The organism is Kumtagia sp. (assembly GCF_059502445.1).
This window is the reverse complement of record NZ_JCACER010000001.1, coordinates 1-56,162: the sequence shown is the minus strand read 5'-3', so window position 1 is coordinate 56,162 and position 56,162 is coordinate 1. Positions and strand designations below refer to the sequence as shown.

47 protein-coding genes, 2 pseudogenes and 1 riboswitch (1 of these 50 running past the window's edge) are annotated in these 56,162 nt (G+C 67.7%); of the genes and pseudogenes, 25 read left to right on the top strand and 24 right to left on the bottom strand.

Annotated features, from left to right (window positions below; genetic code table 11):
• Both AC5JDC_RS00245 and AC5JDC_RS00240 read left to right on the top strand, forming a co-directional pair.
• Window positions 1-545, top strand: partial view of a 3-methyl-2-oxobutanoate hydroxymethyltransferase gene (locus AC5JDC_RS00245; RefSeq protein ID WP_495838054.1) — the 3' portion only. The gene continues 286 nt to the left of window position 1, outside the view; only the last 545 of its 831 coding nucleotides appear in the window; its start codon lies off the left edge, out of view; the stop codon is at window positions 543-545.
• Between the two features lie 788 nt (window positions 546-1,333).
• A complete protein-coding gene (locus AC5JDC_RS00240; protein WP_495838052.1) occupies window positions 1,334-2,185 on the top strand; it encodes an SDR family NAD(P)-dependent oxidoreductase in 852 nt (283 codons plus the stop codon).
• 219 nt (window positions 2,186-2,404) lie between these two features.
• Here the strand turns inward: AC5JDC_RS00240 and AC5JDC_RS00235 are convergent, their stop codons facing one another.
• Window positions 2,405-3,214, bottom strand: coding sequence for a lytic murein transglycosylase (locus AC5JDC_RS00235; RefSeq protein WP_106773362.1), 810 nt, complete (start codon window positions 3,212-3,214; stop codon window positions 2,405-2,407).
• Window positions 3,215-3,371: 157 nt separating this feature from the next.
• Between AC5JDC_RS00235 and AC5JDC_RS00230 the strand changes: the two genes are divergently transcribed.
• Window positions 3,372-4,610, top strand: coding sequence for a flavin monoamine oxidase family protein (locus AC5JDC_RS00230; protein ID WP_495838050.1), 1,239 nt, complete (start codon window positions 3,372-3,374; stop codon window positions 4,608-4,610).
• A gap of 178 nt (window positions 4,611-4,788) precedes the next feature.
• Complete coding sequence (locus tag AC5JDC_RS00225; RefSeq protein ID WP_495838048.1) at window positions 4,789-5,454, top strand: DUF1236 domain-containing protein; 666 nt, start codon at window positions 4,789-4,791, stop codon at window positions 5,452-5,454.
• A gap of 128 nt (window positions 5,455-5,582) precedes the next feature.
• Here the strand turns inward: AC5JDC_RS00225 and serA are convergent, their stop codons facing one another.
• Both serA and AC5JDC_RS00215 read right to left on the bottom strand, forming a co-directional pair.
• Window positions 5,583-7,181: a phosphoglycerate dehydrogenase gene (gene serA / locus AC5JDC_RS00220; RefSeq protein ID WP_495838046.1), complete on the bottom strand. Its 1,599-nt coding sequence runs from the start codon at window positions 7,179-7,181 to the stop codon at window positions 5,583-5,585.
• Between the two features lie 173 nt (window positions 7,182-7,354).
• The gene (locus AC5JDC_RS00215) at window positions 7,355-8,530 is read right to left on the bottom strand and encodes a phosphoserine transaminase (RefSeq protein ID WP_495838196.1); all 1,176 of its coding nucleotides are present in this window, start codon (window positions 8,528-8,530) and stop codon (window positions 7,355-7,357) included.
• Window positions 8,531-8,797: 267 nt separating this feature from the next.
• On the opposite strand from AC5JDC_RS00215, the gene AC5JDC_RS00210 reads away from it, so the two are divergent.
• From AC5JDC_RS00210 to AC5JDC_RS00190, 5 genes are all read left to right on the top strand, one after another.
• Complete coding sequence (locus AC5JDC_RS00210) at window positions 8,798-9,931, top strand: helix-turn-helix transcriptional regulator (protein ID WP_495838044.1); 1,134 nt, start codon at window positions 8,798-8,800, stop codon at window positions 9,929-9,931.
• 307 nt (window positions 9,932-10,238) lie between these two features.
• Entirely contained in the window at window positions 10,239-12,092 is a 1,854-nt protein-coding gene (locus AC5JDC_RS00205) for a calcium-binding protein (protein WP_495838042.1), read from the top strand.
• 339 nt (window positions 12,093-12,431) lie between these two features.
• Window positions 12,432-13,607 (top strand): efflux RND transporter periplasmic adaptor subunit, encoded by a 1,176-nt coding sequence (locus AC5JDC_RS00200; RefSeq protein WP_495838194.1) that lies wholly within the window; start codon window positions 12,432-12,434, stop codon window positions 13,605-13,607.
• Entirely contained in the window at window positions 13,604-16,789 is a 3,186-nt protein-coding gene (locus tag AC5JDC_RS00195) for an efflux RND transporter permease subunit (RefSeq protein ID WP_495838041.1), read from the top strand. Before AC5JDC_RS00200 ends, AC5JDC_RS00195 begins: the two co-directional genes overlap by 4 nt.
• A 506-nt stretch (window positions 16,790-17,295) precedes the next feature.
• A complete protein-coding gene (locus AC5JDC_RS00190; RefSeq protein WP_495838039.1) occupies window positions 17,296-18,141 on the top strand; it encodes a hypothetical protein in 846 nt (281 codons plus the stop codon).
• Window positions 18,142-18,261: 120 nt separating this feature from the next.
• On the opposite strand, the gene AC5JDC_RS00185 is transcribed toward AC5JDC_RS00190, so the two are convergent.
• The 3 genes from AC5JDC_RS00185 to AC5JDC_RS00175 form a co-directional block, all read right to left on the bottom strand.
• Entirely contained in the window at window positions 18,262-18,570 is a 309-nt protein-coding gene (locus tag AC5JDC_RS00185) for a BrnA antitoxin family protein (RefSeq protein ID WP_106773370.1), read from the bottom strand.
• Complete coding sequence (locus AC5JDC_RS00180; RefSeq protein WP_106773371.1) at window positions 18,554-18,823, bottom strand: BrnT family toxin; 270 nt, start codon at window positions 18,821-18,823, stop codon at window positions 18,554-18,556. Before AC5JDC_RS00180 ends, AC5JDC_RS00185 begins: the two co-directional genes overlap by 17 nt.
• Before the next feature lie 90 nt (window positions 18,824-18,913).
• Window positions 18,914-19,552: a class I SAM-dependent DNA methyltransferase gene (locus AC5JDC_RS00175; RefSeq protein ID WP_495838036.1), complete on the bottom strand. Its 639-nt coding sequence runs from the start codon at window positions 19,550-19,552 to the stop codon at window positions 18,914-18,916.
• A 159-nt stretch (window positions 19,553-19,711) separates the two neighbouring features.
• On the opposite strand from AC5JDC_RS00175, the gene xth reads away from it, so the two are divergent.
• Complete coding sequence (xth, locus tag AC5JDC_RS00170) at window positions 19,712-20,518, top strand: exodeoxyribonuclease III (RefSeq protein WP_495838034.1); 807 nt, start codon at window positions 19,712-19,714, stop codon at window positions 20,516-20,518.
• 45 nt (window positions 20,519-20,563) lie between these two features.
• Here the strand turns inward: xth and AC5JDC_RS00165 are convergent, their stop codons facing one another.
• From AC5JDC_RS00165 to AC5JDC_RS00145, 5 genes are read right to left on the bottom strand one after another with little or no spacing between them, the layout of a single operon-like run.
• Window positions 20,564-21,703, bottom strand: a complete 1,140-nt coding sequence (locus AC5JDC_RS00165; RefSeq protein WP_495838033.1) for an alanine racemase — start codon at window positions 21,701-21,703, stop codon at window positions 20,564-20,566.
• Window positions 21,700-22,356 (bottom strand): GNAT family N-acetyltransferase, encoded by a 657-nt coding sequence (locus AC5JDC_RS00160; protein ID WP_495838031.1) that lies wholly within the window; start codon window positions 22,354-22,356, stop codon window positions 21,700-21,702. The genes AC5JDC_RS00165 and AC5JDC_RS00160 overlap by 4 nt, the downstream gene beginning before the upstream one ends.
• A gap of 47 nt (window positions 22,357-22,403) precedes the next feature.
• Window positions 22,404-23,408 carry an ABC transporter substrate-binding protein gene (locus AC5JDC_RS00155; protein WP_495838029.1) on the bottom strand — a complete coding sequence of 335 codons (1,005 nt, stop codon included), beginning with the start codon at window positions 23,406-23,408 and terminating at the stop codon, window positions 22,404-22,406.
• Between the two features lie 4 nt (window positions 23,409-23,412).
• The gene (locus AC5JDC_RS00150; RefSeq protein ID WP_495838027.1) at window positions 23,413-25,395 is read right to left on the bottom strand and encodes an MFS transporter; all 1,983 of its coding nucleotides are present in this window, start codon (window positions 25,393-25,395) and stop codon (window positions 23,413-23,415) included.
• Window positions 25,392-26,033 (bottom strand): hypothetical protein, encoded by a 642-nt coding sequence (locus AC5JDC_RS00145; RefSeq protein ID WP_495838025.1) that lies wholly within the window; start codon window positions 26,031-26,033, stop codon window positions 25,392-25,394. Before AC5JDC_RS00145 ends, AC5JDC_RS00150 begins: the two co-directional genes overlap by 4 nt.
• A 145-nt stretch (window positions 26,034-26,178) precedes the next feature.
• On the opposite strand from AC5JDC_RS00145, the gene AC5JDC_RS00140 reads away from it, so the two are divergent.
• From AC5JDC_RS00140 to AC5JDC_RS00130, 3 genes are read left to right on the top strand one after another with little or no spacing between them, the layout of a single operon-like run.
• The gene (locus AC5JDC_RS00140) at window positions 26,179-26,955 is read left to right on the top strand and encodes a hypothetical protein (RefSeq protein WP_495838023.1); all 777 of its coding nucleotides are present in this window, start codon (window positions 26,179-26,181) and stop codon (window positions 26,953-26,955) included.
• Window positions 26,945-28,801 (top strand): hypothetical protein, encoded by a 1,857-nt coding sequence (locus tag AC5JDC_RS00135; RefSeq protein WP_495838021.1) that lies wholly within the window; start codon window positions 26,945-26,947, stop codon window positions 28,799-28,801. The genes AC5JDC_RS00140 and AC5JDC_RS00135 overlap by 11 nt, the downstream gene beginning before the upstream one ends.
• Window positions 28,801-30,963 carry a SpoIIE family protein phosphatase gene (locus AC5JDC_RS00130; protein ID WP_495838019.1) on the top strand — a complete coding sequence of 721 codons (2,163 nt, stop codon included), beginning with the start codon at window positions 28,801-28,803 and terminating at the stop codon, window positions 30,961-30,963. The genes AC5JDC_RS00135 and AC5JDC_RS00130 overlap by 1 nt, the downstream gene beginning before the upstream one ends.
• Here the strand turns inward: AC5JDC_RS00130 and AC5JDC_RS00125 are convergent.
• From AC5JDC_RS00125 to AC5JDC_RS00115, 3 genes are all read right to left on the bottom strand, one after another.
• Window positions 30,950-31,627, bottom strand: a complete 678-nt coding sequence (locus AC5JDC_RS00125; protein ID WP_106773381.1) for an amino acid ABC transporter permease — start codon at window positions 31,625-31,627, stop codon at window positions 30,950-30,952. The two genes, AC5JDC_RS00130 and AC5JDC_RS00125, sit on opposite strands and share 14 nt — an antisense overlap.
• Before the next feature lie 156 nt (window positions 31,628-31,783).
• The gene (locus tag AC5JDC_RS00120; protein ID WP_495838016.1) at window positions 31,784-32,584 is read right to left on the bottom strand and encodes an ABC transporter substrate-binding protein; all 801 of its coding nucleotides are present in this window, start codon (window positions 32,582-32,584) and stop codon (window positions 31,784-31,786) included.
• 70 nt (window positions 32,585-32,654) lie between these two features.
• Complete coding sequence (locus AC5JDC_RS00115; protein WP_495838014.1) at window positions 32,655-33,869, bottom strand: pyridoxal phosphate-dependent aminotransferase; 1,215 nt, start codon at window positions 33,867-33,869, stop codon at window positions 32,655-32,657.
• 271 nt (window positions 33,870-34,140) lie between these two features.
• Between AC5JDC_RS00115 and AC5JDC_RS00110 the strand changes: the two genes are divergently transcribed.
• The 5 genes from AC5JDC_RS00110 to AC5JDC_RS00090 all read left to right on the top strand — a co-directional run bounded on the left by AC5JDC_RS00110 (window position 34,141) and on the right by AC5JDC_RS00090 (window position 37,350).
• On the top strand, window positions 34,141-34,848 hold the full coding sequence (locus AC5JDC_RS00110) for a GntR family transcriptional regulator (protein ID WP_495838012.1): 708 nt from the start codon (window positions 34,141-34,143) through the stop codon (window positions 34,846-34,848).
• The gene (locus AC5JDC_RS00105; RefSeq protein ID WP_495838010.1) at window positions 34,845-35,939 is read left to right on the top strand and encodes an LLM class flavin-dependent oxidoreductase; all 1,095 of its coding nucleotides are present in this window, start codon (window positions 34,845-34,847) and stop codon (window positions 35,937-35,939) included. Before AC5JDC_RS00110 ends, AC5JDC_RS00105 begins: the two co-directional genes overlap by 4 nt.
• Before the next feature lie 35 nt (window positions 35,940-35,974).
• The gene (locus AC5JDC_RS00100; protein ID WP_495838008.1) at window positions 35,975-36,727 is read left to right on the top strand and encodes an HpcH/HpaI aldolase family protein; all 753 of its coding nucleotides are present in this window, start codon (window positions 35,975-35,977) and stop codon (window positions 36,725-36,727) included.
• Window positions 36,728-36,808: 81 nt separating this feature from the next.
• Window positions 36,809-37,051, top strand: a complete 243-nt coding sequence (locus AC5JDC_RS00095) for a type II toxin-antitoxin system CcdA family antitoxin (protein WP_106773479.1) — start codon at window positions 36,809-36,811, stop codon at window positions 37,049-37,051.
• Window positions 37,051-37,350 (top strand): CcdB family protein, encoded by a 300-nt coding sequence (locus AC5JDC_RS00090; RefSeq protein WP_106773384.1) that lies wholly within the window; start codon window positions 37,051-37,053, stop codon window positions 37,348-37,350. Before AC5JDC_RS00095 ends, AC5JDC_RS00090 begins: the two co-directional genes overlap by 1 nt.
• Before the next feature lie 29 nt (window positions 37,351-37,379).
• Here the strand turns inward: AC5JDC_RS00090 and AC5JDC_RS00085 are convergent, their stop codons facing one another.
• Both AC5JDC_RS00085 and AC5JDC_RS00080 read right to left on the bottom strand, forming a co-directional pair.
• On the bottom strand, window positions 37,380-39,203 hold the full coding sequence (locus AC5JDC_RS00085) for a hypothetical protein (protein ID WP_495838005.1): 1,824 nt from the start codon (window positions 39,201-39,203) through the stop codon (window positions 37,380-37,382).
• A gap of 69 nt (window positions 39,204-39,272) precedes the next feature.
• A complete protein-coding gene (locus AC5JDC_RS00080) occupies window positions 39,273-40,562 on the bottom strand; it encodes an adenylosuccinate synthase (RefSeq protein WP_495838003.1) in 1,290 nt (429 codons plus the stop codon).
• Window positions 40,563-41,119: 557 nt separating this feature from the next.
• Here AC5JDC_RS00080 and AC5JDC_RS00075 point away from each other — a divergent pair.
• The 4 genes and pseudogenes from AC5JDC_RS00075 (at window position 41,120) to AC5JDC_RS00060 (ending at window position 46,270) form a co-directional block, all read left to right on the top strand.
• Window positions 41,120-42,385 (top strand): calcium-binding protein, encoded by a 1,266-nt coding sequence (locus AC5JDC_RS00075; protein ID WP_495838002.1) that lies wholly within the window; start codon window positions 41,120-41,122, stop codon window positions 42,383-42,385.
• Window positions 42,386-42,614: 229 nt separating this feature from the next.
• Window positions 42,615-43,185: pseudogene (locus AC5JDC_RS00070) on the top strand (DNA translocase FtsK 4TM domain-containing protein); the annotation flags it as partial.
• An 83-nt stretch (window positions 43,186-43,268) separates the two neighbouring features.
• Window positions 43,269-45,281, top strand: a pseudogene (locus AC5JDC_RS00065) (DNA translocase FtsK); the annotation flags it as partial.
• 305 nt (window positions 45,282-45,586) lie between these two features.
• A complete protein-coding gene (locus tag AC5JDC_RS00060) occupies window positions 45,587-46,270 on the top strand; it encodes an outer membrane lipoprotein carrier protein LolA (protein ID WP_106773389.1) in 684 nt (227 codons plus the stop codon).
• Between the two features lie 59 nt (window positions 46,271-46,329).
• Here AC5JDC_RS00060 and AC5JDC_RS00055 read toward each other — a convergent pair whose 3' ends face one another.
• The 3 genes from AC5JDC_RS00055 to AC5JDC_RS00045 all read right to left on the bottom strand — a co-directional run bounded on the left by AC5JDC_RS00055 (window position 46,330) and on the right by AC5JDC_RS00045 (window position 48,899).
• Window positions 46,330-47,142 carry an amino acid ABC transporter permease gene (locus AC5JDC_RS00055; RefSeq protein ID WP_495838000.1) on the bottom strand — a complete coding sequence of 271 codons (813 nt, stop codon included), beginning with the start codon at window positions 47,140-47,142 and terminating at the stop codon, window positions 46,330-46,332.
• 269 nt (window positions 47,143-47,411) lie between these two features.
• Window positions 47,412-48,209 carry a transporter substrate-binding domain-containing protein gene (locus AC5JDC_RS00050; protein ID WP_495837998.1) on the bottom strand — a complete coding sequence of 266 codons (798 nt, stop codon included), beginning with the start codon at window positions 48,207-48,209 and terminating at the stop codon, window positions 47,412-47,414.
• Window positions 48,210-48,320: 111 nt separating this feature from the next.
• Window positions 48,321-48,899: a L,D-transpeptidase family protein gene (locus AC5JDC_RS00045; RefSeq protein ID WP_495837996.1), complete on the bottom strand. Its 579-nt coding sequence runs from the start codon at window positions 48,897-48,899 to the stop codon at window positions 48,321-48,323.
• Between the two features lie 100 nt (window positions 48,900-48,999).
• Here AC5JDC_RS00045 and AC5JDC_RS00040 point away from each other — a divergent pair, with 100 nt between their 5' ends.
• Together AC5JDC_RS00040 and AC5JDC_RS00035 are read left to right on the top strand one after the other, a co-directional pair.
• Complete coding sequence (locus AC5JDC_RS00040; RefSeq protein ID WP_106773393.1) at window positions 49,000-49,683, top strand: response regulator transcription factor; 684 nt, start codon at window positions 49,000-49,002, stop codon at window positions 49,681-49,683.
• A 60-nt stretch (window positions 49,684-49,743) separates the two neighbouring features.
• Window positions 49,744-50,199, top strand: a complete 456-nt coding sequence (locus tag AC5JDC_RS00035; protein ID WP_106773394.1) for a cyclic nucleotide-binding domain-containing protein — start codon at window positions 49,744-49,746, stop codon at window positions 50,197-50,199.
• 16 nt (window positions 50,200-50,215) lie between these two features.
• Here the strand turns inward: AC5JDC_RS00035 and AC5JDC_RS00030 are convergent, their stop codons facing one another.
• The 5 genes from AC5JDC_RS00030 to AC5JDC_RS00010 all read right to left on the bottom strand — a co-directional run bounded on the left by AC5JDC_RS00030 (window position 50,216) and on the right by AC5JDC_RS00010 (window position 54,827).
• The gene (locus AC5JDC_RS00030) at window positions 50,216-50,554 is read right to left on the bottom strand and encodes an STAS domain-containing protein (RefSeq protein ID WP_165816107.1); all 339 of its coding nucleotides are present in this window, start codon (window positions 50,552-50,554) and stop codon (window positions 50,216-50,218) included.
• Between the two features lie 26 nt (window positions 50,555-50,580).
• A complete protein-coding gene (locus AC5JDC_RS00025) occupies window positions 50,581-51,003 on the bottom strand; it encodes an ATP-binding protein (protein WP_495837992.1) in 423 nt (140 codons plus the stop codon).
• An 11-nt stretch (window positions 51,004-51,014) separates the two neighbouring features.
• A complete protein-coding gene (locus AC5JDC_RS00020; protein ID WP_495837990.1) occupies window positions 51,015-52,229 on the bottom strand; it encodes an adenylate/guanylate cyclase domain-containing protein in 1,215 nt (404 codons plus the stop codon).
• 146 nt (window positions 52,230-52,375) lie between these two features.
• Window positions 52,376-54,187, bottom strand: a complete 1,812-nt coding sequence (locus tag AC5JDC_RS00015; protein WP_495837988.1) for an ABC-F family ATP-binding cassette domain-containing protein — start codon at window positions 54,185-54,187, stop codon at window positions 52,376-52,378.
• Between the two features lies 1 nt (window position 54,188).
• The gene (locus AC5JDC_RS00010) at window positions 54,189-54,827 is read right to left on the bottom strand and encodes a thiamine diphosphokinase (protein WP_495837986.1); all 639 of its coding nucleotides are present in this window, start codon (window positions 54,825-54,827) and stop codon (window positions 54,189-54,191) included.
• An 85-nt stretch (window positions 54,828-54,912) separates the two neighbouring features.
• A riboswitch (TPP riboswitch) is annotated at window positions 54,913-55,028 on the top strand.
• A 44-nt stretch (window positions 55,029-55,072) separates the two neighbouring features.
• On the opposite strand from AC5JDC_RS00010, the gene thiB reads away from it, so the two are divergent.
• Window positions 55,073-56,077 carry a thiamine ABC transporter substrate binding subunit gene (gene thiB, locus AC5JDC_RS00005; RefSeq protein ID WP_495837984.1) on the top strand — a complete coding sequence of 335 codons (1,005 nt, stop codon included), beginning with the start codon at window positions 55,073-55,075 and terminating at the stop codon, window positions 56,075-56,077.
• Window positions 56,078-56,162: the final 85 nt, after the last annotated feature.

Here is a 56,162-nt window from a genome sequence, read left to right as displayed (position 1 = left end):
TCGCCGGCGCCGACGCCGTCATCACCGGGCGCGGCTGGGACACGGTGAAGATGCTGTCGGCCGAGCAGATCCCGGTCATGGGCCATCTCGGCTTCGTGCCCAGGAAATCGACCTGGGTCGGCGGCGTGCGCGCCGTCGGCAAGACGGCGGACGAGGCGCTGGAGCTGTTCGACCGCTTCCGCCGGCTCGAGGATGCCGGCGCCTTCGCCGTCGAATGCGAGGTGATACCGGCCGCCGTGATGGCCGAGATCAACCGCCGCACCGGCCTGGTCACCGTGTCGCTCGGCTCCGGTCCCGACGCCGACGTCATCTTCCTCTTCACCTCCGACATCTGCGGCGAGGCCAAACGCCTGCCGCGCCACGCCCGTGCATGGGGCGACCTCGCCTCGCTTCACAGACAAGTCCGCGACGAGCGGGTGCGCGCTCTCTCCGGCTTCCGCGCCGACGTCGTTTCGGGCGGCTATCCCGGCGAGGCGGAAACGGTACGGATCGCCGATGACGAGCTGGACAGGTTCCGCACTGCCCTGGGTGGCTCGAAGGAGTAGCGCAGGGGACAGTTTACTTTCTTTCCGCAGAAAGGCGGCACGCTTCAAGGCTGGCTCTGGCGGAAAAAGTAAACTGTCCCCGGCACTCTGGGCGATTGAGCGGGCGAGAAGTAACGGACCAACCATAGGCGAAGCGCTCCGGCGGTCCAGAACTCCGAATGCGATTTCGGCAGAACAGGGGATAGCTTTTCTTGCCACCGTCGAGTGGTTGGAAGCGCGCGCCTGCCGAAATGAAAATCATTCCAATGGCTTGCACTTTTACGGCATCTGCCGAAAAGCCGCGCGCCATGGTTTTCCGCCGATTTTTATCCCCGCCCTCTCCGCCTCCCTTATACTTGCCGGCAGTCCCTTCTGCGGGAACGCCGATCATGACGGTGGTTTGCGGGGAGGGATCGGTGTCCGGAAGGTAGCGGCTAACGTGGCCGCGAGAGCCGGCGCTGCTTCAGAGTTTCTAACGATCCCGACGAATGAGCGGGACGGGGCTCCGGTATGGCCTCAGGAGCCGTCATGAGCGGGATATCGCCGGCGACACTCAAGTCGGAGTAGTGAGTACGATCCCATGACCCGGAAATGAAGTGGCGAAGAAGCACCGGATGGGCGGCCGTTGGGGTCGCATATAAAATTTAGATGAGCGAGCCTGCGGCCGCCTGTCTTTCCGACCTCTTCAATGGCCAGGGCCGAAAGGCAGCGTGGCGAGGATGGGGCTTGGCTGCTGCATGCCTGTTGTTTCCGCTGCGCGACAGGTGCAAAAACATCGCCTCGAACCCGCAATTCGCAAGGAGCCCCGCATGCCCCATCCCGCTCTCGTTCCCGGCGCGGTCGCCGTCGTCACCGGCGGCGCTTCGGGCATCGGGCTCGCCGCGGCGAAGACGTTCGCCGGGCTCGGCATGAAGGTCTGCATCGCCGACATCGGCGCCAAGCGGCTGGCCGATGCGCGAGCCCAGGTCATCCTCGCCGCGAGCGGCGGCACCGATCACGTCATGGCGGTCGAGACGGACGTCAGCCGGTTCGACGATCTGGTGGCGCTGGAGAAGGCAGTGGCGCGGGCGTTCGGCGGCGCCGACGTCGTGATGAACAATGCCGGCATCCAGCCGGGCAGCGCCCTGTTCGGCCCGCTCGACAATTGGGAGCGCGTGCTGGCCGTCAACCTGTGGGGCGTCATTCACGGCAGCCGGGTGTTCGCGCCAGCCATGATCGCGGGCGGAAAGCCGGGGCTGATCATCAATACCGGCTCCAAGCAGGGCATCACCACGCCACCCGGCGATCCCGCCTACAATGTCGCCAAGGCCGGCGTGAAAACCTTCACCGAGGCGCTGCAGCACGAACTGCGCAACACGGCGGGCTGCACGGTCAGCGCGCACCTGCTCATCCCCGGCTTCGTCTATACGGCGCTCACGGCCAACGGCCGCACGGAAAAACCCGCCGGCGCCTGGACGCCGCGGCAGACGGTCGACTTCATGCTGGAAAGCCTGGAGCGCGGCGACTTCTATATATTGTGCCCCGACAACGACGTGCCGCGTTCGCTCGACGAGCGCCGCATCCTGTGGGCCGCCGGCGACATCGTCGAGAACCGCCCGCCGCTGTCGCGCTGGCATCCGGATTTCGCCGATGCCTTCGCCGAATTCGCGGCAAAGCGCTGATCGGCGGCGGCGGCCTGGCTCCCTCCCGGGGAGGGAGCTACCCCCACCCCTGACCCCTCCCCTCAAGGGGGAGGGGATCTTGCCGTTGTTGTGCAAGACATGAATCGGTGACGATTTCGCTGGGCATGACCGCAAAGTCCCCCTCCCCCTTGAGGGGAGGGGTCAGGGGTGGGGGGTAACGGGCCCCTATGCGATCGCCCTGCAGGGCAGGGGCCGGGATCAGCCGCCGTCGATGGCGTCGGCCATGATGATGATGGCCTGCTGGTAGACCGAGGCGGCGTTCCATCCGGCGATCGCGCCGCGATTGGCGCTGGCCGGCCCGCCGCCATAGCCATGGCCGCGCAGGAAGTTGGCCGTCGAGGCCAGCGCATCGGCCTTGTTCCTGAGATCGACGCGTCCGTCGCCATTGCCGTCGACGCCGTATTTCAGGACATTGGCGGGCAGGAACTGCGTGTGGCCGATCTCGCCATGGGCGGCGCCGACCGAGCCGGCGGAGAGGCCGCCGCGATCCACCAGCTTGAGCGCGCCGTAGAGGTGGTTGGTGAAGAATTCCGGGCGGCGGCAGTCATAGGCGAGCGTCGCCACCGCCGATACCGTGTTCTGGTTGCCCATGGCGGCGCCGAAGCCGGTCTCCATGCCCCAGATCGCCAGCAGCGGGCCGGCCGGAACGCCGTAGCGCTTCTCGATCGAGGCGAACAGCGCCGCGTTCTGCTTCTTCAGCGAGCGGCCCTTCGAGATGATGGCCGCGCCGCCGCGCCGCTTCATGAAGGAATCGACCGATCCGCTGAAGGCCTTCCTGACCGCCCTGTCGACGCCGATCGTCTTGGTGGAATAGCGCGTGCCGGCAAGCGCAGCCAGGCCGCGTTGTCCGACGCCGTTGGCGGCGGCCTCCCGCGCGAATTCCGCCTTCCACGCCTCGAAGCCGGCGGCGCTCTTGCCGCATCGGGCGGCCTCGGCCGCGACGGCCGAAAGGCCGAGCATGGCTGAGGCGGCGATCGCGAGGGTTAGTGTTTTGGCAGTGAATGCCATCCTCATCTCCTGGTTGCCTGAATACGTCGCGGGACATTGCCAGCAAACAGCCGCCCTGTCACCGCAGATACGACCGCGAATCCCCCCGGCCGCTGGTCAGTCTCGGGGAATTTCCCTACGATCAAGTATATGGCGTGGCAAGGGGTGGTCTAGGGCCATGGAAGATATCGATGTCATCGTCGTCGGCGCCGGTTCATCCGGGCTGGCGGCCGCGAAAGTTCTGCGCTCCGCCGGATTGACCTTCAAGGTTCTTGAGGCGATGGATCGCATCGGCGGCCGCGCCTTCACGTCCGATCAACATTTCGGCATTCCCTTCGACATCGGCTGCGCCTGGCTGCACGCGGCCGACCGCAACCCGTATTTCGCCGAGGCCGAGGCGGCGGGCTGGACCCTGCACCATCACCAGATGGATGTCGACCATCTCTATTTCGGCCGGAACAAGGCCTCGCAAACCCACGAGGCGGAGATGTCGCTGGCCGACCGGCAGCTCGCCGGGCTGATGGAAAACTGGTCCGGCGGCGACGACCGGGTCTCGTCCCTGCTCGCCTCCGGCCACGCGGCGCGCGCCGCCGCGACTTTCGCCGGGCCGCTCGATTTCGGCAAGGATTTCGACGAGACCTCGATCGAGGACTTTCGCGCCGCCGCCGACCTCGATCCGAACTATGTCAGCCGCGAGGGATTCGGTGCGCTGGTGGCACGCTTCGGCGCCGATGTTCCGGTGGAGCTCTCGACGCCGGTGCGCCGGATCGCGTGGGACGGGCCGGGCGTCGCCTGCGCCACCGATCGCGGCACTTTGCGGGCGCGCGCCGTGATCGTGACGACCTCGCCTGCGGTGCTGGCCTTCGAGGAGATCGTGTTCATCCCCGCGCTGCCCGCCGCCCATGTCGAGGCGTTCTTCGATCTGCCCATGGGGATGCTGACCAAGCTGCCGGTCGAGATCAGGGGTACGCGGCTCGGCCTTTCGCCCTTCGAAGACCTGCTGATCGAGCGGCAGGCGCGGCACGACGTCTATTTCCTGTGCTTTCCCTTCGACACCGATCTGATGGTCGGCTTCGTCGGTGGCGACTTCGCCTGGGAGATGTCGGCCGCCGGCGAGGCGGCGGGCGTCGACTTCGCGACAGACCGCCTGTGCGATATCTTCGGCTCCGACGTCAGGAACCATGTGGGCCGGGCGATGATGACCAACTGGGGCGGCGAGCGCTTCGTGCGCGGCGCCTATGCGGCGGCGCTGCCGGGCAGGGCGGCGGCGCGACGTGCCTTGATGGAGCCCGTAGCCGACCGCGTGTTCTTCGCCGGCGAGCATCTTGCCGGGCCGCTGATCCAGACCTGCGGCGGCGCCAGGTTGTCCGGCGAGGCGGTGGCGCGGCAGGTCGCGGCGCGCCTTGCCCCGGCCTGAGCGAAGCAGTCCCGGCACCGGGCGGCTGCAGCGCATCCCGGCTACTCCAGGTTGCAAGCGTGCCGAGGCATGTACATCAGCAGTAACAAATCGTTATTGCCGGAGAGTCGCAGCCCGGAACCATGACATTCCTACCCCGTTGGTGCGCCGAGGGAACATCAAACGTGGAGAATTCATCATGAAGAAGCTCGTGACACTTGCCGCGGCCGGCACGATGCTGGCGTTCGGTGGAGCGGCCTTCGCGCAGACCTCCGTTCAGGCGACGACCGAACTCAACGTCCGCGCCGGTCCCGGTTCCAACTATCCCGTCGTCGGCGTGCTTGCCGCCGGCCAGTCGGCGACCCTGCAGGGCTGCCTGAAGAACGGCAAATGGTGCTCGATCGCCGAAGCCGGCGGACAGGGCTGGGTCTATTCGGACTATCTGGCCGGCGATTTCGGCGGCGAAACCGTCGTGTTGAGCCAGCGCCCGGCAAACGCCGAGGTGGCGATCGTCGAAGCACCCGACACCGGTTCGGCGGGCGCGATCGTCGGCGGCGCCACGGGTGCCATCGGCGGCGCCATCATCGGCGGCCCGGTCGGTGCGCTGGTGGGCGGCGTCGGCGGCGCGGCGATCGGCGGAACGGCCGGCGAAGCGGCCGAGCCGCCGGATCGGGTGCGCACCTACGTGACCAGCAACCGCCTCGATCCGGTCTATCTCGACGGCGAGGTCGTCGTCGGCGCGCGGCTGCCCGAGACGGTAACGGTCCGCGAGATACCGGACTACGACTATCGCTACGTCAACGTGAACGGGCAGGAAGTGCTGGTGGAGCCCGGCACCAACCGCATCGTCTACGTGATGCGCTGAGGCACGCAGCCCGAAAGCCGGGGCCCCGGCCCGGGCAAGAACGGACTGATAGCGCCGGGCCTGCGGGTCCGGCGCTATCTCATGGACATACCAGGCATTCCGCTACAGCGTAGGCGCAGCCGCTCCCTTCACCCGCCGTTGACGTCGAAATGCAGCGGCTTGGCCGAATCGATCAGCTTGTGGGCGCGCAGCTCCGCCAGCACGTTCTCCGGGAAGGGCGTGTCGAGATAGAGCAGCGCGATCGCATTGCCGCCCGGCCGGTCGCGGCCGAGCTGGAAGTTGGCGATGTTGACCTCGTTCCTGCCGCAGATGGTGCCGAGCAGTCCGATGATGCCCGGGGCATCCGGATTGGTAGTGTAGAGCATGTGCTGGCCGACCTCGGCATCGAGATTGATGCCCTTGATCTGGATGAAGCGCGGCTTGTGGTCGGAAAAGCAGGTGCCAGCGATGGAGCGGGTCTGCTTCTCGGTGGTGACGGTGAGCTTGATGTAGCCGTCGAACACGCCCGACTTGTCGCGCTTGACCTCGGCGACGATGATGCCGCGCTCCTTCACCATGATCGGCGCCGACACCATGTTGACGTCCGACACCTGCGGCCGGATCAGGCCGGCAAGTGCCGCGCTGATGAGGGCGCGGGTGTTCATGGTCGTGGTCGAACCGTCGAACAGGATTTCGACCGACTTGATCGGCTCCTCCGTCACCTGGCCGACGAAGGCGCCGAGCACCTCGGCGAGCTTGACGAACGGCTTCAGCCGCGGCGCTTCCTCCGCCGTGATCGACGGCATGTTGATGGCGTTGGAGACCGCGCCCTTGATCAGGTAGTCCGCCATCTGCTCGGCGATCTGCAGGGCGACGTTCTCCTGCGCCTCGGTCGTGGACGCGCCGAGATGCGGCGTGGTGACGACGTTCTCCATGCCGAACAGCGGGTTTTCGGTCGCCGGCTCGGTCTCGAACACGTCGATGCCGGCTCCCGCCACCTTGCCGCTCTTCAGCGCGGCGATCAGGTCCTTCTCGACCACCAGGCCGCCGCGGGCGCAATTGATGATGCGCACGCCGTCCTTCATTTTTGAGATCGCCGCCGCGTCGATGATGTTGCGGGTCTTGTCGGTGAGCGGCGTGTGCAGGGTGATGAAGTCGGCGCGGGCGAACAGCTCGTCCAGCTCGACCTTCGCGACCCCGAGCTCCTCGGCCCGTTCCTCGGAGAGGAAGGGGTCATAGGCGACGACATGCATCTTCAGGCCGACGCCGCGCGTCGCCACGATCGAGCCGATGTTGCCGCAGCCGATGACGCCGAGCGTCTTGCTGGTGATCTCGACGCCCATGAAGCGGTTCTTCTCCCACTTGCCGGCATGGGTCGAGGCGTTGGCCTCGGGGATCTGGCGGGCCAGCGCGAACATCAGCGCGACGGCGTGCTCGGCGGTGGTGATGGAGTTGCCGAACGGCGTGTTCATGACGATGATGCCGCGGCGCGAGGCGGCGGGGATGTCGACATTGTCGACGCCGATGCCGGCGCGGCCGATGACTTTCAGATTGGTCGCGGCGGCGATCAGCTTTTCGGTGACCTTTGTCGCGGAGCGGATGGCGAGGCCGTCATAGTCGCCGATCCTGGCGAGCAAGGCATCCTTGTCCTTGCCCAGATCGGGCAGGTAGTCGACCTCGACGCCACGATCCTTGAAGATCTGCACGGCGGTGGGGGAGAGTTTGTCGGAAACGAGAACGCGGGGCATGGGCGTGATCCTCTGCGATTGGCTTCCCTCCCCCTTGAGGGGAGGGTGGTCGCGCAGCGACCGGGTGGGGTGAGTGCGGCCGTGCTCGGCCTGCTTGTTTCAGGAGGTCGGCGGGGTGGAGGTGACCCCACCCGGCCGCTTCGCGGCCACCCTCCCCTCAAGGGGGAGGGAGATCAGGCCGCGGCCTTCAGCGCCGCCTTCTGCTGCGCGAACGCCCAGTCGAGCCAGGGCGTCAGCTTGCGCAGGTCGTCCGTCTCGACGGTGGCGCCGCACCAGATGCGCAGGCCGGGCGGGGCGTCGCGGTAGCTGGCGATGTCGTAGGCGACCTTTTCCGCCTCGAGCGCGGCCGTTAAGGCCTTCACGAAGGCCTGCTGGCCGGCGTCGTCGAGGGCGGCGACCGCCGGATCGACGAAGCGCAGGCAAACCGAGGTGTTGGAGCGTGTCGCCGGATCGCCGGCGAGGAAGTCGATCGCCGGATTGCTTGCGACCCAGTCGGCCAGCACGGCGGCATTGGCGTCGGCGCGGGCGATCAGGCCATCGAGGCCGCCGACCGACTTCGCCCATTCCAGCGCGTCCAGATAATCCTCGACGCACAGCATGGACGGCGTGTTGATGGTCTCGCCCCTGAAGATGCCTTCGATCAGCTTGCCGCCCGACGTGAGGCGGAAGATCTTCGGCAGCGGCCAGTCGGGCTTGTAGGTCTCCAGCCGCTCGACGGCGCGCGGCGACAGGATGATCACGCCATGCCCGCCCTCGCCGCCAAGCACCTTCTGCCAGGAGAAGGTGACCACGTCGAGCCTGGCAAAATCCAGGCGCTGGGCGAAGGCGGCGGAGGTCGCGTCGCAGATGGTCAGGCCCTTGCGATCGGCCGGGATGAAGCCGGCGTCGGCGACGCGTACGCCGGAGGTCGTGCCGTTCCAGGTGAACACCACGTCGCGGTCGAAATCGACCATCGCAAGATCGGGCAGCGCGCCATAGGGCGCCTCGAAAACCCGCGCATCCTTCAGCTTGAGCTGCTTGACCACATCGGTCACCCAGCCGGCGCCAAAGCTTTCCCAGGCGAGCATGTCGACGCCGCGGGCGCCCAGCAGCGACCACAGCGCCATCTCGACGGCGCCGGTGTCGGAGGCCGGCACGATGCCGATGCGGTAGTCGGCCGGAACCTCGAGCACCTCGCGCGTCAGCGCGATCGCCTGTTCCAGCTTGGCCTTGCCGATCTTGGCGCGGTGGGAGCGGCCCAGCGCGGCCTTCTTCAGCGCCTCGACCGACCAGCCGGGACGTTTCGCGCAGGGACCAGAGGAGAAATTGGGATTTGCCGGACGCACGTCCGGCTTGGAGATCGTCGTCATCATTCTACCCTTCCAGATAGCAAGCCCCTCGTTGGGGAGGGGTGGCCCACTCGCGGCATTAGCGGAAGCGGCGGCGGCGCGCAAGAGGGGATGTCGCATCGGGGACAGAAAAGGGCGCGCGACGATTACTTGCGCCGGCGGCCCGACAATTGCCAAATCCAAGCAAAACCTGCAGTATTGCTTGGGGCCGGACGCTCAACTGCCGGAAGCCGGCCCTTGCCGAGGGGGCGGCGTATCCGGGGTGGGAGGGGCATCGGCCCGGCGACGATGGATCACGATGGCGTTTCCCTGCTTGCCGCCAGGATGGCGGGCGCCATCGACGCGGCCTCGCTCGGGTCCGGCCCTTGGAACGAGGTCCCGAAGCTGTTCGCGCAGGCCTTTCCCGGTTCCTTCTCCTCGCTTCACAGTATCGGTCTTACCGACGGCCGCGTTGGATTCCTCACCGCCCACAACATCGATCCCGATTTCCTGCGGACGTTCGTCGAGCACTACACCTTCATCAACCCGTGGAACGAGTCGCACTGGACAAGAGTGCCGAGCGGCACGGTCAACCTGTCCGAGGAGGTGTCGCCGGCGCGCCTGTTCTCAAGGAGCGAATTCTACAACGACTGGCTGGCGCCGCAGGATGTCGATGCGGCGGCGGCGGTCAAGATCGACGGCGGCAACGGCCAATCGGCCCTGTTCATGATCCATTATCCGCTCGCGCTCGCGGACAAATACAACGCCGCCGTCGCCGAGGTGCTGCGGCGGGTGCGCGGCAATCTGCAGCGCACGGTCGAGATCGCGGGCCGCCTGCGCTCGAGCGCCGAGGGTGCCGCGGCCAGCGCGGCGCTGGTGGAACGCGGGCGCGGCGCGGCCCTCGTCATCGACGGCGAACGCCGCTTGCGCGACGCCAACACGGAGGCCGCCAGGCTCTTCACCGCCGGGCGGGCGGTGGTCGTGCGGTCGGGGCGCTGCCATCTCGCGGTCAAGGAGGTCGACGAACGGTTCGGCGCAATGCTGTCGGCACTGGCACGGGGCGTTCCGGCGGACGGCGCCCGGCTGTCGTTCCGCGATGCCGAAGGCGCGTGGCAGGTGGCGATGGCTGCCTTGCCGGCACCTCCGGACGCCGGACTGGCTTCGCTGTTTTCGCCGCGCCGCATGGTCCTGGTGCTGGTCACCGATCTTGGCGCCGCGTCGCAGGCGTCCGGCGATTTCTCGGCGCTCGCGGCGACCTTCCATCTCACCCCGGCCGAAATCGCCTTCTGCAACCGGCTGTTCCAGGGCGACTCGGTCTCGGAGGCGGCCGACCGTCTGGGAATCGCGCTGGAGACCGCCAGGACCCGGCTGAAATCGATCCAGCAGAAGACGGGGACGTCCCGGCAAGGTCAGCTTATGCTGCTGCTTTCGCGCTTGTCCTGACAAGCGGGAAAAGCAGCCGACGGCAATATCCCCACCCCGAGGCCCTGGGGCCGTGACTGCCGTCGGCTCACGCTGATCGCGTCGGTGAGGACGCACATCGCACCGCCAATAAGGTCAAGCATCCGGCGGTTACTCAACCCCCATTTGGGGGATGACGAGGAATTCTTACCGCGCAAGACTTTTCCGTAGGCCAAATAAACCAAGTTTTGAAAACGGCTTCCCGGATTCTTAGGAAATTCTTTACCATCTCTTTCTGAACGCATACACATCTTTTATTGCGTTGGGGATCAACGGGCGGAGTAGAGAAATGGCAACCGTGACGATGTCTTTTCCGGGCGGGACATACCTGCCGGAATTTGTCGACTACAACCCGTCGCTTGGCGAGTTGATCGATCTTGCAGGGGCAACCCTCGTCGGCGCTCCGTCGGCGACGCGGGTGACGTTCCAGCTGCAGAACGGCCTGGTGCTGCGGATAAACGGCACCGGCTTCACCTTCGATGCCAATGGTCCGACCGGAGGCACGGTGACCGGGCTGCAGCTCTTCCTGAGCGACGGCACGACTGTGCTGCAGGCGGTCACGGGACTCAACCGGCCGATCGTGGACGTCTACGATGCCGTCGACTCCTACTCCTACGACGGTGATGAGCCGTGGTTCGATACCTGGGGCATGAGCCAGTGGCTTCTCAGCGGCAACGACACGGTCAACGGCTCGTCGGCCCATGACGATATCTTCGGCCACGCCGGCAACGACGTGCTGACGGGCGGAGCCGGCGACGATTTCATCGATGGCGCCGACGGCAAGGACAGCTGTGACGGCGGCAGCGGCTTCGACCAGCTGAGCTTCCAGTCCGCCTACTTTCATCCGGCAGCGCTGAAGGGAATCGTGCTCGATGCCCAGGCGGGAACGGTGGTCGATTCGTGGGGAAACAGCGAGACCTTCAAGAACTTCGAAGCCTATCGCGGCACGCAATTTGCCGACACGATCAACGGCTCCTCTCTCGACGAGCAGTTCTTCGGACTGGGCGGCCGCGACAAGATCGACGGCAAGGGCGGCATAGACGAGGTGCGCTACGACCGGGACGAGAGATGGAGCGGCCTTGAAGGGGTCACGGTCAACCTGACGACCGGCGTTGCCATCGACGGCTTCGGCAAGCAGGACACGCTGGTCGGCATCGAGAGGGCTAGGGGAACCTGGACCGACGATGTCCTGATCGGCAGCAGCGGCGCGAACCGCCTCCGGGGCCTCGACGGCAAGGACGTGCTGGACGGCAAGGCCGGCGCCGACGACATGCGCGGCGGCGGAGGCGACGACACCTATGTCGTCGACAATTCCGGCGATCTCGTCGACGAGAACCCGAACGCCGATTTCGCGTGGGGCATCGACACCGTGCAGTCGTCGATCACCTTCAGCCTGGCCAACACCGCACGGGTGTTCGGCGACGTCGAGAACCTGACGCTCACCGGCACGGCCGCGATCAACGGCACCGGCAACGCGCTGAACAACACCATCATCGGCAATGGCGCCAACAATTCGCTGAGCGGCGCCAACGGCAACGACCGGCTGGAGGGCGGCGTCGGCAACGACACGCTCAACGGCGGCAACGGCGCCGATGCGCTGATCGGCGGCACCGGCGGCGACACCGCCTCCTATGCCGGGGCCAGCGCCGGGGTGACGGCGAGCCTCGCCAGCCCGGCGGCCAACAAGGGGGCCGCCGCCGGCGACACCTACTCGTCGATCGAATATCTGCTGGGCTCCAGCCATGCCGACACGCTCATCGGCAACTCCGGCAACAACATCATCAACGGTGGCCTCGGCAGCGACAAGCTGACCGGAGGTGCCGGCGCCGATTCCTTCCGCATCGCCACCACGCTCGGCGCCAGCAATGTCGACACGATCACCGACTTCAGCGCCGCCGATGACGTCGTCCAGCTCGAGAACGGCGTCTTCCTGGCGCTGGCCACCACCGGGACCCTGGGCGCCGCCGCGTTCCGCGCCAACACGACCGGGCTCGCCGGCGACGCCACCGACCGCATCATCTACGAGACCGATACGGGAAAGCTGTTCTACGACGCTGACGGGAACGGCGCCGGGGCCGCGATCCATTTCGCCACGCTGACAGGAGCGCCGTCGATAACCAGCGCCGATTTTACCGTGATCTGAGCGGCGGACCTGAGTCCCGGCGGGCGGCCTCCGGCCGTCCGCTGGCTTGGGTACGCCGTGGGGTTCGATCTCCCCGTAACTCCTTGTACAAGATCACTTGTTACCCGACTCCCGCGCCTCTCTCGCCGGTCCGCCTCCAATCGTCGATCGGTCCGCAGGATCGCGCCCGTGCCCGGTTCCGGTGCAACGGATGTCAGGAGCTGACAGGATGCTGCATCGCAGCAGAGCTTGAACGACGCTCGCCCTCTGCATAAATCGATTGTAAGATACTCCGGACTGGACCCGGATTCCGCGAGAGGGCCTCCAATGGAATATGCCGCCGGCACATCGTGTTTTCGCATGACCTGGCCGGGCGGAGGGGGCCTCGGCTTCCTGACCGCGGGCCTGCTCGCGACGGCGCTGCTGGGCGCGGCGCCTTCGACGGCGTCGGCGCAGGAACAGCAGGCGCCGACCGTCACCGTCGCCAAGCCGATCACCCGCGACATCGTCGAGGACGACCAGTTCGTCGGCCGCTTCGAAGCCGTGGACGAGGTCGCGGTGCGCGCTCGCGTCGCCGGCTACCTGCAGGAGGTGCACTTCCGCGACGGCGCGATCGTGAAAGCGGGCGACCTGCTGTTCACCATCGACCAGCGGCCTTACCAGGCCGCCTACGACGCGGCGAAATCGCAGGTCGATTCCAGCACCAGCCTGCTCGACTTTTCCCGAATGCAGCTCGAGCGGGCAGAGCAACTGGCCAAGTCCGGCAATCTGTCGGTGTCCACGCTCGACGACCGGCGCCGCGAGTTCCTGGCGGCGCAGGCGCAGAACCAGGGCGCGCAGGCTTCCCTGCGCACCGCCAGCCTCGACCTCGAATTCACCGAGATCAGGGCGCCGCTCGCCGGCCGCATCGGCCGCCGGCTGATCTCGCAGGGCAACCTCATCCAGCCGGACTCCACCTTGCTGACCACCATCGTCGCCACTGATCCGATCGACTTCTACTTCGACATCGACGAGCGCTCCTACTTCGCCTATGCGCGCGACGCCCGCACGCGCGGCGGCTCGATGCAGGAAGGCGGCGGCGGAATCGACGTCGTCGTCCACCTCGCCGACCGCAACGAGAAAGCGTTCAACGGCAAGCTCGACTTCGCCGAGAACCGCATGGACCAGGGCACCGGCACGATGCGGGTGCGCGCCCGCTTCGACAACAAGGACGGCGTCCTGCAGCCCGGCATGTTCGGGCGCATCAACGTGCCCGGCTCCCTGCCGCACCCTGGCGTGCTGCTGCCCGACGAGGCGGTCGGCGCCGACCAGAACCGCCGCGTCGTCTACGTCGTCGACGATGCCGGCAAGGTCTCGATGAAGCCGGTGCGCACCGGCCCGCGCATCGACGGCTACCGCGTCATCCGCGAGGGCCTCAGCGGCGACGAGACCGTCGTCGTCAACGGCCTGATGCGGGTCAGGCCCGGCGTGACGGTCAAGCCCGAGATGACCACCCTGCCGCCCAAGGCCACCGAGACCGAAGAGCCGTCGCAATGAGGTTCGCACATTTCTTTGTCGACCGCCCGATCTTCGCGGCGGTCCTTTCGATCGTGCTCGTGCTTGTCGGCGGCATCGCCTACACGCAGCTTCCGGTCGCGCAATATCCGGAGATCGCGCCGCCGACGATCGTGGTGCGCGCCTCCTATCCGGGCGCCGACGCCGAGACGATCGCCGCCACCGTGGCGACGCCCATCGAGCAGGAGATCAACGGCGTCGAGCACATGCTCTACATGTCGTCCTATTCCTCCGGCGACGGCTCGATGTCGCTCACCATCACCTTCCGGCTGGGCACCGACCTCGACCAGGCGCAGGTGCTGGTGCAGAATCGCGTGTCGGTCGCCGAGCCGCGTCTGCCCGAGGAGGTGCGGCGCCTCGGCGTTACCACGGCGAAGAGTTCGCCCGACCTGATGATGGTCGTGCACATGCTGTCGCCGGACGATACCTACGACCAGCTCTACGTCTCCAACTATGCGCGCACCCGCGTCCGCGACGTGCTGCTCAGGCTGGACGGCGTCGGCGACGTCATCATCTTCGGCGAGCGCGAGTATTCGCTGCGCATCTGGCTCGATCCGGAAAAGCTGTCGGCCTACGGCATGACCGCCGGCGACGTCGTCGAAGCGCTGCGCGAGCAGAACGTGCAGGTTTCCGGCGGCTCGATCGGCGCGCCGCCCATCGGCGACAACTCCGCCTTCCAGTACACGGTCACCACGCAGGGACGCTTCGACGACGCGCGCGACTTCCGCTACGTCATCGTCAAGTCGACCGAGGATGGACGGCTGATCAAGCTGGAGGACCTCGCCCGCATCGAGCTGGGTGCCCGGGACTACGTCACCAACTCCTATCTCAATGGCAAGCCGGCGGTGGCGCTGGGCATCTTCCAGCGCCCCGGCACAAACGCGCTGGCCGCGGCGGAGGAAATCCAGTCGACGATCCACCGGCTTTCCGCCGACTTCCCGCAGGGGCTCGCCTACGACATCATCTACAACCCGACCGAGTTCATCGCCGAGTCCATCAACGAGGTCTACAAGACCATCGTCGAGGCGATCCTGCTGGTGGTGATCGTCATCATCGTCTTCCTGCAGTCGTGGCGAATGGCGCTCGTGCCGATCGTGGCCATCCCGGTGTCGTTGATCGGCACGCTGGCGGTGCTGCTCGCCTTCGGCTTCTCGCTCAACATGCTCACCCTGTTCGGGCTGGTGCTGGCGGTCGGCATCGTCGTCGACGACGCCATCGTGGTGGTGGAGAATGTCGAGCGCAACATCGCGCTCGGGCTGTCGCCGAAAGCGGCGGCGCACAAGACGATGGACGAGGTCGGCACCGCCGTGCTGGCGATCTCGCTGGTGCTGATCGCCGTGTTCGTGCCGACGGCCTTCATCCCCGGCATCTCCGGCCAGTTCTACCTGCAGTTCGCCATCACCATCGCGGTCTCCACCGCGATCTCGGCGTTCAACTCGCTGACGCTGTCGCCGGCGCTGGCGGGCGTGCTGTTCAAGCCGCATCACGGCGGCCACGAACCGCGCTTCTTCCTGGCGCGGTTCGGCCGCACGCTGGCCGACGGCTTCAACCGCGGCTTCGACGCCATGGCCCACGGCTATGCGCGGCTGGTGCGCTTCCTGGTCGGCTCGACGGCGATGCTGCTGGTCATGCTCGCCATCTTCGCCGGCCTGCTCTACGCCACCTTCCACTTGCTGCAGACGGTGCCGCGCGGCTTCATCCCGACCATGGACCAGGGCTACGCGATCGTGGTGGTGCAACTGCCGGAAGGCGCCTCGCTCGGCCGCACCGACGCCGTCATCCAGAGGGCGTCGGACATCATCCGCAACACGCCGGGCGTCGCCAACGCGGTTGCCTTCGCCGGTTTCTCCGGCGCCACCTTCACCAATGCCAGCAATGCCGGCGTGATCTTCGCGCCGTTCGAGAGCTTCGAGCACAGGCTCGAGGCCGGCCTCTCGCAGGACCGGATCATCGGCACGCTGTTCGGCAGCCTGCAGAGCATCCAGGAGGCCTTCATCATCGCCCTGCCGCCGCCGCCGGTGCGCGGCATCGGCAATTCCGGCGGCTTCAAGATGATGATCCAGGAGCGCAACAGCGCCGACATGCGGCCGATCCTGGCGCTCACCCAGGAGGTCGCCGCCAAGGCCAACCAGACACCGGGATTGGCGGGTGTGTTCACCACCTTCTCCACGTCCAGCCCGCAGTTCTACCTGGAGATCGACAGGGACAAGGCACGCATGCTCAACGTGCCGATCCCCAACATCTTCGAGACGCTGTCCATCAATCTGGGCACCGCCTATGTGAACGACTTCAATGCCTTCGGCCGGGTCTACCAGGTGCGGGCGCAGGCCGACCAGGCCTTCCGCCTCGACCGCGACGACATCCTCAAGCTCAAGGTGCGCTCAGCCGCCGGCGCACTGGTGCCGCTGGGCACCCTGGTCGAGATCCGCGACGTCACCGGTCCGTCGCTGGTGCAGCGCTACAACATGTATGTCTCGGTGCCGCTGCAGGGCAACGCCGCGCCCGGCGTTTCCACGGGCACGGCGCTCGACAGCATGGAGACGGTCGCCAGGGAGCTGCTGCCGCAGGGCACGGCCTTCGAATGGACCGAGATCGCGCTGCAGGAGCGCCAGACCGGCAACACCGCCATCTTCATCTTCGGCCTGTCGGTGCTGTTCGTCTTCCTGGCGCTGGCGGCGCAGTACGAGAGCTGGGTGATGCCCTTCGCCATCGTGCTGATCGTGCCGCTCGGCGTGCTGGCGGCGCTGCTCGGCGTGGCGTTCCGGGGGCTCGACAACAACATCCTGGTTCAGATCGGCCTGATCGTGCTGATCGGACTGGCGGCGAAGAACGCGATCCTGATCGTCGAATTCGCCCGCCAGGGCCAGGAGCAGGGCGCCAACCCGGTCGACGCCGCCGTCGAGGCGGCGCGGCTCAGGCTGCGGCCGATCCTGATGACCGCCTTCGCCTTCATCCTCGGCGTGGTGCCGCTGGTGATCGCGACGGGTCCGGGGGCGGAGATGCGGCAGTCGCTGGGCACGGCCGTGTTCTCGGGCATGCTCGGCGTCACCATCGTCGGCCTGTTCCTGACGCCGGTGTTCTACGTCACGCTGCGCCGGCTGGTTCCGTATCGCCCGCCGGCCGAAGCGAGCCACGACGCGCCTTCGCCGGCGGCGGCGGAGTAGGCTCTGGAGGGCAAAACCCGGACCTGCCGCCGGCGAATGATGGGGGTGCACGCGGCGCCAAGCAGGTTTGCATCGGCCTGGCCACCGGATGACCCGGCCGATGCAATCGACGTCATGCGTCGCGGCGGACGCCGATCGTCCGGGCGCGAAGAATCACTTGAAGGACACCCCACCCTTTCCCCTTGTGGGCAGGGCTATCGCATGTGAACCTACCCCCACCCCTAGCCCCTCCCCACAAGGGGGAGGGGGACAAGCTGGCATCTCCGCCAGTCGCCAATCATCAACGGTTTCGCGCGGCATGGCGGCCGCAAAGTCCCCCTCCCCCTTGTGGGGAGGGGTTAGGGGTGGGGGTACGAAACAGCGAAATTCATCGCCGTTTGCCTACGCGATCCCTCTGCGCCACGGGCGCTAACTGTCAGCATCCGTCAGGATTATTTTCGCGGTTTTATCCCCGCCCTGCCGAGCGGAGCGATACTTTCGCCGCCCGTGCTGGAAAGGAAGCGGCGATGGACTGGACTGTGGCGATCGACAGGAATCGCGAGGCGCTGAAGCGCATCCTCGCCATGCTCGTCGCCATGGCCGGGCTGGGTGATGGGGGACAGTTTCCTTTCTTTCGGCAGAAAGGCCGCGGCAGTCCAGAAGTCGCGCGGGCCGAAAAAAGCAGACTGTCCCCGGCACTTACGCCGGCGCTTACCCTGCCGCGCCATCTCCACCGCGCCGTGCTCAAGCTGCTGTATCCGGCCGAAGCGGCGGTGCGGCGGCTGATCATCGTGGCCGCGCGCGGCCTGGTCGTCGCCCTGCCGCCGCACCGCCCGCGCGAGCCGAAACCCGCGATCCCGCGCAAGGCCGGCCGTCCCGGCATGCCGCTGCCGCCGCAAAACCTCGCCCGGCGTGTCGCGGCGCTGCCCCTGCTCGATCCGCTGCGGATGCCCCGGCCGTGGAACGGCCGCGCCTGGTGGGTCCCCAGAAGCGTGCCGCGTATCTCCTTTCCCGGCTACAGCGTGCCGTTCCGCATACCGCCCCCGCCGTCGCCCGACGATCCGGTCGACGCGACGCGGCTGGCCCAACGCCTGCGGGCGCTGGCCGCCGCACTCGACGATCTGCCGGCCCAGGCAAGACGTTTCGCCCGCTGGCGGGCCCATCGCGACGCCGCCTTCGCCCAGGAGAGAGGCATCGACGCCGGTACGCAAGACGGAAAAGCCGGCGGCACGCGCCGGCTCCAGCGGCTACGGCCGCTGAAGCCCGGCCGGCCGCCGGGCTGGCGGCGAAAACCCGACCACCCGGTGCACGAGGTGCTGAACGAACTGCACGGGCTCGCCTTCGACGCCTTGCAGCGCCCCGACACGTCGTGACGGCACCTCGGTCGGCCCGAGAAGCGAAGCATAAACGGCCGGCGCGGATTTTTTCGCGGCCTAGCGGCGATAGGTGCTGTCCGGCAATGCCGTTTCGCTTGGCGAAGCCGGCAAACCTGCTTAGAGGCCGACTGCCTTGCGCAAGATTTCGCTCATGCGCGATTGCCAGCCCGGCCCGTCGGCCTTGAACCGCTCGATCACCTCCGGATCGAGCCGCAAGGCGATCTGCTTCTTGACGACGTCCTTGCGCGGTCGTCCCCCCTTGTTGCGGGCAAATAGCTCGTCGACCGGCTGCGCGTCGGGATCGGCCAGCGCGGCGGCGGTGATCGCCGCGTTCTCTTCGTCGGTCATGGATTCGAGCGCGGCCCGCGCCCGGCGCCTGGCCTCCGTCTTCTGCGCCGCGGTTGCCTGTCTAGAGGTTTTCCACATAGAACCTGATTTCCTTCCGGTTGGCCTTGCGCAACGAAATGACCCGGACGACATCCCCGCGCTCGGTGTAGACGACAACCATGATCCGCGTATGGATCAGTCCGATGCCGACCAGCCGTGTCTCGCCGTAGTCGAAACGATCATCCTCCACGACCAGAGCGGTGAGGATGTCGAAGTCGTGGATGAGATCGAAAACAATACCGTGCTTGGCCTTGTTCGTTTCATATTTCTCCTCGTCCCACTCAAATTTCATCAGCCGCTACCCGAGTTTCTGTATATGCAAAAAAGACGATCGTCAATGTTTTTGTATATGCAAAAAGGGTAGGTCGCCTGAGCGTGAGGCTCACACCACTTCGAACACGAAGGTCTTCACCAGCGCCTCCGGGTCGGCGATGGCATAGGCGCGGAACCACGGGCTCTGCTCGACCGGCCGCCAGCGGCCCTGCCGCTCCAGCTCGTCGAAGACATTCCGGAAGCCGCCGGCCTCGAACACCTGGTCGCGGACGGTGAAGATGGCGTGGCCGCCCTTGCGCGTGATCCGCACCAGCTCGTGCAGGCCGGAAGCCGGCGCATGGCCGATGGTAAAGACGCCGGTCGAGAAGAAGGCGCGGAAGTGACCGTCCGGCCAGGGCAGCGGCCCGCCCAGCGCCGCCTGCCTGAGATCGCCGTAAGCGCCGCGCGAACCGGCGATGGCGAGCATGTCCTGCGACAGGTCGAGGCCGCCGAGATCGCCGTAACCCAGCGCCTTGAGGCAGGGTCCGGACAGGCCGGTGCCGCAGCCGGCGTCGAGCAGCGGCCCTTCGCCCGCCGGCACATGACGCGCCACCCAACTGGTGATCAGGAAGGGCAGGCAGTAGCCGAGCGCGGCGGTCTCGCCGTCATAGCTCGCCGCCCAGGCGGCATAGGCCTTCGACAGCTCCTCCGGCGTTTTGGCCGAATAGACCATGTCGAGGGCTGCGTTGGCCTGGTCTTCGATCGACATCGCGTTTCCTCCGTTGGCGACCGGAGGTTGGCATCGGCGGCATGCCGCCGCAACCCGCACCGGAAGTTGCTCCTGTGAAATCACCGCCGCCGCCAGCAAAGCCTTGCCATTCGCCGCCGCCGCTGCCAGTTTCCGCGCCGCCTCCAACCGGATACCGCAATGCCTCTTTCCGTCGCCACCTGGAACATCAATTCCGTCCGCCTGCGCATGCCGATCGTCGAGCGCTTTCTGCTGGAGAACGCACCCGATGTGCTCTGCCTGCAGGAGACCAAGTGCGTGGACGACCAGTTCCCCTCCGCGGCCTTCCGCAAGCTCGGCTATCGTCACCTCGCGATCAGCGGCCAGAAGGGCTATCACGGCGTCGCCATCGCGGCGCGGCGGCCGATCGAGGTGGTCGAGCGGCGGCGCTTCTGCGACAAGGACGATTGCCGGCATATTTCCGTGCGGGTTCCGGTCGGCGGCAAGTCGGTGCTGCTGCACAATTTCTACGTGCCGGCCGGGGGCGACGAGCCGGATCCCGAGATCAACTGGAAGTTCAGGCACAAGCTCGACTTCGTCGCCGAGATGAACGCGGTGCGCGCCGAGCACGACGCCAACTCCGCCTCCATTCTGGTCGGCGACCTCAACATCGCGCCGCTCGAGCACGACGTCTGGTCGCACAAGCAGCTCCTCAACGTCGTCAGTCACACGCCGGTGGAGACGGAGAGCTTCGAGGCCATGCGTAAGGCCGGCAGCTGGGTCGACCTGATGCGCCACGATGTCCCTTACGAGCGGAAGCTCTACACCTGGTGGAGCTACCGCGCGCGCGACTGGGAGGCGTCGGGCCGCGGGCGGCGGCTGGACCACATCTGGTCGTCCGAAAACCTGCTGCCGGTGTTTTCCGGGTACGACATCCTGCGCGACGCTCGCGGCTGGGAAAAGCCGTCCGACCATGTGCCGGTGATCGCCCGCTTCGACATCGGCTGATCCGGATTCGAGGGACGCGGGGCGGCACCCGGATGAGCGGCGACGCTATTCCTCGACGTAAGCCTTGCGCGTGCCGGCGCCGATCTGCGTCAGCAAGACGTTGGGCGCGCAGCCCAGCTGCTCCGCCACCGTCTCGATCGGCTGGGCGGCATCGAGCAAGACCGCTCGCTGGCCGGCGAGCGGCATGCCGGCCGGCAGGTCGGTGAGATCGAGCATGGTGAGGTTCATGGCGATGCCGCCGACCAGCGGAACCGTAAAGTCGCCCAGCCGCGCCGTGCCGGACTCGGCAAAACGCTGCGGCAGGCCGTTGGCGTAGCCGATCACCGCGGTGGCGATGCGCGAAGGCCGCGTCAGTTGCGTGACGCCGCGATAGCCGAGCCGTGCGCCGGCCGGATAGTCGGCGACCCGGATTAGCGGGGCGCTGAGCTCGTAGCAGGGCTTGAGCCCGTCCTGCCAGGCAGCCGATGTCTGCACGCCGTACAGCGCGCTGCCGACGCGGGCCATGTCGAAATGCCAGTCCTCGCCCATGTAGACGCCGGAGGAGGCGGCGAGGCTTACCGGCGCCCGCGGCAGGCGCGCGATCCAGGCAAGCAGCCGGCGGCGCTGCTCGGCATTGCCGGGATCGCCCGGAAAATTGTAGGCGGCGAGCTGGGTGACCCAAAGGCGGATGTCCAGAGCCTCCAGCATATCCGGCCGCCCAGCCAGCCAGGCGAGCTCGTCCTCGCCGAGCCCGAGCCGGCCGAGGCCGGTGTCGATTTGGATCGCCACGGCGAGCTTCTTCCCGGCGCGCACGGCGTGGCGCGCGCACTGCTCGACGTCCTCCATGCTGGCGAGCGCCGGCACCACGCCCGAAGCCTCGAAGTCGCGGACATGGTCGTTGCCGAGCCCCATCAGCGTGTAGGCGGTTGCTTCCGGCGCGATCGGCCGGAGGCGCACGGCCTCCTCCAGGTCGCTCGTCCAGAAAGCCCGGCAGCCCACCGCGGCGAGCGTTCGCACCACCGGCTCCAGCCCGGTGCCGTAGGCATCCGACTTGACGACGGCCGACAGCACCTGGCCGCGATAGCGGCGGCGCATCTCGAGATAGTTGGCGCCGATGGCCGCGAGATCGACGCGCAGCACCGGCGCGTTGTCCGGGAGCGATGTGCCCGCCTGCCGGCGCTTGGCGAGGGAGACCACGCCGGTCATGCCGGCCTCCCGTAGAAGAGCTCGCGAGCGCCGTCGCCGCCGCGGCGCCAGCGCAGGCCAGTCAAGCCGGCGTCCAGCAGTTCGCGCTGCCGTTGCGTGTCGCCCGCCGCGCACCATACGCCCTCGCCGGCGGGTGCCGCAGGCCTGCCCAGGTCGCGATGGAGCAGATAGCGCAGGTGGCCGCCATACTTCTCGAACAGCAGGCGCACGGAAAATCCGGCGTCGACCAGGTTGGCCCAGCTGCGCGCATTGCCGGGTGCCGCGGTGGCATAGAGATGGCCGATCCCGGCGCGGCGCGCCTGCTCGACGCGAATGTCGATCAGCGCGTCGTGGATGCCCGCGCCCCAGGCTTCGGGCAGCACGCCGGCGCCGGCCAGCTTGGCGAGGCTGTCGCCGGCGGAAAGACCGATCAGCGGCCGAGCATCCTCCGACGGCGGCAGCTCCGTCTGCAGGACGCCGTAACCGACCAGTCTACCGTCCTGGAAGAAGCCGGTGATGCGGCCGCCGCCTTCCAGGATGCCCCTGAAGAAATCGCGCGACTCCGGCTTGATCAGGTCGGGCCGGCCGACGGCGGCTGTCGCCGCGAGATGCAGCGCGTAGACGTCGTCCAGGCCGGATGCCGGAAGCTCGGCATACCCCTCTGCTGCGGCCATTGCGGCCTTTGCCTCGACCATGGAGGACGCCCCCGTCCAGAAAGCTGTTAGCCCGTCAGCACTTCCGCATAGTTCAGCATCTCGATCGGCGGATAGAGATCGAGCTTCTTCGCCACCGGCATGTTGATGATCAGTGAGAAGCGCTTCAGCGTTTCGATCGGGATCTGTTCGACCGGAACCTCCTTGCGCAGGATCTTTGCCGCCTTGGAGGCGGCGAGCTGTCCGACCGAATAATAGCGGCTGATCAGCGCCACCAGCGCGCCGCCCTGGCGGATCGCCAGCTCGGCGGCGCCGAAGGTCGGCAGGCGCGCCGCCATCGCCGCCGGCGTCACCCGGTCGTATTGCGTGCCGAGGAAGGTGTCGGGCAGCAGATACAGCCAATTGGCGCCGTCCCCGGCGATCTCGCCGACCAGCTCCTCGATCCCGTCCGGCGACGGCCGCCCGTCGGCGTCCAGCCGGAACTGCCGCTCGACCAGCGAAAAGCCCATCGGCTCGCGCAGCGCCTGCAGCTCCTCGACGATGGAGAGCGAATTCTGCTCCGTCGAGGAGTAGAGCACGCCCAGCCGCTCGATCGGCCGGTAGGAATGCATCGCCCTGAGCTGGGTATCCGTCGGCACCACATGCACCGCACCGGTCAGGTTGCGCCCCGGGACGGCGCGGTCGGCCACCAGCTTGGCATTGAGCGGCGCGGCGACCAGCGCGAAGACGATCGGGATGTCGGTGATGAAGTTCTGCTTGTCCTCGGCGTCGTAGCGCCCGGCGATGCCGAGCGTCACCGGCGTGCCCCAAGTGTAGACCAGGTCCGGCTTGAGGTCGCGGATCTCCTCGACGAAACCGGAAAGCCTGGCGGCGCCGCGGTCGGCGTCGCGCTCGATGAACTCGACCGCGATGCCGTTGCTGGCGAGGTAGTCGTCAAAACCGTCCTCGACCTCGGTGCGGCCGCGATAGGTGACGCGGTAGATACGGAACGGCTTGTCCTGCGCGGCGAATGCCGGCGCGACCATGCCGGCGATACCTGCCGCCGTGGCTCCCAGGAACGTCCGCCGTCGCATCATCTCAGCCCCCTGCCGGCAGTTCGAGTTTGGTCGTGCGCATCAGGCCGATGGTCGCCAGGAAGGTCAGCGCGCAAACCGCCATCGCAGCGCCGATGATCATGACCGTGGTCGAGAACCCGTAGGCGCCGAGCAGGACGCCGGCGACCAGGGGCCCAAGCGCATTGCCGGTGCGCTCGACCAGGCGGAATATGCCATAGATCGTGCTCTCGCTGATATCCCGCGGCAGGTCGCGGCCGAGCTCGCCGACGAGGCCGGAGAGCGGCGCGATACTGATCGCCTGTCCGAGCCCGAGGCCAAGCAGCATGGCGGCGATCGGCAGCGTCTCGTCGCTGCCGAACAGGACGACGAAGGCGCTGAGCCCGGCGATCAGCCCGCCGGCCGCGACGAACTGCGCCCGCATGTTCCAGCGGTCGGCAAGCGAGGCGAAGAACGGGACCAGCAGCACCATGGCGATCGGATAGATCATCAGCATCCGCCCGGTCGTCGCCTGGGTGGCGCCGAGCGCCTCCATCTGCAGCGGCACCAGAAAGAAGCAGAAGGCGACCAGGATGATCTTCGCCGGCATGGCGCACAGGAAGAACAGCGCGGCCAGCGGCAGCGACGAGACGATCCGGCCGAAATCGCGCCAGCGGATCGCCGGCCCCTGTATCCTGCGGGCGGAGGACGCCGGCATGCACAGGAAGGCAAGCAGCAGGCTGCAGGCGCAGAACAGGCCGGCCACCAGGAAGGTGCCGGGAATGCCGATGCGGTCGGCCAGGATGCCGCCGATCGGCGGCCCGCACAGGCCGGCGACGAGGATGGCGCTGATGAACATCGCCATGCCACTCGAGCGCTGCCGCACGTCGGTGGCGTCGATGACGAAGCCCTGGGCGCTGACGAACACCAGCGCGAAGCCCAGCGCCGAGACGACGCGGGCGAGCGTGAGGCCGATGAGGTCGCCGACCACCGCCGAGGCGCAATAACCGGCGAGCCCGAGCGCCGCCCCCGCCATCAGGCAGTGGCGGCGGCCGACACGCTCGGTGAGCGCGCCGAGCAGCGGCTGCGCCAGCGCCACCACGATGAGGAAGGCCATCATCGGCAGGCTGACCACCAGCTCCGGCGACAGGCCCGGCACTGGCGTGGCCAGCGTCTTGATATAGACGGGCAGGAACGGCCTGGTCAGTTCCTCGGCCAGCATGAACACGAACAGCGGAGCGCGCACCGCCACCACCTGCGCCGGCGCGGCGATCACGCCCTCGCCGAGGCCGAAGCGGCCGCGCAGAAGGTCGAGCGCCTGCTGCGCGACCTGGTCGCTGCGTTCGTTGACGCGCCGGCGCAGCGTCGCATAGGTCTCGTGCAGCCGGCCGAGCCGCTCGTCGAGGGCGCGCGCGAAGCCGCCGAACTCGCTGCCGGCCTCCACGGCCGGATGCAGGCGCAGGTCGCCCTTGCGGATCGTCTTCAGCCGGCTCTCGATGCCTTCGATGGCGCCATAGAGCCCGGCCCCGAAGCCGACATAGACGAGCTCGAGGGCGATCACGGCGGTGACGAACATGACGATGGCGAGATCGATCCACAGCGTCGAGACCACCTGCCGGGCATAGGCCGGGTCGAGGCCGACCGCGAGCACCTGCGAGCCGCCGCCGATCGCCATGGTGACCGTCGGCACCTCGGCAACGGCCGCCGTGCCGTTACCCTGCACGGCCTGCGTCCCGTAGAGCACGGCGCCGTCCGCGCCGCGGACCGCGATGAAGGAGAGGTCCGGGTTGGCTTCCAGGATACGCTGCAGATAGCCGTCGAGGCCCTGCAGGCGATCGAGCGGGATGCCGAGCTCCAGCGCCCGACCGATCAGCGACGCGGTCGAACCGGCTACCGTGAGCGCCTTGCGCTTGAGCTCCGGCTCGAGGATCACCTCGGCGCGGTTCACGGTCTGGAAGGACAGCACCACCAGCGCGGCGACCAGCACCGCAAGCACCGCCGCCGAAAGTCGGACGCGGAGGCTGCTCATGGCCGTGCGTCCAGGCCGAGACGCTCCATCTCGGTTGCGGCATGCGCGATCGGGTCGTCGCCGGCCCCCGTGGCCGAGCGCCGGGCGCGCCGGTGCAGGCCGGTGAGCAGCAGCAGGCAGGCGAGACTGCCGGCGATCACCGCGCCGATGCCGGCGGGGATCGCGCCGTTGAGGATGTCGCGGCGCAGCCCGTCGATCGTGCCGTCGATCGTGCCGCGGTCGAGGCGCACCAGCACGGCGCCGACAGGGGCGCCGAAATCATTGACGAGCCGGCGCTCGTCCCGGAATGCGGCCGGATCGTCGCCGGCACGGTCAGGCACACCGACCCGACCGGCATCGCTGCTGAAGACCACGGTGCCGTCTTCCGAGAGCACGTCGATGGAGAGCGTCAGCGGGTCGCTCGCCGCCTGCCGCGCCAGCAGGCCGGGCAGCGTCGTCTGCTCGGTCAGCCGGATGCCGAGCGCATGCGCGGTGGAGACGTCGGTGCCGATGCTTTCGGCGACCATCGCCATGCGCGAGCGGATGAGGTCGAGATAGGCTGAGCGCACGCCGCTGAAATTCATGTAGGCGGCCAGGAACATGGCGAAGCCAATGATCACGGCGAAAACCGGTAAGGTGCGGATGGCTAGCCGAAACATCGCAGGATCATTGAAGCAGACATGTCATTGAAGCACGGCGAGATTAGCAGAGTGTTATGCTAACCGGTAGGTTTTGCAGGATGACAGGGATGAATCCGTCGAATACCGTTGTCACGGTCTGCTCCGATTCACTAGAAAATCCGCCATGGCGCCAAGTTCGCGGATCATCCTGGCCATTCTCGGCGCGACCTGCGCCGGGCTGGCGCTATGCGCGGCACTGGTCTTCGGCAGCCTCGACCGCCTCAGCCTGCGCACGGCCGAGGCCAATGTCGACTTCCTGCTGACGCAGCTCGGCGACACCGTCGAGGCCAATGTCGGCCTCGGCCTGCCGCTTGCCGACATCCGCGTTGTGCAGGATCTGATCGAGCGGGCCAAGGTGGCCGACGCGCAGGTGCTCGCCGTCGAGGTGTTCTCGCCGGACGGCGTGTCGCTGTTCAACACCGACCGCGGCAGCATCGGCGAGCCCATCCCGCCGGTCTGGCAGAACGCCGTGCGCTTCCGGGTCGCGAACGAGCGCTGGCGCGTCGAGGAGCCGGGCAGCATCGTCGTCGGCCAGGTCATCCGCAACGATTTCGGCGAGCCGGTGGGTTATCTGGCCGTGACGGTCTCGGGCGAGGCGCGCGGCGAGCATGCCGAATCGGTGCTGGCCGGCCTAGCCAGGCAGGCGGCGGTGGTGCCTCTCGCCCTGCTCGCCGTGCTTGCCGTGGCGATGGCGCTCGCCCGCTACAGCGGGCGCGGCTTCGCCCGCCTGGCCGAACGGCTCGGCGACGCCCAGCAGCCGCCGAACCGCGCCTTGCCCGCCGATCTCGCCACGGAAGCCGACCGTGTCCTGGCGTCGGTCCGCCAGGCGACCGACGATTTCGATCGCGCCACAGCCGACGTGCTGAAGGTCGACGAAAGCGAAGAGCGCCATGCCGCCTGACGCCGCAGCACACGAACCGCATGTCTCGGATCCGATGCCGTCCTGGTTGCCGGTGCTGCTGATAGGCATGGTCGTGACCCTCGTGGTCGGCCTCGGCGGATATCTGTTCCTGCAGGCGGGCCTTCATCGCAGCGCTCCCACCTTGGAGCAGGCGACCCGCACCGGCGCCGCGGCGGTCGGCCAGGCCGTCGCCGGGCAGTTCGCGCATGCGCTGGCGCTCGGCATCCCGCTTGCGGAGCTGCCCGGCGTCGAGCCCTACCTGCGGCGCATCGCCGAAAACTCGCCGCAGGTGGAGGGCATGGCGTTGCTCGACGCCGACGGCCGGACGATCTCCTCGACCATGCAGGGGACGGAAGGCACGCGCTTTCCCATTTCGGCCGGCGGCACGCGGGCGACGCTTGTGGTCGCTCCGGAGACGCCGCTGATCGACCGTGCGATGCGGCGGGTATGGATCGCGCTCGCCGCCACCGCGCTGTTGGCCGGAGCCGTCGCCGGCGGGCTCGTCGCCTTCTTCACCCGGCTGCACCAGGAGCCGGCGCAGCGCCGGTTTCTGGCCGACATGCGCGGCATCGCCGACGGCACCTTCGCGGTGCAGCCGTCCGGCATCTATCGCGGACCGCTGGCTGATGCCGCCCGCGCGCTTGCCCAGTGCGTCGAGGGCGTCCGGGCGGCCCGGCGCAACCTGGTCGAGGCCGCCGCCACCATCCGCGCCATCGACTTCGACGGCAGCCTCGGCCGCCGCGTCGACGTGATCCTGCAGCCGATCGACCGCCGCTACGCCTTCCCGGAGACGGACGACGACGCGTCGGCGCGCACGCAAGGCAGCAGCGTGGCCTGGCGCCTGGCGCTGCTGTTCGGCCTCTCTGCGGCCGCCTTCCCCTATGTGGCCAACTTCGCCATCGACCGCGAGCCGGAAGGCATCGCCGCCGCCTGGGCGCCGGTCCTGCCGCTCCTGGCCGAGCTCGCCGCCGCCTGCCTCGGCGCGCTGGCCGGCGCCACCCGGGCCGGACGCAATGGCGGCGCGCTTCTCGCCTTCGCGCTGCTCTTCGGCGTCTGCGTCGGCGCCACCTACTGGTGCCGCGACTACGGCGTCTTCATCGCGCTGCGCTGCGGCGCCGGCCTTTCGGCCGGCGTCGTCGCCGCCGCGCTTCTCTGTCGCCACCGGCTCGACATCCGGCCGCGCGAGCTTGCGACGCTGCTGATCTTCGCCGCGCTGTTCGCCGCGCCGCTGCTCGCCGGCCTCTATGGCGAGGCGATCGGCCGACGCTCGGGCTTCCTGCTGCTCGGCATCGTGACCGTCGTCGCCGCGCCATTCATCGCGGCCGGGATGGATGCATCGGAAAACGGCGCGACCGCCCGTGCCGCATCGCGCTTCGGCCGCGGCGACGTCCTGCTGGGCATGGCCGTCCTGCCGGCGGCAGCGATGATCCTGGTCGAACTGCCGATCGGCGTCGGTTTCGACGACTATCTGAGCGGCGGCGGCGCCATTGCGCTGCTCGCCGCCGCTGCCCTGGCCGCTCCGGCATTGTCGCCGCTTGCCTGCGCGGCGGCGATGCTGGCCGCGGCTGCCGTGCTCCACCTGCCCGTGCCCTACCCCGGCGTTTCCGTCTTCGCCGCCTGTGCACTGCTGGGGCTCGCGGCAGGCGGGATGTTCAAGCAAATCGTCGACGCTGCGAACCGTCCCTGGATCGCGATTGCCGTGGGCGTTGCCGGCGGCCTGGCCCCTATCGGCGCATTGCGCCATGCGGAGCTGCCTTTTGCCTACCTCGCCGCCGCGGCGGCGCTGGCCGTCATCGCCGTCCATCTCGCCGGCCGCCACCGGCCGGCCACGGCCGGTGGCGCCTGATGCTGCTCAGCACCCGCATCGCCCTGTTCGTGTCGCTGGCCTTCGTCGTCGCCTTCGGCCTGCTGGCGTTCATCGGACAGCAGCGCGAGACCATCGCCGCCCGCCCGTACACGCGCATCGCCATCGCCGGCCAGGAGGCGCTGTGGCGCGAGATCCTCGTCACCGAAACGCGCCGACTGATCGAGCTGCGGCAGCAGTTCGTCGGCGATCCGGCCATCACCGATGCGATGCACAAGGGCGATCTCCCGGCGCTGCGGCGCATGGCGCTCGGCCGCACCCAGGGCTGGCTGACCTCGGGCGAGCTGTCCGACCTTCAGATCCTCGATCGGCAGGGCCAGATCGTGTTCGCGAGTTCCGTGCAGGCGGAACCGCCCAGGCTGCTCGACATCAGCACCATCGGCGCCATCCTGGATGGCGCCGAGCCGAGCGGCATCCGCCAGGTGTCGTCCGAGAACTTCCGCATCGTCGCGGCACGGGCCTATCAGAACTGGGACGGCGAGACGACGGTGCTGGCGCTCGGCGCGGCGGTCGAGCGGCCGCTGCGCAGCTTCGCCGACGCCATGGGAGCGGAGAGCTATCTTCTCAGCACCCGCGGCCGGCTGGTCGAGGGGACGGAACCGCAGCTCTGGCAAAACCTCGCCCTGACATTCCCCCAGCGTGTCGGCTCCGTCCGGCAGGCGGCACTCGACGACCGCCTCTATGCCGTCACCGCCATCCCGCTGGCGGACCTGTCGGCCGGCTCGGCCGGCCTGCTGGTCGCCGCCCAGGACGCGACCGAGAGCCTACGCGCGCTCGACCGCCTGACGACGCTGACGCTGGCCGTCATGGCCGCCGTCGCGGTGCTCACGGTCGGCGGGCTCTATCTCTATCTGCGCCACAGCTTCAATCCGCTGCGCCGCGCCGTGGCGACGCTGGCAGCGCTCGCCCGCGGCGACACCTCGGTGGCGCTCACCAGCCGCAGCAACGACGAGATCGGCCAGATCGCCGCGGCGATCACCGAGCTGCGGCGCAATCTCGTGGCCCTCAACGACTCCCGCCGGCAGCGCGAGCTGCAGCGGCGGCGCCAGGAGCGTTTCGTGCGCCGGCAGATGGAATCGCTGGCCGAGACCCTCGAGCCCGGCGCCCGCGACGAAGTGCTGAGCGACCTCGGCCGTATCGTTGCGGCAACCAGGGGCGCCGCCGAACCGACCGAGGCGGCCGACACCATGTCGCGGCTGATCCGCGAGGACGACCAGCTCGGCCCGATCGCCGCCGTGCTGCAGCAGATGTCGGGCCGCGTCGTCGAGCAGCACCGCCGGCTGTCGGAACTGGTGGCGCGGCTGCGCGAGGCGCTGGTGCGCGAGACGCAGCTCGCCACCTTGCAGCAGGAGCTCGCCATCGCCCGCGACCTGCAGCGCTCGGTGCTGCCGGCGGATTTCCCGCCGCGCCCGACCTTCGCGGTGAAGGGGCTGATGCAGTCGGCGAACGAGGTCGGCGGCGATTTCTACGACTTCTTCGAGCGCGGCGACGGTCGTCTGGTCTTCGTCATCGCCGACGTCTCCGGCAAGGGCGTGCCGGCCGCCTTCTTCATGGCGATCTCGCGCACCCTGCTGAAGGCGATCGCGCTGTTCGAGAACGACCCGGCCGTCTGCATCCGCCAGCTTAACGACCTGCTGGCGGTCGACAACGACCAGATGATGTTCGTGACGCTGGTGTTCGGCGTGTTCGATCCGAAAAGCGGCCATGTCGACTTCGTCAATGCCGGCCATGCCGCGCCGGTGCGGATCGCCGCCGACGGAACGGTCGAGCCGCTTCCGGCCGACAGCGACGTCGCCGTCGCCGTGCTGGAATCCGTCGAGTTCACCAGCCGTTCGATCCAGCTCGCCCCCGGCGAGATGCTGGTGCTCTATACCGACGGCGTCACCGAGGCCTTCAATGCCGAGGGTGAGGCGTTCGGCGAGACGGGGCTGCTGCACAGCCTCGAAAAGCTGGACGGCCCGGCGGAGCCCGACGCGGTGGCGCAAGGCGTGCTGGCGGCGGTCAAGGCATTCGAGGCCGGCGGCAGCCAGTCGGACGACATCACCCTTCTGGTGGTCGGCTACACCGGCGCGCCACAGCAGGCGCAGCCTCAGCGCAGGAAACGCCTCGCCGCCGTCTCCGGCGACCCGGTCAGCGCGCCGTGAGCTGGCGCTTGCCGCGCTCCTCGAGGTAGCTCACCAGCCGCACCAGCGGCCACAGGAAGGCGAGATAGATCAGCGCCGCGCCGATCAGCGGCGACGGATTGGCCATCAGCGCCTGCGCGTCGGTCGCCTGCTTCAGCAGATCCGGCATGGCGACCACCGAAGCGAGCGCCGTGTCCTTGTAGATCGACACGCAATTGCTGGTGAGCGGCGGCACCACGGTGCGCAGCGCCTGCGGCAGGATCACCTTGCGCATGGCGGTCCAGAACGGCAGGCCGAGCGCCGAGGCCGCCTCGAACTGGCCTTTCGGCACGCTCTCGATGCCGGCCCGGCACACTTCGGCGGTGAAGGCGGCGAGCACCAGCGACAGCGCCAGCGTCGCCGAGGTGAAGGCGGAGAGGCGGATGCCGACGAAGGGCAGGGCGTAGTAGATCAGGATCAGCACCACCAGGATCGGCATGGCCCGGAATATGTCGATGAAGCCGACCGCGGCGAGGCGCAGCGGCTTTGGCGCGTAGAGGCGCATCAGGCACATCAGCAGCCCGCCTATGCCGCCGAAGACGATGGCGGCGCAGCCGAGCAGCAGCGTGTTGACGAGGCCACGCATCAGCATCGGGAAGGAGCGGACGAGCACGTCCCAGTTGAAGAAGGTGGCGAACAGGTCCATCGCGCATGTCCCCGGAACTGAAGTAAGCCGAGCGACGGCCGCTGCTGGCGCGCCACGCGGGCATCATCGGCAGCCTTGGGGCTGCCGGCAAGAGATTGGCGCCCGGATCGATGTCCGGGCGCCGAACGGTCGGTTCGTTCGAGGAGAGGCGGTCGCCTACTGCGCCTGCGGGATCGGCAGGACCTTGTTGATCGAGGCGTCGGCGCCCGCCTCGGCGCCGAGCCACTTCTTGTGCAGGGCGGCCATGGTGCCGTCCTTCTTGATCTCGTCGATGGCGGCGTTCACGCGCTCCAGCAGCGGCGAGCCCTTCTTCATCATGATGGCGAACTTGTCGCCGGTCGGGATCGGCTCGACCACTTTCATGCCCTGCATCTTGGTGAAGGCGAACTGGAAGCCGGCGATGTCGCCGATCGCCCCTTCGAGGCGTCCGGACTGCACGTCGAGCAAGAGCTCCTGCTGGGTGTTGTAGCCGCGATACTCGGCGATGCCGTATTTCTCGGTGTTCTCCTTGATCCAGGCCTCGCCGACCGAGGCGGAGATGGCGCCGATCGTCTTGCCCTTCATGTCGGCCAGCGTCTTCAGCGCCGTGTCCGACTTGGCGATCAGCGAGATGTCGCTGTCGTAGTACCCTTGCGTGAACGACTGGTTCTGCAGCCGGTCGTTGGTGATGCTGATCGAGGAGATCGCCATGTCGATGCGGCCGGACGAGGTCGCCGCGAACAGCGCCTGGAAGCCGAGATCCTGGAACTCCATCTCGGCGCCGATGCGCTTGCCGATCTCCTTGACCAGGTCGACCTCGAAACCCTCGAATTCGCCGGTCTCCAGCTTGTTCTCCCATGGCGGGTTGGCCGGATAGGCGCCGACGACCAGCGTCTCGGCATGCGCGGCCGAGGTCAGCCCCAGCCCGAAAGCCAGCGCGGCGAGCGCCCCGAACAGTCCACGACGATCGAGTATCATTGCTTTGTTCCCCAATTTTGCCGCCGCCCATGGGCCGCGGAGGTGAGCCCGGCAGGACGCGGGCCCGTCGTCATCCGAGCGCCTCGACCATCCGGTCGAGCGCTGTGCGAATATCCCCGGTGTCGCGCAGCACGCACATGCGCAGGAAGGCGCGCGAGGCGTCGCCGAACAGATAGCCGGGCGAAAGCCCGACGCGCGCCTTCTCCAGCACGCGCGCGCAGGCTTCCCGCGAATCCGTCTCGCCTTCGAAGGCGAAGAAGGCGTACATGCCGCCCTTCGGCTTGGCCGGCAGGACGGCACCCGGGATTTTTCCCAACGCTTCGTAGGCGAGGTCCAGCCCCAGTTTTGCCTTGTCGCGGATTTCCGCCACCAGCGGTTCCCCCCGGCGCAGCGCCGCCTCGGCGCCGGCCTGCACGAAGCCGGCAGTGCCGCTGTTGGCATATTGCGTCATCGCCGCGAGCTGGTCGGCGACCTCGCTCGGATGGGTGAGCCAGCCGACGCGCCAACCCGTCATCGCCCATGCCTTGGAGAAACTGTTGACCGTCAGCACCCGGTCGCCGTCCTCGACGATCTGCAGCATCGAGGGCGCGATCCCGCCATGGAAATAGAGCCGTGCATAGACCTCGTCGGAGATGATCCATATGCCGGTGCGCCGGCTGAAGTCGAGCAGCGCCTGAAGCTCTTCGCGGCTCGCCGTCCAGCCGGTCGGGTTGCACGGGCTGGAGAAGGCGATGGCGCGGGTGCGCGCGTCGCAGCGGGCGAACAGCGCGTCGAGGTCGAGTCGCCAGTCGCCGTCGAACCGGAGCGGCACCGGCCGCGGCTCGCCGCCGACCTGGTGGATTGCATTGTGGATGTTCGGCCATTGCGGCTCGAGATAGACGACGTTGGTGCCGGTATCGACCAGGAGCTCCATCGCCAGGAACAGCGCCTGCATGCCGCCGGGCGTCACGGTCGTCCGCTCGACAGCGACCGGGCGGCCGTGCATCCTGGTCTGGTAGGCCGACAGCGCCTCGATGAGGCCGGCCATGCCGCGCATGTTGGGAATGTAGAAGGTGTTGCCGGCATCCAGCGCGGAGGTCGCGGCCTCGCGGATGAAGGCCGGCGTCACCATGTCGCCTTCGCCATACCAGAGCGGAATGACGTCGCCGAGCGCCCGTGCCTTGGCAGCGAGCTGGGCGATGTTCTCGGTGCGCAGATCCTGGATCTGCGGACGGATACCTTCGAGCGGCGGAAAGGGCCGGATATTGGCCGGATAGGTCGATGCGCGCCGACTGCTCGAAGCCATGCTGGTGGTGCCCTCCCATAGCGCCGGAGCGCTGCTCGTCATGGATTGCGTGCGCTGCCGATCGACGCCGCGCAGGTCAAAGACAATCATATAACAGTATACGGTTCAAGCTTAAAATTTATCGTGATGGCCGCTTGAAATGACGTGGCCTTCGCGGGATAAAAGCTGAACAAGCACGAAAATCGGCAATCTCGAAAATGAATGCAGGATTCGTTTCACCGAGAGCCCGCCGGTTGTGATCGTAAACAGTATACACAACTTGGAGGCGCCGATGGTCGCGATGACCCGATTGCAGCGCGCTGGAAACGGCAGCCTGCGGGCGCGCATCTACGAGGAGATCCGCGACCGCATCCATCACGGCGATCTCGGCCGCGACGAAAAGCTGGTCGACGTCGACATCGCCGGGCGGCTCGGCGTGTCGCGCATGCCGGTGCGCGAGGCGCTGCTGCAACTCACCCACGAGGGCTATCTGGTCGGGACGACGCGCGGCTTCATGCTGCCGCGCCTGACGCCCACCGACGTCGCCAACATCTTCGAGGTCCGCCGCTGCCTGGAGCCGCGCGCCGCCGCCCATGCCGCCCGCGACATCGACGCCGACGGCATGGTGCGCCTCGCCGCCGCGCTGGACGATGCCGAGAAGGCTGCCGCCGAGGGCGACGCCGAATTGCTTTACCAGGCCAATGTGCGCTTCCGCCGCTGCTGGCTGGAGGCGGTGCGCAACGACCGCCTGGCCTCGGCCATCGCCCGCTTCGCCGACCATGTGCAGACGGTGCGGCTGGCCACGCTGGCGCATCTGCCGACGCAGGCCGTCGTGGTCGCCGGCATGCGCAGGCTCCACGATGCCTTCGCGCGGCGCGATTCCATCGCCGCCTTCGACCACATGACCCGGTTCATCGAAACCGCCGAGGAGCGTTTCGTGGCGCTGACCGAGAGCCTGGAGGCGGAAGAGGCGGCGGCCAACCGGGAGCGGGCATCTTGATCAGGCCGCATCCGCTCAAGGGACCGAACCGCTTCAAGCTCGGCGTCTTCTCCATGAACGCCGATGGCGGACTGGCCATGACGACGGTGTCCGACCGCTGGGCGGCCCGCTGGGAGGACAATCTCCAGGCGGCGCGCATCGCCGATGCCGCCGGGCTGGAGTTCCTGCTGCCGATCGCCCGCTGGCGCGGCTTCGGCGGCGCGACACGGGTGCGCGAATGGTCGTTCGAGACCTTCACCTGGGCGGCCGGCCTGGCCACCGCGACGCAAGACATCGCCCTGTTCATGACCGTGCACGTTCCGCTCGTCCACCCCTTGCAGGCGGCCAAGGCGCTGGCGACGGTCGACCACATCTCCGGCGGGCGGGCGGGCCTCAACGTCGTCTGCGGCTGGAACCCGGACGAGTTCGCCATGTTCGGCCAGACGGTCGGCAACCGCGCCTACGACCAGGCCGAAGAGTGGATCACCGTCATCGAGCGTGCCTATGCCGCGCAGGAGCCGTTCGACTTCGCCGGCGAATTCTACGACCTGAAGGGCGTGGTCAGCCGGCCGGCCAGCTTGCAGACGCCGCGTCCGGTGACGATGAACGCCGCCTTCGGCGCGCCCGGCCGCGCCTTCGCCGCGCGCCACTGCGACTACCTGTTCTCCACCTTCTCGGAGATCGAGGAGGGCCGCGGCCATCTGCTCGACATTAGCGGCCGTGCGGCGGAAGCGGGACGGGAGGTCGGCGTCTACACGGTCTGCCACGTGGTGTGCCGGGAGACGCAGAAGGAGGCGGAAGACTATTATCGCCGCTATGCGCTGGAGGAAGCCGACCACGGCGCCGTCGACGAGCACATGCGCAAAAAGAAGGATTTTGCGCATTCGCATGACGAAAAGGCGTTCGTGCAATACAGGCAGCGTTTCGCGGGCGGCGCCGGCACCTATCCGCTGGTCGGCACGCCCGAGCGCATCGTCGACGACCTGATCCGCGTCGCCGAGCAGGGCTATGCCGGCGCGGCGCTCAGTTTCGTCAATTACAGCGCCGAGCTGCCTTTCTTCCGCGACCGCGTGCTGCCGCTGATGCGCCAGGCCGGCCTCAGGCTGACCTGATGGCCGGCGGCGACCATACCGGGAGGACCATGCCGATGCCGAAACTGCTGTCGGGCCGGTTCAAGGCGGATTTGGCCACCGGCAAGACGATCGGCGTGATCTGGCTGGCGCTGGGCCATGCGCCCATCGCCGAGATGGCTGGGCGCGCCGGCGCCGATGCGGTCGTCCTCGACCTGCAGCATGGGCTGTGGGACCGGCTTTCCCTTGAAATGGCCATCGGCCTGTCGGCGGTGCCGGCCGTCGCCCGCGTCCGCGAGAATTCGACCGCTGCGATCGCCGAGGCGCTGGATGCGGGTGCGGAGGGCGTGCTGGTGCCGATGGTGGAGACCGCAGCCGAGGCTGCCCGCGCAGTCGCCGCCGCACGCTTCCCGCCGCACGGCCATCGCTCGGGCGGCGGCGTGCGGCCACTCTCGACCGGCTTCGCCGACTATATGAGCCGGTCCGATGCGATCACGGTCGGCGTCATGATCGAGACTGTCGCTGGCGTCGACGATGCCGAGGCGATCGCCGCGGTTCCCGGCCTCGACTACATCCTGATCGGCACCGGCGATCTGGGCATCTCCTATGCGGCGCGCAACGGAAGCGCGGACGCGGTCGAGTCCGCCTGCGCCCGCGTCAAGGCGGCTTGCGACGATGCAAAACTGCCTTGCGGCATCTTCACGCCGGGCCTGCGGGAGGCGGCGGCGCGGCGCGACGAGGGGTATCGCCTGGTCGTCCTCGCCAATGACGTCGACACGCTGCGCGGTGCCTTTGCCGGCGCCGCCGCCGGCTTCGCGAACGGCGCGTGACCAGCCGGATCACGTATCGCCCAGCGCGTTGCAATCCGAAAATCATGCGCATATCGTATGCGCATCGAAACGGAGAGCGCCATGCGGCCCGGGGACCGTTCCATCCAGCGCAAATCCACCAATCTGTCGCTCGACGCCCGGCTGGTCGCCGAGGCAAAGAACCTCGACATCAACATCTCGCGCGTCGCCGAGGAAAGCATCGCCCGGGCGGTCGGCGAGGAGAAGGCGCGGCTGTGGCGGATCGAGAACCGGCGGTCGATCGAGGCGTGGAACGACTATGTCGAGCGTAGCGGCCGCCCGCTGGCGACGAACCGGCAGTTCTGATGGCCCGCTACGATCTCTATTCGCTGGTCGACGGCGAAATCCTGCTCGTGGACGTGCAGGCCGACCTGCTCGACCAGATGGCGACGCGCGCCGTCGTGCCTTTGCTGCCGGCCGAGCAGACGCCGACTCCGGTGCGCAAGCTCAATCCGGTCTTCGACATAGGCGGGCGCAAATATGTGATGGCCACGCAGCTGCTATCGGCCGTGCCGGTGCGCGAGCTCACCCCGCGCCACCACAGCCTGTCGCCGCACCAGGAGCAGATCCTAGGCGCGCTGGAGATGCTCTTCCACGGCTTCTGAGTCAGGGTGCCTGAGCCGGTGCGGCCGGGTCAGCCGCTGCTCGCCGCCTGCCAGGCTTTCAGCGCCTCGTCGAACACCTTGGCGCCGGGAATGCCCTTCTCCATGGTGAACAGGGCGCGGCGGCCAGACTTGTACTGTACCGGCACGTCGATCCAGGCGCGCGTGCGAAGCAGGTTGGTGTTCGCCTCGATCTCGGGCTTGCTGTCGTTGAGCGCGATCAGGAAGAAGCCGTCGGCGATCTTGGCCGGGATGCCGAGCAGGGGGCTGCCGGCCTCCTGCTCCGATCCCTTCAGCGACAGGCGCAGCACATTGTCGATGCTGCCGCCCTCGAAGCCCTGCGGCGTCAGGAAGATCATCTCGACGATATGGCTGGCCGGCAACGTCTGGTCGGCATTGCGCCGGATGGTCATGCGAAGCTGCAGGTCCTTGCCGGGAATGGTCGCCTCGGCCCGGATCGCCGGCTCCGGCGGCAGGTCGCCGCCGGGCGATTCCTGCACCAGCGACCAGACGATCGAACCGGATTCGGCCGACGCATCGGCGACGTTGGTGCGCTCCTCGTAGAAGATCGCCCGCTGGCCGACCGGAACCGCCTGCTCGGCCGACTGGCCCGGCTCGGTCGATGGCGCGGGCGTTGCCGGCGCGGCCGTGTCGGGGGATGCGGGCGGGGTGCCCGGCTCGCCCGGCGGCGTAGCCGCGGCGCCCGGCGGATCCGATGGCGGCGTGGCCGCGGCGTCAGGCGCCGGCGGAGCCTGATCCGGCTCGGTCGGCTGCGCCGTCTCCGGTGCCGGGATGGACGGCTGCGTGACGGCCGCGATGGAGGTACCCTCGCCGATCACCGGCGCGCCGCCGGCAGGGCCGGGATCGGTCTCCGTGCCGTCGGGGCTGAGCCGTTGCGTGAACTTTTCGGGCCCCCTGGCGGCCGGCTCGGCCGGAGCCGGGCTGGCGGCGGGCTCGGCCGGCTCCTCGGCGGGCGGCGCCACCGCTGCGACATCCGGGGCGGGTGGGGTGTCCGCTGCCGGCGGCGCGGCAGCAGTATCCCCCGAAGGCGGGGCAAAGCCCGGAATCCCCGCACTGGCCAGGAGATCGCGAACCCTGTCTTGGTTTTGCCAGGCTGCATATCCGCCGCCGGCGAGCAGCACGACGATGGCAGCGGCGGCCGCTAGCCGGCCATAGCCGCGCCGGCGTTCCGGCCTCTCTTCCTCGATGGTCTCGCGTTCGTTCTGCTCGTTGGGATAGGCGGGCTCGGCCTGGCTATCGGCGAAAGGCCGGTCGTCGGGTCCGTCGTCCGGCCGGAACCATTCGGTCGGCGGCACGGGAGCAGGCTCGGGCTCGATCGGGGCCTTTGCTACCGGGGGAGGCGGCGGAGCCGCTTTATCGACGGCCGGTTTCTTCTCCGTCGCCACCGGCTTCTCGGCTGGCGCGTTCGTCTCGGCCGGCGGGACCTTGGCAGCCGGGGTCACCTCCGGCGCGGGCTTTGGCGCCGGTGCGGCCGGAGCCGGCTTCTCGACCACGGGCGGCTTCGCGGGCGGCGCGGGCTGCACGGACGGTGCCGGCTTGGCGGGCTCCCTGAGCATGGCGCGCGCGTCGGGGTTCTTGAGCGAGGCGAAGACGCTTTCGAGCTCGGCGAGCGGATCCGACGCTTTTCGCGCGTATTCGCCCTCGACCTTGACGATCGCTTCCTCGAGCGCCTGCTTCTGCTTCTCGATCACGGCGTCCGGCAAGGGCGGGTTCATCGTCGCCAGCTTGCTGGCGATGGTGATGCGCGCCTTCTCATAGACCTTCTCCCGCATCTGCGGGGTGGTGTCGGAAAGACCGTCAAGCGTCTTCTTCAGGACCGCTACGAAATCTGCCATTCTGGTGTCGACCTGTGATCCCGTTTCTCGCGGGCGTCTCGATAAACGTCGGTTAGGGGGTTGCCAAAACTAGTCTTGAAACGGATCGGTCACAAGTATCGTGTCGTCCCGTTCAGGGCTGGTGGAGAGCAGCGCCACCGGTGCGCCGATCAATTCCTCGATATGCCGCACATATTTCACCGCCTGCGCCGGCAATTCGGCCCAGCTTCTCGCCCCGGCCGTCGTCTGCGACCACCCTTCGAGAGTTTCGTAGATCGGCTTAACCGCGGCTTGTGCCCGCATTGAGGCAGGCAGATAGTCGATTCTCTGCCCGTCCAGCTCGTAGCCGACGCAGACCTTGATCTCCTTCAGGCCGTCGAGCACGTCGAGCTTGGTCAGCGCGATGCCGGTGATGCCCGAGGTCTTGACCGTCTGGCGCACCAGCACCGCGTCGAACCAGCCGCAGCGCCGCGGCCGGCCGGTGTTGACGCCGACCTCGCGGCCGACCGTCGCCAGGTGGCGGCCGATCTCGTCGTCGAGCTCGCAGGGGAACGGCCCCTCGCCGACGCGCGTGGTGTAGGCCTTGGTGATGCCGAGCACATAGCCGATCGCCGTCGGGCCGAGTCCGGAGCCGGCCGCCGCCTGCCCCGCAACCGTGTTCGACGAGGTGACGAAGGGATAGGTGCCGTGGTCGTTGTCGAGCAGGGCGCCCTGGGCGCCCTCGAACAGGATGCGGGCGCCGGCGCGGCGCTTCTCGTCGAGCACGCGCCAGACCTGGTCCATGAAGGGCAGGATCTTGTCGGCGATCGAGGTCAGCTCCCGGTGGATCGCTCCGGCCTCGACCTCCGCCAGCCCAAGGCCGCGGCGCAGCGCGTTGTGATGCGTGAGCAGCCGCTCGATCTTCGGCATCAGCGTGTCGGGATCGGCGAGGTCGACCAGCCGGATCGAGCGGCGACCGACCTTGTCCTCATAGGCCGGGCCGATGCCGCGCCGCGTCGTGCCGATCTTCAGGCCCGAATTGCTGTCCTCGCGGAAACCGTCGAGCTCGCGGTGCAGCGACAGGATCAGCGGCGCGTTGTCGGCGATGCGCAGTACTTCCGGCGTGATGGTGACGCCCTGTCCGCGCAGCTTCTCCACCTCCTCGACGAAATGGTGGGGATCGACGACCACGCCGTTGCCGATGACCGACAGCTTGCCCTGGACCAGGCCGGAGGGGAGCAGTGCGAGCTTGTAGCTGACGCCGTCGATGACCAGGGTGTGGCCGGCATTGTGGCCGCCGTGGAAGCGCACGACCACGTCGGCGCGGTCGGCCAGCCAGTCGACGATCTTGCCCTTGCCCTCGTCGCCCCACTGCGAGCCGACAACCACCACATTGGCCATTTCACTTTCCTTCTACTGCGTCGGGACAGTCCGGCAAGCCGGGCGCCGGCGCTTCTATAGCGGCAAGGGCGCGCGAGCGCGACCGTAGATGTTGGCCCGGCGGCATGGGAGCGCAGATTTTTTTCTTGCATGGCATGGTTTGCGATCGGCGGCAGACCGGTTCTGCTTGCATCTCCCGGCCGTTCCGCAGGCGATGATCTCCGAACGGGCGCCAGGCCAGATTGCTGCGGTCTGTCATGCCGAATGCCCTCAGCCGCGAATACAGGTTGTAGATTAAATGGTCATCTGCTAGTTTTTTGGATATCTATTGCTTTGGGGAATAATAGGTGGGAAAGCAATGATCGCGGGTGCACGGGCTTTCTTGCCCGGCCATCCGGCGAAAGCTTTCCTCTCTACCCACAAGGGCGTGAAGGTCGGATCCCCTCGAGTGCGGCGAAGGCGGGCCGCAGGAGGCGTGATCCGCCTCGCCGGAACGATTTGGAACGCTACAAACACGCGATCCTACGGACGGCAGCGGAAGGCGCCGTCCGCGATACAAGCTGAACCGGGAGGGTTTCATGCAGGTCAGCAAATACATATCCGGGATTTCGCCCGATTTTACCCTGACACGCGACGGCAATGAGGTGACGGCCACCTTCTTCTACGGCCTGACCGGCTATTATGACGAAGATCTCGGCTATTATCTTTGGGACGGCGAACTGGGCGCCGAGATCGGCGCGTTCGCCAACTACCTGCACCAGACGGCCGACTATCCGATGGATCTCGAGCTCGCCGCCACGCTGGCGCCGGGCGTCACGGCGGCGGGCAGCTACTTCGTCAACGACAACATCGGTGGCGCCTCCTTCGACCAGAAGTTCAACGTCACCCTGTTCGACGTTGCCGCCAATTTCACCGGGACCGCCACCGTCGACCTGGTGTTCGGTTCGGCGGCGGCCGATACGTTCCGCTCGGTGGGCAGCGGCGACATCTTCGAGGGTGGCGCCGGCAATGACCTCTACCGTGTCTACAGCGCCGACACCCAGGTGGTGGAGATCGCGGGCGGCGGTAACGATCAGATCGCGGCGGCGGTCTCCTACGTGCTCGGTGCGGGTGTGGACGTGGAACAGCTGACCACGACCAGTTCGACCGGTAGTGCTGCAATCAATCTCACCGGAAACACGCTTGCCCAGACGATCACCGGCAACGCCGGCGACAACGTACTGCATGACGGGGGCAAGGGCGCAGCGGACATCCTGCGCGGGCTGGCGGGCAACGACACCTACCGTATCTTCAACTCCGGCGACACGATCGCCGATGGCGCCGGACAGGGCGCCGACAAGGTCATCGCCGCCGTCGACTATGCGCTCGGCAACGGCGTCGAAATCGAGACGATGCAGACGAACGGCAGCACGGGCACGGCCGGGATCGACCTGACGGGCAACGGCTTCGACCAGTCGATCACCGGCAATGCCGGCAACAACAGGCTGGACGGCAAGGGCGGCACCGACGTACTGCGCGGCCTGGGCGGCAAGGACACCTTCGTCTTCTCCTCCGGGCTCGGCGCCGGCAATGTCGACACCATCGTCGACTTCAAGGCCGTGGACGACACGATCGAGTTGAAGAACACGGTGTTCGCAGCAGTCGGCACGGGTAGCCTCGCGGCGTCGGCCTTCAACGCCAACGCCAGCGGTACCGCCCTGGAGGCCGACGACCGCATCATCTACGAGACCGACACCGGCAAGCTCTTCTACGACGCCGACGGCAGCGGTGCGGGAGCGGCGGTTCAGTTCGCGGTGCTGACCGGCAATCCGACCATCACCGCTGCCGATTTCGTGGTGGTCTGAGGCCGGCAGGACCTCCTTTTTCACTCGGAATTGGCGGCCGTGGGGGGAGGCGAGGCCGGCCGTGCCCGATACCGGACGGGGACAAGCCGAATCCAGCGCCGGAGGCGTGGAATGGTGGGCGCATGGTTAAAGCGCCTTTAACCCTGTCCGCCTAGTCTCACGGTCGATTCTGCCGGCTTGCGCTTCGGCGTGGACCGGCGGCCATGGGAAACGACCACGAGGAACCCGCATGCGTTCTGGGGCTGCCGCGCCGCTCGCGCTTTCCGCCGATTCCGGCAATGGCATAGCCGCCTTCCTGCGCCGCCAGGTCGGCCGGGCGATTGGTCTCGGCATCTTCGCCGGCATCGCCTTCGCGCTGGCCAGCCTCGGCACCTGGAACGTCGCCGATCCCAGCCTCAGCCACGCCACCGACAATCCCGTCACCAATGCCATGGGCTTTGCCGGCGCGGCCTTCTCCGACCTCGCCATGCAGTTCTACGGCCTGTCGGCGGTGGCAGCACTTGCGCCGGCCGTGGTGTGGGCGATCCTGTTCGCCACGGCGCGCGGCGTCGACCGCAAGCTGAAGCGGGCCGCCGCCTGGTTCGGCGCCTCGCTGTTCGCCGCCGGGGTGGCCGGCTGCGTGACCCCGCCCGACACCTGGCCGCTGCCGTCGGGCCTCGGCGGCGTGTTCGGCGACTTGGTGCTCAAGATCCCGGCGCTCATCATCGGCGGCTATCCCAGCGGCCTGGTCGCGTGGGGACTGGCCGCGGCGCTGGCGTTGCCGGTGCTCGGCCTCGCCGCCTTCGGCTCCGGCCTGCTGTTCCGTCGGGCGGCTCCGGTCGAGACCGCCCGGCCGACGCGCGAGGAGCCGGCGCTCGACGACGCCAATTTCGAGGACGAGGGCGAGAGCGAGGGGATTCTGGCGCTCGGCGCCGTCGTCCACTGGTGGCTGTCGGCCCGCGCCTTCCTGCGTCGCACGCTGGCCAGCCGCCGTGCCAGGGAAGACGACTACGACCTGCCGGCCCCGTCCGGCGGCTGGCGCCAGGCGGCCGAGCGCGTCGACTTCGCCGAGAGGGTGGAAGCGCGTGTCAGCTCCGCCGGCCGCGCCCGCGTCGAACCGGAGTTCTTCGCCGCGATGGTCGCCGATGGCAGCCGGCCGCAGCCGGCGCTCGACGAGGAGGATTTCGACGGCGAAGAGGATTTCATGCAGGTGCCGCCGGCCGAACGCGGCCAGCCGGCTCATGTCCAGCACTTCCGCTCGCCGGCTTCCGGCGCACCGGTTGCGCCGACCATGCCGAGCCGCGTCGAAAGCCCCGCGCCGCGCCCCGCACCCGGCGCCCGCGTGCAGCGCGAGGCGCAGACGACGCTGATCGGCTCCGACAATTTCGAGATGCCGTCGCTGTTCTTCCTCTCCGAGCCGAAGAGCGTGGCGCGCGACCCGAGCCTGTCAAAGGACGCGCTGGAGCAGAACGCGCGCATGCTGGAGGGCGTGCTCGAGGATTTCGGCGTCAAGGGCGAGATCATCCATGTCCGCCCCGGTCCGGTGGTGACGCTCTACGAGCTGGAGCCGGCGCCGGGCATCAAGTCGTCGCGCGTCATCGGGCTTGCCGACGACATCGCCCGCTCAATGAGCGCCATCGCCTGCCGCGTCGCTGTCGTGCCGGGCCGCAACGCCATCGGCATCGAGTTGCCCAACCCGAAGCGCGAGACCGTCTACCTGCGCGAGATTCTTGCCAGCAAGGATTTCGAGACGACCAAGTCGAAGCTGGGGCTGGCGCTCGGCAAGACCATCAACGGCGAAGCCGTCGTCGTCGACATCGCCAAGATGCCGCACGTGCTGGTCGCCGGCACGACCGGCTCGGGCAAGTCGGTCGCCATCAACACGATGATCCTGTCGCTGCTCTACCGCATGACGCCGCAGGAATGCCGGCTGATCATGATCGACCCGAAGATGCTGGAGCTGTCGGTCTATGACGGCATTCCGCACCTGCTCACCCCGGTCGTCACCGATCCGAAGAAAGCCGTGGTCGCGTTGAAATGGACGGTTCGTGAGATGGAGGACCGCTACCGCAAGATGTCGAAGGTCGGCGTGCGCAACATCGACGGCTTCAACGCCCGCGTCAGCCAGGCCGAGAAGAAGGGCGAGCGCATCACGCGCACCGTGCAGACCGGCTTCGACCGCGAGACCGGCGAGGCGATCTACGAGACCGAGGAGATGGATCTCGCGCCGCTGCCCTACATCGTCGTCATCATCGACGAGATGGCCGACCTGATGATGGTCGCCGGCAAGGACATCGAGGGCGCGGTGCAGCGGCTCGCCCAGATGGCGCGCGCCGCCGGCATCCACGTCATCATGGCCACCCAGCGCCCGTCGGTGGACGTCATCACCGGCACGATCAAGGCGAACTTCCCGACCCGCATCTCCTTCCAGGTGACGTCGAAGATCGACAGCCGCACTATTCTCGGCGAGCAGGGCGCCGAGCAGCTGCTCGGCATGGGCGACATGCTCTACATGGCCGGTGGCGGCCGCATCCAGCGCGTGCACGGCCCCTTCGTCTCCGACGACGAGGTCGAGAAGGTGGTCAACCATCTCAAGCTGCAAGGCGTGCCGGAATATCTCGACGCCATCACCGAGGACGACGACGGCGACGACGACGACGGCGGCTCGCGCGGCGGCGGTTCGTCCGGCAACGGTGGCGGCAATTTCGACGACTCGGACGATCCCTACGATCAGGCGGTGGCGGTGGTGCTGCGCGACGGCAAGGCGTCGACCAGCTACATCCAGCGGCGGCTGGGCATCGGTTACAACAAGGCCGCCTCGATCATCGAGCGGATGGAGAAGGAAGGCATCGTCGGTGCCGCCAACCACGCCGGAAAACGCGAGATCCTGGTGCCGACGGAAGAGGACAAGATGTGAGGATTCTCGTAGGTCGCAAGGGAATCGCGGCTGAAATCACCCCCACCCCTAACCCCTCCCCTCAAGGGGGAGGGGGACTTTGCGGCCGCCATGCAGAACGAAATCGCCGACGATTGGTCGTTGGCAGAGGCGCAGCAAGATTCCCCTCCCTTGAGGGGAGGGGTTAGGGGTGGGGGTGATTTCAGCCGCGATTGCGTTGCCGCGAGCGTAGAGGGAGAAGACCTTTGACCGCCCCTTGCCTTCGCCCAACTAACGCCCAACTACATTCCTAGCTCAATTCCGACACGGAATTAGCGATTCTCGGGATGAAGAACATGACAACAACGCCCGCAAGCTCCAGGACCCTCACGCGCCGCGGTCTGGTCGGCATGGCCCTCGGTCTGTCTGCCGCGGCGGTGCTGTCGCTGCTGCCCGTCGCGGTGGCGCCGGCCGCCGCGCAGGCCACCGCTACCGCGCAGAAGATCGCGGATCATTTCTCCTCGATCCGCACCATGTCCGGCGAGTTCGTGCAGTTCGATCCGCGCGGACGGCAGACCGGCGGCAAGTTCTATCTCCAGCGGCCCGGAAAAATCCGCTTCAACTATGACGGCGGGGCGGGCTTCCGGGTGATCTCCGACGGCAGGTCGGTGGTGCTGGAGAATCCGCGGATGAAGACGATGGATCTCTATCCGCTGTCCAAGACGCCGCTGAACCTGCTGCTCGCCGACCGCATCGATCTCACCGGCAACCGGGTGCGCAGCGTCAAGGAGGAGGACGACCAGACCGTCATCCAGCTCGTCGACCGCTCCGCCTTCGGCAACGCCCGCATCACCATGAAGTTCGATCCTTCGAGCTACGAGCTGAAGGAATGGACGATCACCGATGCCCAGGGCAAGGACACCACGGTCATGATCTTCAACGTCCGCCGGGACGTGAAGCTCGACCAGGGGCTGTTCTCAATCGACTACAAGAAGAACCTCGAGCTCAACAGCAAGAAGTCGAACCGGTAGCCGCATGATCCCGAAAAGTTGCAGACTTTTCGGACAAGATCATGCGCAAGCAGACACTCTCACCGCACAGAGCGGCGCATGCGCCGCTCCAGGCCGCGCAGCGCCAGCGACAGGCTGATGGTGAGCAGCAGGTAGATGTAGGCGACGATCGAATAGGTCTCGAAGAAGCGGAACGAGCCGGCCGAATAGATCTTGCCCATCTGGGTGATGTCGGCGACCCCGAGGACCGAGACGAAGGACGAATCCTTGACCATGGTGACGAAGTCGTTGCCGAGCGGCGGCAGGATCACCCGCATTGCCTGCGGAAAGACGACAAGGCGGAAGCGCTGCCCACGCGACAGCCCGAGCGCCTTGGCCGCCTCGATCTGCCCCTCGTCGACCGACTGGATGCCGGCACGGAAAACTTCGGCGATGAAGGCGCCGTAGCCCAGCGTCAGCGCGATGACCGCGCGCCACAGCAGCGACACGTCGCGCACCAGCAACTCTTCCAGCAGCCCGGCTTCCCGCAGCGGCGTCGTGACCGCGTTCCACAGCGCCACGAAGGCCGGCACGCCGGCAAAGGCGATCCAGAACAGCAGCACCAGGAACGGAATGCCGCGGCAGATCTCGGTGTAGAAGCGCGCGATCTGCCGCAGCCAGATCGAGTCGGACAGCGCCATCAAGGCAAGACCGAGCCCGAGCATGGAAGCCAGGGTGAAGCCGACGATCGTGACGTAGATGGTGATCCAGATGCCCTGCGCGACCGTCAGGAAAATCTGCGAATAGAGCGTGCTGGAAGCGATGGCGATCGCCGCCGCCAGCCCCACCAGGACGATGGCGGCGAGCCAGTAGGGGAAGTCCTTTTGGGCGGAGGACGGACGAGCGCCGGCCATGCCTCAACAGGCCGGAAGGCAGCGTGGACAGGGGACGGACCCATCCTGCATGGCAGCACCGTCCCTTGGCGAGACGACCACATCTGGATCGCTCGCCACGGCGCGTTCTCCGGCGCCGCCGGAGGGCGTCGCTACCGGTACGGCATGGAAGCGCTCGAGACCGATCACCAGCAGAATGCCGGGCGAGCGGCAAGGGCGGCACCTCCGTGGACGCCGCGCCCTACCAGACGAAGCGCCCCCGGTCGTCGCCACGTTATTCTGCGACCCCGTCACTGCGCCGGCTTGTAGTCGACGAACCATTTCTGCGTGAGCTTGTCGAAGGTGCCGTCGGCCTTGAGCGCGGCGATGCCGGCATTGATCGGCGCGACGAGGTCCGAGCCCTTGGGGAAGATGAAGCCGAACTCCTCGGCCTGCAGCGGCTCGCCGATCAGCTTCAGCTTCCCGCCGGAATTGGCGGAGAGCGACTTGCCGGCGGCCGAGTCGGTAAGCACCAGGTCGACGTCGCCGGCCTGCAACGCCGCCACGGTAGACGCGAAGGTGTCCATCAGCTTGATGCGCGGGTTCTGCTCGTTGCCGTCGAGCACGTTGTAGACGGCGACGTAGAAGGGCGAGGTGCCGGCCTGCGCGCCGACCAGCAGCTTGTCGTCGGCGGCGAAGCTCTTCGCGTCGGCGAAGCGGCTCTCGTCGCCGCGCACCAGCATGAAGATCTCGGACAGCATGTACGGATCAGAGAAGTCGACCTTCTCCTTGCGCTCGTCCTTGATGGTGATGCCGGTCATGCCCATGTCGTACTGCTTGTCGGACACGGCCTGGATCATCGCGTCCCAGGAGGTGTTCTGGTACTCGACGGTGAAGTTGAGCTTCTTCGAAAGGGCGTCCACGGCGTCATATTCCCAGCCGACCGGCTTGCCGCTAGCGGGGTCGACGAATTGCAGCGGGAAATAGGCGTTCTCGGTGACCATCACGACCTTCCTGCCGGCGAGGTCGGGCAGCGTCTGCGCCAAGGCGGCGAGCGGGAACAGAATGGCCGCCGCGAGAACGGCCACGAGGATTTTCGCACGGTTCATGGATGCCCTCCTGAGGCGAGCGCCGGCGCCCCAGGCCGGCGGTTTTCCGCGACTTTAGCTGGCCATGGACAGGTTTCAAGCGAAAGCATTCCATTGGCGGGGCGCTTGCCGCTATCGCCTCACCTCCAGCACCGTACGCGTCGACAAATAAGGCAGCAGGCGCTGCATCGCCTGCCGGGTCACCGCGACGCAGCCTTGCGTCGGCGTGAAGCCGGGGCGGGCGAGATGGAAGAAGATGGCGCTGCCCCGCCCGCGCCGGCGCGGCGAGATGTTCCAGTCGAGCACGATGCAGAAATCGTAGAGCCGGTCGGCGCGGCGCATGGTCTCATGGCTGGCCGCATAGGGCATCCTCACCGGCCGGTTGTAGTTGCGGTCGTCCGGCACCTCGCACCAGCCGAGATCGGCGCGAATCGGTTGCATCGGCAGCCGCGTCGCGCCGGCCCGAACATGGTCGTTGCGGAAGAAACCATGCAGCAGGCGCATGCGCGCGAGCGGCGTTGCGCCGTCGCCCTCGCGCTTGCCGGCGGTGATTCCGCCCTTGCCGAGGGCGCAGGGAAACCGCGCATTTCCGGCCTGCAGCAGCCCCTGCGTCGGCACGCCGGGCCGCGCCCGCACCACCAGATGCGGCAGTCCGCGTCCCTTTGCGGCAAATGTCTGCTTGCTCTCACGTTTTTTGGAGTATGATCGCATTCGCCGACAAATCACCGTGAGCGGGCTGTTTGGAGGGGCAGGTTCCGCATAAACGGACAACGGTCAATTGAAATGTGATTGCAGGACAACGGATTGGATCATGACATCGCGTACCATCCTGATTGTTGACGATGATGACGACCTCCGCGCCACCCTCGTCGAGCAGCTGTCGCTCTACGAAGAGTTCGACGTGCTGCAGGAAGCCACCGCCGGCAAGGGCGTGGCGACGGCGCGCGGCGGCATGGTCGATCTGCTCATCATGGATGTCGGCCTGCCCGACATGGACGGCCGGGAGGCGGTGAAGCTGCTGCGCAAGGGCGGCTACAAGGCGCCCATCATCATGCTCACCGGCCACGACACCGATTCGGACACGATCCTCGGGCTGGAGGCGGGGGCCAACGACTATGTGACCAAGCCCTTCCGGTTCGCGGTGCTGCTCGCCCGCATCCGCGCGCAGTTGCGTCAGCACGAGCAGAGCGAGGACGCCACCTTCTCCGTCGGGCCCTACACCTTCAAGCCGAGCCAGAAACTCCTGCTCGACCAGAAAGGTTCAAAAGTCCGCCTCACCGAGAAGGAAGCCTCCATCATCAAGTATTTGTACCGGGCCGGAGAGAAAGTCGTCACGCGCGACATCCTGCTCGAGGAAGTATGGGGCTACAATTCCGGCGTGACCACCCACACTTTGGAGACGCATGTCTATCGCCTGCGCCAGAAGATCGAGCGCGATCCTTCCAATGCCGAGATTCTTGTGACAGAAAGCGGCGGTTACAAGCTGGTTCCCTGACCGGTTGAGGCGGTAGGGGGCCGCCTCGGGGAGTGGGCCGGCCAGCGAATCGGGGACCGGATGGCGCTGGATGACGATATTCGCATCCTGTCCGGCGTGAGGCTGTTCGACGGCTTCACGGCCGAGCAGTTGCGCCTGCTCGCCTTCGGTGCCGAGCAGATATCGCTGCCCGCCCACCGCCGGCTGTTCCGCGAAGAGGACGAGGCGGATGCCGCCTATGTCGTGGTGGCCGGCGAGATCAGCCTGTTCCGCGAGGAGGACGACGAACGCCGGCCGGTGGCCGTCGCAGGACCCGGCGCGATGGTGGGCGAGTTGGCGCTGATCGCCGACACGCGCCGCCTCACCAGCGCCGAGGCACGCAGCAGCGCCGACCTGCTGCGGCTCAGCCGAAAGATGTTCCGGCGCATCCTCGAGGAATATCCGGATACGGCGGTGATCCTCTACAAGCGCATCCACGCCGATTTCATGGCGCTGGTCGAGCGCATCGAGCAGATGGCGCCGCGGTTCGAGGGTTAGCGGCGCCGTCTAGGGCTCATCCTGTCCCGCCCGCCGCAAGAGCCGCGGCCCGATCCGCGTGGATCTGGAACAGTTTTGCAAAGCCGCTGATCTTGAACACCTCGTCGACCGCCTTGCTCATGCCCGCCAGCCTGAGCGGCACGCCGGTCGCCTTGCTGCGCCGCGCCGCCAAGAGCAGCACCCTGAGCCCGGCGCTGGAGATGTAGGTGAGCGCGGCGAAATCGACGAGCACCGGCCTGGGCTGGTCGAACAGCGGCAGCAGCGCCTCCTCCACCTCGCGCGCCGAATTGCTGTCGATGCGGCCGACCGGCGTGAGCACCGCGACCCCGTTTTCCGTCTCGTTCCGGATCTCCACGTCTGTCTCCTGTCGGTTCGCCGCCGTCACGCCCCGGCACGCTTGATGAGCGTCAGTAAATTGTGGCCGTCAATGCGGCTGTAGCGGATGTCGTCCATCATGGCGCGCACGATATGGATACCGAGCCCGCCGACGGCGCGCTCGTCGATGTCGGCGTCGAGGTCGGGCTCCGCCGCCTCGGTCGGATCGAAGGCGCGCGCGTCGTCGCGCAGCCTTACCGTGAGGCCGCCGCTGGCGACACTGAGGTCGACCTGGATCTCATGTCGTCCCGCGTCTTCATAGCCGTAGCTGATCGTGTTGGTCAGCAATTCGTCGAGCGACAGGTTGACCGCATGGGCCAGCTCGTCGCCGAGCCCGTTGTCGGCGCAGAACGCATCGATGATCGGCGCGATCCGGCTGATCTCGGCGAGATCGTTGTGGATGGTCAGGTTGAGGACGGGACCGGACATCGCTGGGATTTCTACGCGGAGGCGGCGGGATCGGCAACGGGCAGGATTCGGTAGACGGCCTCGCGGCCGAACTTCTTGGGCAGGTCGAGCAGGCCGACATAGTCGGACCGGTAGGGCGGCCGGTACGGCTCCCCGAGCAGCCGCGCCTCGTGCTGCAGCGCGTCCATCTCGGCCTGCAGCAGCGCCACGAAATGCTGCGACGCGTAGACCTCGCCCGCCGAGCCGACCGCCTCGATGCGCGCCGCCCGGTTGACGTGATGGCCGTAGATCATGCTGCGCCCGGTGAGCGGATGCAGCCCGACATAGACCGGGCCGGCATGCAGCGCCACGCGGAAGCGCGGCCGGTTCGCCAGCCCGAAAACGCTTGGCTTGGTCACGCGGATGGTTTCCATCAGGGTCGCGGCATAGCCGGCGAGGTCGAGAGCCGTCTCGGCCGCGGCGTGGACGGCGTCGCCCCAGGTGTTGATCAGGATCGGCGCCGTGGCCCGCTGCTCGACGGTCTGCTGAACCTCGGCCAGAAAATCCCACAGGAACGGGATCTCGTCGTCGCGGATCGACGAATAGGTCGCCATGTCGGCGAAGAAGATGGCACGCACCACCAGGGTGCTGGTGCCCATCGCCAGCGCATTCAGGTCGGCCGCGATGTCGGCATTCCGGATTCCGGGCTGCGGATTGAAGCGCTCGTCGAGATCGTCGAGGTCGATCAGCGACAGATGCTCGAGCTCCGGCCATTGGTCCATGAAGTCGGCCGGGCTGCCGGGCTCGGCGGGCGCGGCCGGGCTCCAGACGGCGAGCAGCCGGGCGTGACCGCCGATCCGTCCGGCATGGACCCGCGCCATGCCTTGCAGCATCTGGTTGTTGAAGCGCAAGAGCGTCTCGTCGCCGGGCAGCCGCTCGTCGCAGCTGACCTCGACCCGCGCGGCGGCGCCGCGCACCGCCTCGAAGCGGGCCTCCCACTCGGCGCCGGCCGGAGCGACATACTGGCCGACGAAGTCCTCGACCGGACATGGCAGGAACAGGTTGAGCTCGCCCGAGCGCGCCAGCAGTTCCTCGGCGAACAGCAGCTCGGGGCCTGCCGTTCCCGACGTGTAGCCGATGCCTGCCTGGTGGCGGTCCAGCTCGCCGCGAATCTCCTGGCGCAACGCGGTCACCAGTTCCGCCGGACAGGCCTGCCCGCCGAGGCGATGGCCGGCGCAGAGCATGATGGTGGTTCCGGCGCTTGCCATGATGCTGGACGCGACTGCCCTGCGATTCCTCGTCGCCGCGACAATGCACCAGGATGCAGCGAGATCAAACAGGATCGCTTCGTTCAGTTACTTCCGGTTCGTGGACGGTTGGCCTTCGGCCCGCGATTTCCGCTCCCCTCCCAGCCTCAACCGCCTTCCATCTCCTCGCGCAGTATTTCCAGCTCCAGCCACTCGTCCTCCAGCGCCTGCAGCGTGGCGCGCTCCTTGTCGAGCGCGGCGATAGTCTTCTGGAAGCCGCCGGGATCGCGTGTGTAGAAGGCCGGATCGGCGATGCGGTCCTCCAGCGCCGAGATGGAGGCCGAGACCGCCGCGATCTTCTTCGGCAACGTCTCCAGCGCGAATTTCTGCTTGTAGGAGAGTTTTTGCGCCGGTGCCTTCGCTACCTGCGCCTCCCCGGCTGCCATACTGGTCGCTGCCGGCTTCTCCTGCTTGCGCCGGTCCGCCAGCCTGGTGCCGCCGCGTTGCGCCAGCATATCGGAATAGCCGCCGGCATATTCTATCCAGCGTCCGCCGCCGTCCGGGGCGATCACGCTGGTGACGGTGCGGTCGAGGAAGTCGCGGTCGTGGCTGACCAGCAGCACCGTGCCCGCATAGCCGGCTACCAACTCCTGCAAGAGGTCCAGCGTCTCCATGTCGAGGTCGTTGGTCGGCTCGTCGAGCACCAGCAGGTTGGACGGCCGCGCCAGCACGCGGGCGAGGATGAGGCGCGCCCGCTCGCCGCCGGACAACTCGCGGATCGGTGTGCGCGCCTGCTCCGGCTTGAACAGGAAATCCTTCATGTAGGAGACGACGTGCTTCTCCTCGCCGTTGACGACCAGGGTCTCGCCGCGTCCGTCGGTGAGGAAATGTCCCAGCGTCTCCTCCGGGTCGACGGCGCGTTTCTGGTCGAGCGTGGCGACCTCCAGGTTGGCGCCGAGCCGTACCGAGCCGGCGTCCGGTGCGAGCTCGCCGGTCAGCATCTTCAGCAGCGTCGTCTTGCCGGCGCCGTTCGGGCCGACCAGGCCGATACGGGCGCCGCGGGCGATGCGGGCCGAGAAATTGTCGACCACCGTGAGGTCGCCATAGCGCTTGCCGATCGCCTTGGCCTCGATCACCAGCTTGCCGGACTCGGCCGCATCGCTGGCCGCCAGGCTGACCAGCCCTTCCGGCCCGCGATGGCCGCGCAGGCGCTTGCGCATATCCTGCAGGTCGCCGAGCCGGCGCATGTTGCGCTTGCGCCGCGCGGTCACGCCGTAGCGCAGCCAGTGCTCCTCGCGCACGATCTGGCGCGCCAGCTTGTGCTGGTCGCGCTCCTCCTCTTCGAGGATCTGGTCGCGCCAGGCCTCGAAATGACCGAAACCCTTCTCCAGCCGCCGCGTCTGTCCACGGTCGAGCCACACCGTGGCGCGGCTGACGCGCTCCAGGAAGCGGCGGTCGTGGCTGATCAGGATGACCGCCGAGCTCGTCCTGCCGATCTCCTCCTCCAGCCATTCGATCGTCTCGAGGTCGAGATGGTTGGTCGGCTCGTCGAGCAGCACGATGTCGGGTTGCGGCGCCAGCACGCGGGCGAGGGCGGCGCGGCGCGCCTCGCCTCCGGACAGCGAATCCGGCGTTTCCTCGCCGGTCAGCCCGAGATTTTCGATGAGGTAGGTGGCGCGGTAGGGATCGTCGGCCGGCCCGAGCCCGGTCTCGACATAGGCGCGGACGCTGGCGAAGCCCTCCATGTCGGGAATCTGCGGCAGGTAGCGGATCGTCGCCGACGGCTGGCGGAACACCTCGCCGTCCTGCGGCTCGACCAAGCCGGCGGCGATCTTGAGCAGCGTCGATTTGCCGGAGCCGTTGCGTCCGACCAGGGCGATGCGGTCGCCGGCGGACGCCGACAGCACCGCCCCGTCGAGCAGCGGCATGCCGCCGAAGGTCAGCCTTATCCCGTCGAGGGCAAGCAGCGGAGGGGCCATGTCAGTCCTGCAATACCGGATGCGCGATCAGCATGGCGCGGCCGCCGCCCAGCGTGATGGAGAGCCGGCCGCGCGTCTCGTTGGAGATTGTGAGCGACGAGCCGAAGGCGACCTCGACCTTGTCGAGCGGCCATTTCGCGCCGCCGACGGAGAGGCCCGAAAGCTCGGAGAAGGCGATGATGCTGAACAGCGTACCGTCGGGATAGCTGAACTCGGCCTCGCCCGGCAGCAGCGGGTATCCTTCCTGCGTGCCGCTGGTGAGCGAAACCGGCACGCCGCTTTCGGCAAGCCGCTGCGCCAGCGACAGATGCAGGAATTCGTGGTCGCTGCGCGGGCCGCCGAAGGCGCCGACCATCAGCAGCGCGGTGGCGCCGCGCTCGAACGCGATGTCGACCGCGAGCTCGCCGTCGGTCTTGTCCTTGTCCTGGGGAAAGCCCTGCCGCTGCACCGCCCGGAGATGCGCCGGCAGGCCGTCCGGCTCGGAATCGAAGTCCCCGACCCAGAGCTCGGGCACGACGCCCAGCGCCTCGGCATGCCTTATGCCGGCATCGGCGGCGATGATGCGCGTGCCGGCGATCTGGCGCGACACTTTGGGCGTCGGCTCGAGATCGCCGCCGAGAAGCAGGGTGAACAGGCTCATGGGCCTGCGCTCTATCACGGGCGCGGGCGAAAACGGAAGCCGACAAAGCCGCTTGCGTGCAACACGGCCGAAGCCTATTGTCCGCGCCGCTCTAACGGGGTGTCGGCTGCGGATTTTCGCGGTCCGGCTGAGAGGCGAGAACGCCAACCCGCTGAACCTGATCCGGCTCATACCGGCGGAGGGATTAGAAGCGATCGGAACATCCGGCGCCCAATTCCCTTCAACCCGAGAAGATGGAGGCGCCGATGCGCGGACTTTCGATGATCCTATCCACCGTCCTGCTTGCGGCTGGCCTTGCGCCCGCCGCCGCGCAGGACAAATCCCTCACCGTCTACACCTATGAGAGCTTCACCGCCGAATGGGGGCCGGGTCCGCAGGTGGAAAAAGCCTTCGAGGCCGAATGCGGCTGCGACCTCAATTTCGTCTCGGTCGCCGACGGCGTGGCGCTGCTCAGCCGGCTAAGGCTGGAAGGCGCCGGCACCAAGGCCGACGTCGTGCTCGGCCTCGACACCAACCTGACCGCCGAAGCCAGGGCGACCGGCCTGTTCGCGCCGTCCGGCGTCGACCTCTCCGCCGTCACCGTGCCGGGCGGCTGGAGCGACGACATTTTCGTGCCCTACGACTACGGCTATTTCGCCGTGGTCTACGATTCGGAGAAGCTGCAAAATCCGCCGGCGAGCCTGAAGGACCTCGTCGAAGGCGACGCTTCGCAGAAGATCGTCATCCAGGATCCGCGCACCTCGACGCCAGGCCTTGGCCTGCTGCTGTGGGTGCGCTCCGTCTATGGGGACCAGGCGCCAGAGGCGTGGGCGAAGCTCAGGAAGCGGGTGCTCACCGTGACGCCGGGCTGGAGCGAGGCTTATGGCCTGTTCACCAAGGGCGAGGCGCCGATGGTGCTGTCCTACACCACGTCGCCTGCCTACCATGTCATCGCCGAGGGCACGGACCGCTACAAGGCAGCCGCCTTTCCGGAGGGCCACTACCTGCAGGTCGAGGTGGCCGGCATCACCACCCGTGGCGCCGACAACCCGCTGGCAAAGCAGTTCCTGGCCTTCATGACCGGTCCGGCTTTCCAGGACGTCATCCCGGAAACCAACTGGATGTTCCCGGCCGGCAAGACCGACAAGCCGCTCAACGCCGCCTTCGGCACGCTGGTGAAGCCGGAGAAGACGCTGGTCTACAGCCCGCAGGAGGTCGAGCAGAACCGCAAGGCCTGGGTCGACGAGTGGCTGAAGGCGATGAGCGAGTAGGCTTGAGATAGCCTTCCAGGTGCCCGTCCCTTCGCACCCCCCTCTGTCCTGCCGGACATCTCCCCCGCAAGGGGGGAGATTGGCC

Excerpts from the sequence above, each read along its gene's own strand:
- AC5JDC_RS00240 (WP_495838052.1), top strand. The coding sequence starts at position 1,334 with ATGCCCCATCCCGCTCTCGTTCCCGGCGCGGTCGCCGTCGTCACCGGC.
- AC5JDC_RS00085 (WP_495838005.1), bottom strand. The coding sequence starts at position 39,203 with ATGGCAGATTTCGTAGCGGTCCTGAAGAAGACGCTTGACGGTCTTTCC.
- AC5JDC_RS00090 (WP_106773384.1), top strand. The coding sequence starts at position 37,051 with ATGGCCCGCTACGATCTCTATTCGCTGGTCGACGGCGAAATCCTGCTC.
- AC5JDC_RS00145 (WP_495838025.1), bottom strand. The coding sequence starts at position 26,033 with ATGTTTCGGCTAGCCATCCGCACCTTACCGGTTTTCGCCGTGATCATT.
- AC5JDC_RS00135 (WP_495838021.1), top strand. The coding sequence starts at position 26,945 with ATGCCGCCTGACGCCGCAGCACACGAACCGCATGTCTCGGATCCGATG.
- AC5JDC_RS00050 (WP_495837998.1), bottom strand. The coding sequence starts at position 48,209 with ATGAACCGTGCGAAAATCCTCGTGGCCGTTCTCGCGGCGGCCATTCTG.
- AC5JDC_RS00045 (WP_495837996.1), bottom strand. The coding sequence starts at position 48,899 with ATGCGATCATACTCCAAAAAACGTGAGAGCAAGCAGACATTTGCCGCA.
- AC5JDC_RS00195 (WP_495838041.1), top strand. The coding sequence starts at position 13,604 with ATGAGGTTCGCACATTTCTTTGTCGACCGCCCGATCTTCGCGGCGGTC.
- AC5JDC_RS00190 (WP_495838039.1), top strand. The coding sequence starts at position 17,296 with ATGGACTGGACTGTGGCGATCGACAGGAATCGCGAGGCGCTGAAGCGC.
- thiB (WP_495837984.1), top strand. The coding sequence starts at position 55,073 with ATGCGCGGACTTTCGATGATCCTATCCACCGTCCTGCTTGCGGCTGGC.
- AC5JDC_RS00025 (WP_495837992.1), bottom strand. The coding sequence starts at position 51,003 with ATGTCCGGTCCCGTCCTCAACCTGACCATCCACAACGATCTCGCCGAG.
- AC5JDC_RS00130 (WP_495838019.1), top strand. The coding sequence starts at position 28,801 with ATGCTGCTCAGCACCCGCATCGCCCTGTTCGTGTCGCTGGCCTTCGTC.
- AC5JDC_RS00205 (WP_495838042.1), top strand. The coding sequence starts at position 10,239 with ATGGCAACCGTGACGATGTCTTTTCCGGGCGGGACATACCTGCCGGAA.
- AC5JDC_RS00200 (WP_495838194.1), top strand. The coding sequence starts at position 12,432 with ATGACCTGGCCGGGCGGAGGGGGCCTCGGCTTCCTGACCGCGGGCCTG.
- AC5JDC_RS00160 (WP_495838031.1), bottom strand. The coding sequence starts at position 22,356 with ATGGCCGCAGCAGAGGGGTATGCCGAGCTTCCGGCATCCGGCCTGGAC.
- AC5JDC_RS00175 (WP_495838036.1), bottom strand. The coding sequence starts at position 19,552 with ATGTCGATCGAAGACCAGGCCAACGCAGCCCTCGACATGGTCTATTCG.
- AC5JDC_RS00140 (WP_495838023.1), top strand. The coding sequence starts at position 26,179 with ATGGCGCCAAGTTCGCGGATCATCCTGGCCATTCTCGGCGCGACCTGC.
- AC5JDC_RS00100 (WP_495838008.1), top strand. The coding sequence starts at position 35,975 with ATGCCGAAACTGCTGTCGGGCCGGTTCAAGGCGGATTTGGCCACCGGC.
- AC5JDC_RS00055 (WP_495838000.1), bottom strand. The coding sequence starts at position 47,142 with ATGGCCGGCGCTCGTCCGTCCTCCGCCCAAAAGGACTTCCCCTACTGG.
- AC5JDC_RS00035 (WP_106773394.1), top strand. The coding sequence starts at position 49,744 with ATGGCGCTGGATGACGATATTCGCATCCTGTCCGGCGTGAGGCTGTTC.
- AC5JDC_RS00110 (WP_495838012.1), top strand. The coding sequence starts at position 34,141 with ATGGTCGCGATGACCCGATTGCAGCGCGCTGGAAACGGCAGCCTGCGG.
- AC5JDC_RS00230 (WP_495838050.1), top strand. The coding sequence starts at position 3,372 with ATGGAAGATATCGATGTCATCGTCGTCGGCGCCGGTTCATCCGGGCTG.
- AC5JDC_RS00165 (WP_495838033.1), bottom strand. The coding sequence starts at position 21,703 with ATGACCGGCGTGGTCTCCCTCGCCAAGCGCCGGCAGGCGGGCACATCG.
- xth (WP_495838034.1), top strand. The coding sequence starts at position 19,712 with ATGCCTCTTTCCGTCGCCACCTGGAACATCAATTCCGTCCGCCTGCGC.
- AC5JDC_RS00210 (WP_495838044.1), top strand. The coding sequence starts at position 8,798 with ATGGATCACGATGGCGTTTCCCTGCTTGCCGCCAGGATGGCGGGCGCC.
- AC5JDC_RS00180 (WP_106773371.1), bottom strand. The coding sequence starts at position 18,823 with ATGAAATTTGAGTGGGACGAGGAGAAATATGAAACGAACAAGGCCAAG.
- AC5JDC_RS00215 (WP_495838196.1), bottom strand. The coding sequence starts at position 8,530 with ATGACGACGATCTCCAAGCCGGACGTGCGTCCGGCAAATCCCAATTTC.
- AC5JDC_RS00060 (WP_106773389.1), top strand. The coding sequence starts at position 45,587 with ATGAAGAACATGACAACAACGCCCGCAAGCTCCAGGACCCTCACGCGC.
- AC5JDC_RS00015 (WP_495837988.1), bottom strand. The coding sequence starts at position 54,187 with ATGGCCCCTCCGCTGCTTGCCCTCGACGGGATAAGGCTGACCTTCGGC.
- AC5JDC_RS00150 (WP_495838027.1), bottom strand. The coding sequence starts at position 25,395 with ATGAGCAGCCTCCGCGTCCGACTTTCGGCGGCGGTGCTTGCGGTGCTG.
- serA (WP_495838046.1), bottom strand. The coding sequence starts at position 7,181 with ATGCCCCGCGTTCTCGTTTCCGACAAACTCTCCCCCACCGCCGTGCAG.
- AC5JDC_RS00235 (WP_106773362.1), bottom strand. The coding sequence starts at position 3,214 with ATGGCATTCACTGCCAAAACACTAACCCTCGCGATCGCCGCCTCAGCC.
- AC5JDC_RS00075 (WP_495838002.1), top strand. The coding sequence starts at position 41,120 with ATGCAGGTCAGCAAATACATATCCGGGATTTCGCCCGATTTTACCCTG.
- AC5JDC_RS00155 (WP_495838029.1), bottom strand. The coding sequence starts at position 23,408 with ATGCGACGGCGGACGTTCCTGGGAGCCACGGCGGCAGGTATCGCCGGC.
- AC5JDC_RS00020 (WP_495837990.1), bottom strand. The coding sequence starts at position 52,229 with ATGGCAAGCGCCGGAACCACCATCATGCTCTGCGCCGGCCATCGCCTC.
- AC5JDC_RS00185 (WP_106773370.1), bottom strand. The coding sequence starts at position 18,570 with ATGTGGAAAACCTCTAGACAGGCAACCGCGGCGCAGAAGACGGAGGCC.
- AC5JDC_RS00080 (WP_495838003.1), bottom strand. The coding sequence starts at position 40,562 with ATGGCCAATGTGGTGGTTGTCGGCTCGCAGTGGGGCGACGAGGGCAAG.
- AC5JDC_RS00115 (WP_495838014.1), bottom strand. The coding sequence starts at position 33,869 with ATGGCTTCGAGCAGTCGGCGCGCATCGACCTATCCGGCCAATATCCGG.
- AC5JDC_RS00040 (WP_106773393.1), top strand. The coding sequence starts at position 49,000 with ATGACATCGCGTACCATCCTGATTGTTGACGATGATGACGACCTCCGC.
- AC5JDC_RS00120 (WP_495838016.1), bottom strand. The coding sequence starts at position 32,584 with ATGATACTCGATCGTCGTGGACTGTTCGGGGCGCTCGCCGCGCTGGCT.
- AC5JDC_RS00095 (WP_106773479.1), top strand. The coding sequence starts at position 36,809 with ATGCGGCCCGGGGACCGTTCCATCCAGCGCAAATCCACCAATCTGTCG.
- AC5JDC_RS00010 (WP_495837986.1), bottom strand. The coding sequence starts at position 54,827 with ATGAGCCTGTTCACCCTGCTTCTCGGCGGCGATCTCGAGCCGACGCCC.
- AC5JDC_RS00125 (WP_106773381.1), bottom strand. The coding sequence starts at position 31,627 with ATGGACCTGTTCGCCACCTTCTTCAACTGGGACGTGCTCGTCCGCTCC.
- AC5JDC_RS00225 (WP_495838048.1), top strand. The coding sequence starts at position 4,789 with ATGAAGAAGCTCGTGACACTTGCCGCGGCCGGCACGATGCTGGCGTTC.